This is a genomic window from Chromobacterium sp. W521 (assembly GCF_052805975.1).
The window spans coordinates 1-56,569 of record NZ_JBRBAF010000006.1 but is presented as its reverse complement, the minus strand read 5'-3'; the positions used below and the strand labels follow the sequence as shown (position 1 = coordinate 56,569).

At 62.9% G+C, this 56,569-nt stretch carries 49 protein-coding genes and 4 tRNA genes; 27 read left to right on the top strand and 26 right to left on the bottom strand.

Annotation, left to right across the window (positions count from 1 at the left end; genetic code table 11):
• Positions 1-107 precede the first annotated feature (107 nt).
• From ACUXV1_RS10670 to ACUXV1_RS10640, 7 genes are all read left to right on the top strand, one after another.
• The gene (locus ACUXV1_RS10670) at positions 108-1,277 is read left to right on the top strand and encodes an isovaleryl-CoA dehydrogenase (protein ID WP_081556031.1); all 1,170 of its coding nucleotides are present in this window, start codon (positions 108-110) and stop codon (positions 1,275-1,277) included.
• A 132-nt stretch (positions 1,278-1,409) separates the two neighbouring features.
• Complete coding sequence (locus ACUXV1_RS10665; protein WP_203391082.1) at positions 1,410-3,008, top strand: carboxyl transferase domain-containing protein; 1,599 nt, start codon at positions 1,410-1,412, stop codon at positions 3,006-3,008.
• A gap of 18 nt (positions 3,009-3,026) precedes the next feature.
• The gene (locus ACUXV1_RS10660) at positions 3,027-3,812 is read left to right on the top strand and encodes an enoyl-CoA hydratase-related protein (protein ID WP_203391083.1); all 786 of its coding nucleotides are present in this window, start codon (positions 3,027-3,029) and stop codon (positions 3,810-3,812) included.
• A gap of 26 nt (positions 3,813-3,838) precedes the next feature.
• Positions 3,839-5,806: an acetyl/propionyl/methylcrotonyl-CoA carboxylase subunit alpha gene (locus tag ACUXV1_RS10655; protein WP_446015381.1), complete on the top strand. Its 1,968-nt coding sequence runs from the start codon at positions 3,839-3,841 to the stop codon at positions 5,804-5,806.
• Between the two features lie 5 nt (positions 5,807-5,811).
• Positions 5,812-6,324, top strand: coding sequence for a GyrI-like domain-containing protein (locus ACUXV1_RS10650; RefSeq protein WP_043593850.1), 513 nt, complete (start codon positions 5,812-5,814; stop codon positions 6,322-6,324).
• A gap of 12 nt (positions 6,325-6,336) precedes the next feature.
• Complete coding sequence (locus ACUXV1_RS10645) at positions 6,337-7,248, top strand: hydroxymethylglutaryl-CoA lyase (RefSeq protein WP_081556036.1); 912 nt, start codon at positions 6,337-6,339, stop codon at positions 7,246-7,248.
• 53 nt (positions 7,249-7,301) lie between these two features.
• Positions 7,302-9,260, top strand: coding sequence for an acetoacetate--CoA ligase (locus ACUXV1_RS10640; RefSeq protein ID WP_446015380.1), 1,959 nt, complete (start codon positions 7,302-7,304; stop codon positions 9,258-9,260).
• Positions 9,261-9,319: 59 nt separating this feature from the next.
• Here ACUXV1_RS10640 and ACUXV1_RS10635 read toward each other — a convergent pair whose 3' ends face one another.
• From ACUXV1_RS10635 to cysS, 4 genes are all read right to left on the bottom strand, one after another.
• The gene (locus tag ACUXV1_RS10635; RefSeq protein WP_203391087.1) at positions 9,320-10,969 is read right to left on the bottom strand and encodes a hypothetical protein; all 1,650 of its coding nucleotides are present in this window, start codon (positions 10,967-10,969) and stop codon (positions 9,320-9,322) included.
• A gap of 19 nt (positions 10,970-10,988) precedes the next feature.
• Positions 10,989-11,915, bottom strand: coding sequence for a hypothetical protein (locus ACUXV1_RS10630; protein ID WP_043634309.1), 927 nt, complete (start codon positions 11,913-11,915; stop codon positions 10,989-10,991).
• Between the two features lie 280 nt (positions 11,916-12,195).
• Positions 12,196-12,411 carry a 50S ribosomal protein L31 gene (gene rpmE, locus ACUXV1_RS10625; protein WP_043634312.1) on the bottom strand — a complete coding sequence of 72 codons (216 nt, stop codon included), beginning with the start codon at positions 12,409-12,411 and terminating at the stop codon, positions 12,196-12,198.
• 122 nt (positions 12,412-12,533) lie between these two features.
• The gene (gene cysS, locus ACUXV1_RS10620) at positions 12,534-13,907 is read right to left on the bottom strand and encodes a cysteine--tRNA ligase (protein WP_446015379.1); all 1,374 of its coding nucleotides are present in this window, start codon (positions 13,905-13,907) and stop codon (positions 12,534-12,536) included.
• Positions 13,908-14,061: 154 nt separating this feature from the next.
• Here cysS and ACUXV1_RS10615 point away from each other — a divergent pair, with 154 nt between their 5' ends.
• The 3 genes from ACUXV1_RS10615 to ACUXV1_RS10605 all read left to right on the top strand — a co-directional run bounded on the left by ACUXV1_RS10615 (position 14,062) and on the right by ACUXV1_RS10605 (position 16,390).
• A complete protein-coding gene (locus ACUXV1_RS10615; RefSeq protein ID WP_052370376.1) occupies positions 14,062-14,679 on the top strand; it encodes a UPF0149 family protein in 618 nt (205 codons plus the stop codon).
• 141 nt (positions 14,680-14,820) lie between these two features.
• Entirely contained in the window at positions 14,821-15,642 is an 822-nt protein-coding gene (locus tag ACUXV1_RS10610; protein WP_081556040.1) for an undecaprenyl-diphosphate phosphatase, read from the top strand.
• A gap of 277 nt (positions 15,643-15,919) precedes the next feature.
• Positions 15,920-16,390, top strand: a complete 471-nt coding sequence (locus ACUXV1_RS10605; RefSeq protein ID WP_048414591.1) for an NUDIX hydrolase — start codon at positions 15,920-15,922, stop codon at positions 16,388-16,390.
• A 79-nt stretch (positions 16,391-16,469) separates the two neighbouring features.
• Here ACUXV1_RS10605 and ACUXV1_RS10600 read toward each other — a convergent pair whose 3' ends face one another.
• The 3 genes from ACUXV1_RS10600 to folD form a co-directional block, all read right to left on the bottom strand.
• Complete coding sequence (locus ACUXV1_RS10600; protein ID WP_194426821.1) at positions 16,470-17,051, bottom strand: hypothetical protein; 582 nt, start codon at positions 17,049-17,051, stop codon at positions 16,470-16,472.
• An 8-nt stretch (positions 17,052-17,059) separates the two neighbouring features.
• Positions 17,060-17,923 carry a formyltetrahydrofolate deformylase gene (gene purU / locus ACUXV1_RS10595; RefSeq protein ID WP_019100234.1) on the bottom strand — a complete coding sequence of 288 codons (864 nt, stop codon included), beginning with the start codon at positions 17,921-17,923 and terminating at the stop codon, positions 17,060-17,062.
• A 164-nt stretch (positions 17,924-18,087) separates the two neighbouring features.
• Positions 18,088-18,939 carry a bifunctional methylenetetrahydrofolate dehydrogenase/methenyltetrahydrofolate cyclohydrolase FolD gene (gene folD / locus ACUXV1_RS10590; protein ID WP_043634333.1) on the bottom strand — a complete coding sequence of 284 codons (852 nt, stop codon included), beginning with the start codon at positions 18,937-18,939 and terminating at the stop codon, positions 18,088-18,090.
• Between the two features lie 228 nt (positions 18,940-19,167).
• Here folD and ACUXV1_RS10585 point away from each other — a divergent pair.
• From ACUXV1_RS10585 to ACUXV1_RS10555, 7 genes are all read left to right on the top strand, one after another.
• Positions 19,168-19,244 (top strand) — tRNA-Pro (locus ACUXV1_RS10585).
• A gap of 22 nt (positions 19,245-19,266) precedes the next feature.
• A tRNA-Arg gene (locus ACUXV1_RS10580) sits at positions 19,267-19,343 on the top strand.
• A 35-nt stretch (positions 19,344-19,378) separates the two neighbouring features.
• Positions 19,379-19,454, top strand: a tRNA-His gene (locus ACUXV1_RS10575).
• Positions 19,455-19,502: 48 nt separating this feature from the next.
• A tRNA-His gene (locus ACUXV1_RS10570) sits at positions 19,503-19,578 on the top strand.
• Positions 19,579-19,724: 146 nt separating this feature from the next.
• On the top strand, positions 19,725-20,408 hold the full coding sequence (locus ACUXV1_RS10565) for a GntR family transcriptional regulator (protein ID WP_043593865.1): 684 nt from the start codon (positions 19,725-19,727) through the stop codon (positions 20,406-20,408).
• A 134-nt stretch (positions 20,409-20,542) separates the two neighbouring features.
• On the top strand, positions 20,543-21,391 hold the full coding sequence (locus ACUXV1_RS10560) for a pirin family protein (RefSeq protein WP_446015378.1): 849 nt from the start codon (positions 20,543-20,545) through the stop codon (positions 21,389-21,391).
• Between the two features lie 212 nt (positions 21,392-21,603).
• Positions 21,604-22,464 carry a pirin family protein gene (locus ACUXV1_RS10555; protein ID WP_446015377.1) on the top strand — a complete coding sequence of 287 codons (861 nt, stop codon included), beginning with the start codon at positions 21,604-21,606 and terminating at the stop codon, positions 22,462-22,464.
• 319 nt (positions 22,465-22,783) lie between these two features.
• Here ACUXV1_RS10555 and ACUXV1_RS10550 read toward each other — a convergent pair whose 3' ends face one another.
• The 4 genes from ACUXV1_RS10550 to ACUXV1_RS10535 all read right to left on the bottom strand — a co-directional run bounded on the left by ACUXV1_RS10550 (position 22,784) and on the right by ACUXV1_RS10535 (position 32,277).
• Positions 22,784-27,721, bottom strand: coding sequence for a hemagglutinin repeat-containing protein (locus ACUXV1_RS10550; protein WP_446015376.1), 4,938 nt, complete (start codon positions 27,719-27,721; stop codon positions 22,784-22,786).
• 245 nt (positions 27,722-27,966) lie between these two features.
• The gene (locus ACUXV1_RS10545) at positions 27,967-29,577 is read right to left on the bottom strand and encodes a ShlB/FhaC/HecB family hemolysin secretion/activation protein (protein WP_446015374.1); all 1,611 of its coding nucleotides are present in this window, start codon (positions 29,575-29,577) and stop codon (positions 27,967-27,969) included.
• A 322-nt stretch (positions 29,578-29,899) separates the two neighbouring features.
• The gene (alr, locus tag ACUXV1_RS10540) at positions 29,900-30,967 is read right to left on the bottom strand and encodes an alanine racemase (RefSeq protein WP_446015372.1); all 1,068 of its coding nucleotides are present in this window, start codon (positions 30,965-30,967) and stop codon (positions 29,900-29,902) included.
• A gap of 2 nt (positions 30,968-30,969) precedes the next feature.
• A complete protein-coding gene (locus ACUXV1_RS10535; protein WP_043641071.1) occupies positions 30,970-32,277 on the bottom strand; it encodes a D-amino acid dehydrogenase in 1,308 nt (435 codons plus the stop codon).
• Between the two features lie 136 nt (positions 32,278-32,413).
• Between ACUXV1_RS10535 and ACUXV1_RS10530 the strand changes: the two genes are divergently transcribed.
• The 3 genes from ACUXV1_RS10530 (at position 32,414) to ACUXV1_RS10520 (ending at position 34,838) form a co-directional block, all read left to right on the top strand.
• On the top strand, positions 32,414-32,902 hold the full coding sequence (locus ACUXV1_RS10530; protein ID WP_446015371.1) for a winged helix-turn-helix transcriptional regulator: 489 nt from the start codon (positions 32,414-32,416) through the stop codon (positions 32,900-32,902).
• Between the two features lie 268 nt (positions 32,903-33,170).
• Positions 33,171-34,298 carry a methyl-accepting chemotaxis protein gene (locus ACUXV1_RS10525; protein WP_161523357.1) on the top strand — a complete coding sequence of 376 codons (1,128 nt, stop codon included), beginning with the start codon at positions 33,171-33,173 and terminating at the stop codon, positions 34,296-34,298.
• 72 nt (positions 34,299-34,370) lie between these two features.
• On the top strand, positions 34,371-34,838 hold the full coding sequence (locus ACUXV1_RS10520) for a YbaK/EbsC family protein (RefSeq protein ID WP_446015370.1): 468 nt from the start codon (positions 34,371-34,373) through the stop codon (positions 34,836-34,838).
• Positions 34,839-35,155: 317 nt separating this feature from the next.
• Here the strand turns inward: ACUXV1_RS10520 and ACUXV1_RS10515 are convergent, their stop codons facing one another.
• The 8 genes from ACUXV1_RS10515 to ACUXV1_RS10480 all read right to left on the bottom strand — a co-directional run bounded on the left by ACUXV1_RS10515 (position 35,156) and on the right by ACUXV1_RS10480 (position 40,347).
• Positions 35,156-36,352, bottom strand: coding sequence for a tryptophan--tRNA ligase (locus tag ACUXV1_RS10515; RefSeq protein ID WP_043641077.1), 1,197 nt, complete (start codon positions 36,350-36,352; stop codon positions 35,156-35,158).
• An 82-nt stretch (positions 36,353-36,434) separates the two neighbouring features.
• Positions 36,435-37,073, bottom strand: a complete 639-nt coding sequence (locus ACUXV1_RS10510; RefSeq protein WP_043641080.1) for a site-2 protease family protein — start codon at positions 37,071-37,073, stop codon at positions 36,435-36,437.
• Positions 37,074-37,120: 47 nt separating this feature from the next.
• Positions 37,121-37,741 carry an L-threonylcarbamoyladenylate synthase gene (locus tag ACUXV1_RS10505; RefSeq protein WP_019101806.1) on the bottom strand — a complete coding sequence of 207 codons (621 nt, stop codon included), beginning with the start codon at positions 37,739-37,741 and terminating at the stop codon, positions 37,121-37,123.
• A gap of 12 nt (positions 37,742-37,753) precedes the next feature.
• On the bottom strand, positions 37,754-38,320 hold the full coding sequence (locus ACUXV1_RS10500; RefSeq protein WP_043594594.1) for a dihydrofolate reductase family protein: 567 nt from the start codon (positions 38,318-38,320) through the stop codon (positions 37,754-37,756).
• The gene (locus ACUXV1_RS10495) at positions 38,317-39,180 is read right to left on the bottom strand and encodes a 3',5'-nucleoside bisphosphate phosphatase (RefSeq protein WP_043594597.1); all 864 of its coding nucleotides are present in this window, start codon (positions 39,178-39,180) and stop codon (positions 38,317-38,319) included. The genes ACUXV1_RS10500 and ACUXV1_RS10495 overlap by 4 nt, the downstream gene beginning before the upstream one ends.
• A gap of 2 nt (positions 39,181-39,182) precedes the next feature.
• On the bottom strand, positions 39,183-39,371 hold the full coding sequence (locus ACUXV1_RS10490; protein WP_019101808.1) for an oxidoreductase-like domain-containing protein: 189 nt from the start codon (positions 39,369-39,371) through the stop codon (positions 39,183-39,185).
• Positions 39,368-39,583, bottom strand: a complete 216-nt coding sequence (locus ACUXV1_RS10485) for an RNA-binding S4 domain-containing protein (protein WP_019101809.1) — start codon at positions 39,581-39,583, stop codon at positions 39,368-39,370. Before ACUXV1_RS10485 ends, ACUXV1_RS10490 begins: the two co-directional genes overlap by 4 nt.
• Positions 39,584-39,783: 200 nt before the next feature.
• Entirely contained in the window at positions 39,784-40,347 is a 564-nt protein-coding gene (locus ACUXV1_RS10480) for an AAA family ATPase (RefSeq protein ID WP_446015369.1), read from the bottom strand.
• Between ACUXV1_RS10480 and ACUXV1_RS10475 the strand changes: the two genes are divergently transcribed.
• A complete protein-coding gene (locus tag ACUXV1_RS10475) occupies positions 40,238-40,630 on the top strand; it encodes a hypothetical protein (RefSeq protein ID WP_446015486.1) in 393 nt (130 codons plus the stop codon). The two genes, ACUXV1_RS10480 and ACUXV1_RS10475, sit on opposite strands and share 110 nt — an antisense overlap.
• A gap of 206 nt (positions 40,631-40,836) precedes the next feature.
• On the opposite strand, the gene ACUXV1_RS10470 is transcribed toward ACUXV1_RS10475, so the two are convergent.
• Positions 40,837-41,835 carry an asparaginase gene (locus tag ACUXV1_RS10470; RefSeq protein WP_446015367.1) on the bottom strand — a complete coding sequence of 333 codons (999 nt, stop codon included), beginning with the start codon at positions 41,833-41,835 and terminating at the stop codon, positions 40,837-40,839.
• 40 nt (positions 41,836-41,875) lie between these two features.
• On the bottom strand, positions 41,876-42,610 hold the full coding sequence (locus ACUXV1_RS10465; RefSeq protein ID WP_194426832.1) for a UTRA domain-containing protein: 735 nt from the start codon (positions 42,608-42,610) through the stop codon (positions 41,876-41,878).
• Between the two features lie 209 nt (positions 42,611-42,819).
• Between ACUXV1_RS10465 and ACUXV1_RS10460 the strand changes: the two genes are divergently transcribed.
• The 4 genes from ACUXV1_RS10460 to ACUXV1_RS10445 all read left to right on the top strand — a co-directional run bounded on the left by ACUXV1_RS10460 (position 42,820) and on the right by ACUXV1_RS10445 (position 46,727).
• Positions 42,820-43,914 carry an ABC transporter substrate-binding protein gene (locus tag ACUXV1_RS10460; RefSeq protein ID WP_446015365.1) on the top strand — a complete coding sequence of 365 codons (1,095 nt, stop codon included), beginning with the start codon at positions 42,820-42,822 and terminating at the stop codon, positions 43,912-43,914.
• A gap of 67 nt (positions 43,915-43,981) precedes the next feature.
• Positions 43,982-44,893: an ABC transporter permease gene (locus ACUXV1_RS10455; RefSeq protein ID WP_019103275.1), complete on the top strand. Its 912-nt coding sequence runs from the start codon at positions 43,982-43,984 to the stop codon at positions 44,891-44,893.
• The gene (locus ACUXV1_RS10450) at positions 44,890-45,708 is read left to right on the top strand and encodes an ABC transporter permease (protein WP_446015364.1); all 819 of its coding nucleotides are present in this window, start codon (positions 44,890-44,892) and stop codon (positions 45,706-45,708) included. The genes ACUXV1_RS10455 and ACUXV1_RS10450 overlap by 4 nt, the downstream gene beginning before the upstream one ends.
• A 14-nt stretch (positions 45,709-45,722) precedes the next feature.
• Complete coding sequence (locus tag ACUXV1_RS10445) at positions 45,723-46,727, top strand: ABC transporter ATP-binding protein (protein ID WP_114154764.1); 1,005 nt, start codon at positions 45,723-45,725, stop codon at positions 46,725-46,727.
• On the opposite strand, the gene ACUXV1_RS10440 is transcribed toward ACUXV1_RS10445, so the two are convergent.
• The 3 genes from ACUXV1_RS10440 to ACUXV1_RS10430 form a co-directional block, all read right to left on the bottom strand.
• A complete protein-coding gene (locus tag ACUXV1_RS10440; RefSeq protein WP_446015363.1) occupies positions 46,724-48,568 on the bottom strand; it encodes a methyl-accepting chemotaxis protein in 1,845 nt (614 codons plus the stop codon). The genes ACUXV1_RS10445 and ACUXV1_RS10440 overlap by 4 nt on opposite strands.
• A gap of 286 nt (positions 48,569-48,854) precedes the next feature.
• Positions 48,855-50,081, bottom strand: a complete 1,227-nt coding sequence (locus ACUXV1_RS10435; RefSeq protein WP_231138229.1) for a DUF1615 domain-containing protein — start codon at positions 50,079-50,081, stop codon at positions 48,855-48,857.
• Between the two features lie 96 nt (positions 50,082-50,177).
• Positions 50,178-51,506 carry a sodium-dependent transporter gene (locus tag ACUXV1_RS10430; RefSeq protein ID WP_043641099.1) on the bottom strand — a complete coding sequence of 443 codons (1,329 nt, stop codon included), beginning with the start codon at positions 51,504-51,506 and terminating at the stop codon, positions 50,178-50,180.
• 644 nt (positions 51,507-52,150) lie between these two features.
• On the opposite strand from ACUXV1_RS10430, the gene ACUXV1_RS10425 reads away from it, so the two are divergent.
• Positions 52,151-53,083, top strand: a complete 933-nt coding sequence (locus ACUXV1_RS10425; RefSeq protein WP_114154770.1) for a sensor domain-containing diguanylate cyclase — start codon at positions 52,151-52,153, stop codon at positions 53,081-53,083.
• Positions 53,084-53,211: 128 nt separating this feature from the next.
• Here the strand turns inward: ACUXV1_RS10425 and ACUXV1_RS10420 are convergent, their stop codons facing one another.
• Both ACUXV1_RS10420 and ACUXV1_RS10415 read right to left on the bottom strand, forming a co-directional pair.
• A complete protein-coding gene (locus ACUXV1_RS10420) occupies positions 53,212-54,609 on the bottom strand; it encodes a NarK family nitrate/nitrite MFS transporter (protein WP_081556058.1) in 1,398 nt (465 codons plus the stop codon).
• A gap of 100 nt (positions 54,610-54,709) precedes the next feature.
• Positions 54,710-55,960 (bottom strand): MFS transporter, encoded by a 1,251-nt coding sequence (locus tag ACUXV1_RS10415; RefSeq protein ID WP_446015361.1) that lies wholly within the window; start codon positions 55,958-55,960, stop codon positions 54,710-54,712.
• A 268-nt stretch (positions 55,961-56,228) separates the two neighbouring features.
• On the opposite strand from ACUXV1_RS10415, the gene ACUXV1_RS10410 reads away from it, so the two are divergent.
• Entirely contained in the window at positions 56,229-56,546 is a 318-nt protein-coding gene (locus ACUXV1_RS10410; RefSeq protein WP_019103283.1) for a hypothetical protein, read from the top strand.
• The last annotated feature ends 23 nt before the right edge of the window (positions 56,547-56,569 follow it).

Below are 56,569 nucleotides of genomic sequence, written 5' to 3'. Positions count from 1 at the left end.
ACGGTTTCGCTCCGGTTTCCGTCGTCGCCATGTTGACGCTTACGTAAACGTAAGTAATGATAGAGCATATCACGCGAAATACGCGCGCCCATCAGAGGAGAGAAACCATGTACAGCAGCCTGCGCTTCGCCTTTGGCGACACCTACGACATGTTGCGCGAAACCGCGCGCGACTTCGCCCAAAGCGAAATCGCCCCACGCGCCGCCGACATCGACCGCGACAACCTGTTCCCGGCCGACCTGTGGCGCAAGTTCGGCGATCTGGGCCTGCTGGGCATGACGGTGGACGAGCAATACGGCGGCACCCAAATGGGCTATCTGGCCCATATGATCGCCATGGAAGAAATCAGCCGCGCCTCCGCCTCGGTGGGCCTGTCCTATGGCGCGCACTCCAATCTCTGCGTCAACCAAATCCACAAAAACGGCAACGACGAGCAAAAAAGCCGGCTACTGCCCAAGCTAGTGTCCGGCGAGCATGTCGGCGCGCTGGCGATGTCCGAGCCCAACGCCGGCTCCGACGTGGTCAGCATGAAACTGAAGGCGGACAAGGCCGACGGCGGCTACCTGCTCAACGGCAGCAAAATGTGGATCACCAACGGCGGCGACGCGGATGTGATGGTGGTGTACGCCAAGACCGACGTCAACGCCGGCGCCAAGGGCATCACCGCCTTCATCGTGGAGCGCGGCTTCGCCGGCTTCAGCCACGGCAGCAAGCTGGACAAGCTGGGCATGCGCGGCTCCAACACCTACCCCATCTTCTTCGACAACTGTTTCGTGCCGGAGGCCAATGTGCTGGGCGGCGAAGGCAACGGCGTCAAGGTGCTGATGAGCGGCCTGGACTACGAACGCGCGGTGCTGGCCGCCGGCCCGCTGGGCATCATGCAGGCCTGCATGGATATCGCGGTGCCGTATCTGAACGACCGCAAGCAGTTTGGCCAGGCCATCGGCGATTTCCAGCTGATGCAGGGCAAACTGGCGGATATGTACGTCAAGCTGTCCGCCAGCCGCGCCTATGTCTACGCGGTGGGCCAGGCGCTGGACCGCGGCGAAACCGGCCGCCAGACCCGCAAGGACGCCGCTGGCGCCATCCTGTACGCGGCGGAAGGCGCCACCCAGATGGCGCTGGACGCCATCCAGTGCCTGGGCGGCAACGGCTACATCAATGAATACGCCACCGGCCGCCTGCTGCGCGACGCCAAGCTGTACGAGATCGGCGCCGGCACCAGCGAGATTCGGCGTTGGTTGATTGGGCGCGAGCTGATGGCGGAAACCCGGTAGTCGCGGCGGATAAAATGCCTGATGCCTCGTTGCGCAGCCTTGCCTCAGGCCTTTTCTCCCGCCGCACTCGGCCGCACTCCAGCAAGACTTGACAGTGCGCCTCGTCGATAGCGAATGACAAGGTAAAACGATATGCCCATCCTCGAATCCAAACTCTCGCCGCGCGCGGCGGATTTCCAGGCCAACGCCGACAAGATGCGCGCGCTGGTGGCCGATCTGCGCGACAAGGTGGCCAAGGCCGCGCTGGGCGGCGGCGACAAGGCGCGCGCCAAGCACGCCGCCCGCGGCAAGCTGCTGCCGCGCGAACGCATCGATCTGCTGCTGGACCCCGGCGCGCCTTTTCTGGAACTGTCCCAGCTGGCCGCCTTCGGCATGTACGACGACGACGCGCCCGGCGCGGGCCTGATCAGCGGCATCGGCCGCATCGCCGGCGTGGATTGCCTGATCATCGCCAACGACGCCACGGTGAAGGGCGGCACCTATTACCCGATGACGGTGAAGAAGCATTTGCGCGCCCAGGAAATCGCGCGCGACAACCGTCTTCCCTGCGTGTATCTAGTTGATTCCGGCGGCGCCTTCCTGCCCTTGCAGGACGAGGTGTTTCCGGACCGCGAGCACTTCGGGCGCATCTTCTACAACCAGGCCAATCTATCCGCCGCCGGCATTCCGCAAATTGCGGTGGTAATGGGCAGTTGCACCGCCGGCGGCGCTTATGTCCCGGCAATGTCGGATGAAACCGTCATCGTCAAGGAACAAGGCACCATCTTCCTGGGGGGCCCGCCGCTGGTGAAGGCGGCCACCGGCGAAGTGGTGACGGCCGAAGAACTGGGCGGCGGCGATGTGCACGCCCGCGTGTCCGGCGTGGCCGACCACCTGGCGCAAAACGACGCCCACGCGCTATCCATCGCCCGCCGCATCGTGTCCGGCCTCAACTGGCGCAAACAGGGCGAGCTGGACCGTGCCGAACCGCGTCCGCCGCGCTACGCCGCCGAGGAGATCTACGGCGTGATCCCGGCGGACCCGAAAAAACCCTTCGACGTGCGCGAGATCATCGCCCGGCTGGTGGACGATTCCGAGTTCGACGAATTCAAGCAGAACTACGGCGCCACCCTGGTCACCGGCTTCGCCCGCCTCAACGGCTACCGCGTCGGCGTCATCGCCAACAACGGCATCCTGTTTTCCGAATCCGCGCTCAAGGGCGCGCATTTCGTCGAGCTGTGCTGCCAGCGCGGCATTCCGCTGCTGTTCCTGCAGAACATCACCGGCTTCATGGTGGGCAAGAAGTACGAGAACGGCGGCATCGCCAAGGACGGCGCCAAGCTGGTCACCGCCGTGGCCTGCGCCCGCGTGCCCAAGTTCACCGTGCTGATAGGCGGCAGCTTCGGCGCCGGCAACTACGGCATGTGCGGCCGCGCTTATTCGCCGCGCTTCCTGTGGATGTGGCCCAATAGCCGCATCTCGGTGATGGGTGGCGAACAGGCGGCCGGCGTGCTGGCCCAGGTGAAGAAAGAACAACTGGGCGACGCCTTCGGCCCCGAGCAGGAACAAGCGCTGAAAGGACCGGTGCGCGAACAATACGAACGCCAGGGCCACCCCTATTACGCCAGCGCGCGGCTGTGGGACGACGGGGTGATAGACCCGGCGCAAACCCGCGAAGTGCTGAGCCTGGCGCTGGAGGCGGCCCTGTCCGCCCCGGTGGAAAGCACGCGCTTCGGCGTGTTCCGGATGTGACGGCGAGAGGCGATACCGATGAGCTACACCACGCTTGAAATCGAACACAGCGGCAAGACCGCGACGATCTGGATGAACCGGCCGGACATCCACAACGCGATGAACGAAACCCTGATCGCCGAGCTGACCGCCGCCTTCACCCATCTGCAATTGCAGGCGGACTGCCGCGTCATCGTGCTGGCCGGCCGCGGCAAGAGCTTTTCCGCCGGCGCGGATCTGGACTGGATGCGCCGCGCCGCCGGTTACAGCGAGGAGCAGAACCTGGCCGACGCTCAGCGGCTGGCCGCCATGCTCAAGAGCGTCTACCGCAGCAAAAAGCCGGTGATCGCCCGCATCCACGGCGCGGCGCTGGCCGGCGGCACCGGCCTGGCGGCGGTCTGCGACGTGGCCATCGCCACCGAGGCCGCCAAGTTTGGCCTGACCGAGGTGAGGCTGGGTCTGGTGCCGGCCACCATCGGCCCCTATGTGGCCGACGCGATAGGCTGGCGTCAGGCGCGGCGTTATTTCCTGTCCGCCGAGCGCATAGACGCCGCCACGGCGCTGCGCATCGGCCTGGTGCACGAGGTGGTGCCGGCCGAGACGCTGGACGCGCGCGTGGCCGACATCGCCGAGGCGCTGGCCCAGGGCGCGCCGCAGGCGCTGTCCTCGGCCAAGGACTTGCTGGCCATGCTGCGCGAGGGCTCGCCCTGGGACGATCAATTGCTGGAGGACACCGCCGGCCAGATCGCCAGCGTTCGCGCTGGCGCCGAGGCGCGCGAGGGCCTGGCCGCTTTCTTCGACAAACGGCCGCCCAACTGGTCATGACGCGAACAAGAAACAAGGGACGGACCATGTTCAATAAAATACTGATCGCCAACCGCGGCGAGATAGCATGCAGGGTGATCAAGACCGCGCGCGCGCTCGGCATCGCCACCGTCGCCGTTCATTCCGACGCCGACGCCGACGCCCGCTTCGTCAAACTAGCCGACGAAGCCTACCGGCTGGGCCCCGCTCCGGCGGCGGACTCCTATCTGCGCGGCGACTTGATCCTGGACATCGCCCGCCGCAGCGGCGCGCAAGCCATCCACCCCGGCTACGGCTTCTTGTCCGAGAACGAGGACTTCGCCGCAGCCTGCGAAGCCGCGGGCATCGCCTTCATCGGCCCGCCCGCCTCCGCCATCGCCGCGATGGGCAGCAAATCCGCGGCCAAGGCGCTGATGGAACAGGCCGGTGTGCCGCTGGTGCCCGGCTATCACGGCGAGCGTCAGGAACCGGACTTCCTGCGCGGCCAGGCCGACGCCATCGGCTACCCGGTGCTGATCAAGGCCAGCGCCGGCGGCGGCGGCAAGGGCATGCGCATCGTGGACGCTTCCGCGGACTTCGAAGCGGCGTTGGCCTCCTGCCAGCGCGAAGCACGCGCCAGCTTCGGCGACGACAAGGTGCTGGTGGAGAAATACCTGCCGCGCTCCCGCCATGTGGAAATCCAGGTGTTCGCCGACCGCCAGGGCCAATGCGTGTATCTGTTCGAGCGCGATTGCTCCGTGCAACGCCGCCATCAGAAAGTGCTGGAGGAAGCGCCTGCGCCGGACTTGCCGCCGGCCACCCGCGAAGCGATGGGCGCGGCCGCCTGCGCCGCCGCGCGCGCGGTGGGCTATGTCGGCGCCGGCACCGTGGAATTCATCATGGAAGTGCTAGCCGACGGCAGCCCCGGCCGCTTCTTCTTCATGGAAATGAACACCCGGCTGCAGGTGGAGCACCCGGTCACCGAGATGGTCACCGGGCAAGACCTGGTGGCCTGGCAACTGGCCGTCGCCAGCGGCCTGCCGCTGCCCTTGAGCCAAGAGCAGCTGCGCATCAACGGCCACGCCATCGAGGCGCGCATCTACGCCGAAGACCCGGACAAGGGTTTCCTGCCCGCCACCGGCACCCTCTATCACTTGCGCGCGCCGGCGGAGTCCGACGTCGTGCGCATCGACACCGGCGTGGCCGCCGGCGACAGCATCTCACCCTTCTACGACCCGATGATCGCCAAGCTCATCGTCTGGGGCGAGGACCGCGTCCAGGCGCTGCAGCGGCTGGACGCGGCCTTGGCCGACTACCAAGTGGCCGGCGTCACCACTAATATTCCCTTCCTGCGCCGCATCGTGCAGCACGCCAGCTTCGCCGGCGGCCAGGTGGACACCGGCCTGATTGCCCGCCATCACGACGCGCTGCTGCCGCCGCCAAGCGCGCCCGACGCCGAACAACTGGCGCTGCTGGCCCTGGCCGAAGCGCTGACCGCGCCCGACGGCTACCCGGTGGCCGCCGGTTGGCGGCTCAACAGCGCGCTCAGCCGCAAGCTCGTTTTCCACATCGACGGCCAAGACTACCCGGCGACGCTGTGCCATCAGGGAGACGGCTTCGAGATCCTAGCCGCCGGCCGCCGCTTCTCCGCCGCCGGCCGCTTGGACGGTGGAACGCTGCGCGCGCGGCTGGACGGCAAACAACTGGAAGCCGCCGTCGCCCGCAACGGTCAACAACGAGTGCTGTTCGCCGCCGGCCGCCGGCTAGAGGCGCAGTGGCTGGACCCGCTGGCGGTGGCCGCCGAGGAGGTACACGGCGAAACCCATTTGAAAGCGCCAATGCCGGGCCGCATCGTCGCCCTATTGGCCGCCACCGGCACTAAACTCAACAAGGGCGACCCGCTGCTGATCCTGGAGGCGATGAAGATGGAGCACACCATCCCCGCGCCGGCGGACGGCGTGGTCAAGGCTTTCTATTTCGGCACCGGCGAGCAGGTCAACGACGGCGACGAACTGGTCGACTTCGAAGCGGAGTGAACCTTATGGACCCCATCATCATCAATCACCCCGGCTTGAACCTGGCCGGCTACAGCATCGCCACCCGGATGGAGAACGGCGACAACCTGCGCCAGATCCCCGAGTTCTGGGGCGAATACGCGGCCACGCTGCGCCAGCCGCTGCTGGCGGCGCTGGGCCGCGCCGACGCCGCCGAATACGGGCTGATCCACGACTTCGACCCGGACACGGGCCGCTTCGGCTATATGATAGGGATGGAATGCGCGCAGCCCTTGCCGCTGCCACCCGGCTGCGAGCAGCGGCGCACGCCGCCGGCCAAGTGCGCGGTGTTCACCACCCAGCCGGCCGGCAGCGACGCCGAGTTCGGCCAGGCGATCCAGGCCGCCTGGCGCTACATCATGCAGGACTGGCTGCCGGCGTCTAAACAATGGGAACAAGCGCCGCTGGGCACCTTCGAGCGCTACGACGGACGCTGCGCGCCGGACCAGCCTCAACGCCAGATGGATATCTACATCCCGGTGCAGCCGCGCCGCCGCTAACGGAGAGCCGAAGTGCCGCATGTGAAGATTGTGGAAGTGGGTCCGCGCGACGGGCTCCAGAACGAAAAACAGCCGCTGTCCACCGCGGTCAAGCTGGAGCTGATCCGCCGCCTGGCCGCCAGCGGCCTGCGCAGCATAGAAGCCGGCGCCTTCGTCTCGCCCAAATGGGTGCCGCAGATGGCCGGCAGCGCCGAGGTGCTGGCCGGCCTGGACCTGGCCGGACCGGTTTCCTACCCCGTGCTGGTGCCCAATGAACAGGGGCTGGAGGCCGCCTTGGACGCCGGCGCGCGTGAAATCGCCGTGTTCGGCGCCGCCAGCGAAAGCTTCAGCCGGCGCAATATCAACGCCAGCATCGCCGAAAGCCTGCAACGCTTCGCCCCGGTCATGGCGCGCGCGCAGGCGGCCGGCGTGCCGGTGCGCGGCTATGTGTCTTGCGTAGTCGGCTGTCCTTACGAAGGCCGCATCGCGCCGGCCAAGGTGGCGGAAGTGGCCGCGCGCCTGCTGGACATGGGCTGTTATGAAATATCGCTGGGCGACACCATAGGCGTGGGCACGCCGTCCAGCGTGCTGGCGATGCTGGACGCAGTGAGCAAGGCTGTGCCAATCACACAGCTTGCCGGCCACTTTCACGACACTTACGGCATGGCGATCAGCAATATTCATGCGTGTTTGAACGCGGGAATGATGACATTCGATTCTTCTGTTGCCGGCCTTGGCGGCTGCCCTTATGCTCAGGGAGCTTCCGGCAACGTCGCCACCGAAGACGTGGTTTACCTGCTGCACGGCGAGGGCCACGATACCGGCGTCGATTTGGCCGCGCTGGTGGATACGGCCTGGTTCATCGCCGACGCGCTGGGCAAACCGCCGGCCTCCAAGCTGGCTTACGCCTTTGCCGACAAACGCGCCGCCAAACCGGAGCAATAACAAGCCGCCGCCCGTCCATGGGCCGGCGCGCGGAGAAAATATCAGGAGAAAGCATGACCCCCGACACGCCCATCTGGACCCCCTCCGCCGGCCGCCTGGCCGGCGCCCACCTGACCGCCTTCACCAAGCTGGCCGAGCTGGCCTATGACCGCAAGCTAAACGGCTACGCCGAGCTGTGGCGCGCCAGCGTGGCCGATCCGGCCCGCTTCTGGTCGTTGGTCTGGGATTACTGCGGCGTGATCGGCGACAAGGGTTCAACGGCGCTGAGCGACGGCGACAATATGCTGGCCGCCCGTTTCTTTCCGGAAGCGCGGCTGAGCTACGCCGAAAACCTGCTGCGCCGCGACGACGACGGCGACGCGTTGGTGTTCTGGGGCGAGGACAAGCTGCAACGGCGCTGGAGCTGGCGCGAGCTGCGCGCCCAAGTGTCGCTGCTGCAGCAAGCCATGCGCGGCGCCGGCATCCAGGCAGGCGACCGCGTGGCGGGCTTCATGCCCAATATGCCGGAAACCATCGCCGCCATGCTGGCCGCCAACAGCCTGGGCGCGGTGTGGACCAGCTGTTCTCCGGACTTTGGCGTGGACGGCGCAGTGGAACGCTTCGGCCAGACCGAGCCCAAGCTGTTGTTCTGCCCGGACGGCTACTGGTACGCCGGCAAGGCGGTGGACATCCGCGCCAAGATGGCGGCGCTGGCGGAGGCGCTGCCCTCGGTTCGGCAAATCATCGTGGTGCCGTATCTGGGCGAAACCGGCGTGTTCGCGGAAAACGTGCCCAAGGCCGTTACCCTGACGGATTTCACCGCCGCGTATCAAGCGCAAGCGCTGCACTTTGAACGGCTGCCGTTCAGGCACCCGCTGTTCATCCTGTATTCCAGCGGCACCACCGGCAAACCCAAGTGCATCGTCCACGGCGCCGGCGGCACCCTGCTGCAGCATCTGAAGGAACAGCAGCTGCATGGCGACGTGCACCACGGCGACTGTCTGTTCTACTTCACCACCTGCGGCTGGATGATGTGGAACTGGCTGGCGTCCGGCCTGGCTTCCGGCGCGGCGCTGATGTTGTTCGACGGCTCGCCCTTCGTCGGCGAAGGCCGCACGCTGTGGGACTATGCCGAGCGGCAACGCTTCACGCACTTCGGCACCTCGGCCAAATACATAGACGGCCTGCGCAAGAGCGGCATCGTGCCGGCCAGGGAATGGAAACTGGATTCGCTGCGCGCAGTGTTCTCCACCGGCTCGCCGCTGGTGGCGGAAAGCTTTGACTGGGTCTACGCCAACATCAAGACCGACATCAATCTGGCCTCGGTGTCCGGCGGCACCGACATCGTGTCCTGCTTCGCGCTGGGCTGCGCCAGCCTGCCGGTCTATCGCGGCGAGCTGCAATGCCGCGGCCTGGGCATGGCGGTGGACATCTACAACGAGTACGGCCGCCCGGTGCGCGGCGAGAAGGGCGAACTGGTGTGCACCCGCCCCTTCCCGTCAATGCCGGTGGGCTTCTGGAACGACGCCGACGGCGGCAAGTACCGCCAGGCTTATTTCGGCCGTTTCGACAATATCTGGTGCCACGGCGACTACGCCGAACTCACCGCCCACGACGGCATGATCATCTACGGCCGCTCCGACGCAGTGCTCAACCCCGGCGGCGTGCGCATCGGCACTGCCGAAATTTACCGCCAGGTGGAGGCATTCGACGAGGTGCTGGAGAGCATCGCCGTCGGCCAGCAATGGCAGGACGACGAGCGCGTATTACTGTTTGTGCGCCTGCGCGCCGGCGCGCGGCTGGACGAAGACCTGCAGCAGCGGATCAAGGCACAGATCAAAACCGGCACCAGCCCGCGCCACGTGCCGGCCAAGATCATCGCCGTCTCCGACATTCCCAAAACCATCAGCGGCAAGATCGTCGAACTGGCGGTGAAAAACGTGATCCACGGCCAACCGGTCAGCAACGTCACCGCGCTGGCCAACCCGGAAGCGCTGAAGCTGTTCGAGAACCTGGAAGAACTGCAAAGCTGAACCGGCGCGCAGTCAATGAAAAACCCCCGCATTCATGAATAAATGCGGGGGTTTTCTTGCTAATGCGGATGAATACGCCGCAACAGCGCAAACATCATGTTCTGCTCGCGCGGCCGGGAGCCGTACCACAGCACCTCCCAGCCCGGCTCGGCAATGCCCTCGTCCTCAGAGCGCACCACCAGTTGGTAGTCGCAAGGCGAGGCGTTGCCCGCTGGATAGGACACCAGATCCAGGCCGGCGTAATAGCGCCAACTGATAAGCGCCAGCTGATTGCGGCTCTCGGTCGCCACGCAGGCGGCGTTGGCCGGCAGCGCCTTCATCATCCGCTCCACCACCGGCCGGTAGCTCTTGGCGGCGTCGAACCAAGGCAGCCACAAGGTCATGCCCAAGCCCCACAGCAGGGTCAGGCCCGCCGCCCAGTTGCTGATGGCCTGACGGCCGCGCAAATGTTTGCGCGTCAACGCCCACAGCCACACCAGGGTGGCGATCACCGCGCACACCGCAGCCAAGCTGGAGACATGGGCTTGGTAATACGGGCTGAAGTACTGGGCGCGCCCGGCCAGGCCCCGCGGCCAGCCAAAGTTCATCGCCGCCCAGCCCGACCACACCAGCAGAGCGAAGAAGCCGAAGGTCATCAGGCCGAACCAGTTGAGGAAGGCCGCCGCGCCGCGCTTGAGGTTGTCCAGCTCCACCGCCGCCAGCAAGGACAGCGGCAGCAGCAGCGGCATCGCGTAGGTCATATTGGGCCGGCTGGACAAGGTCAGCAGAATCAGCACCACGGCGAAGAACATCAGCGGCAGTTGTAAGCGCGCCTGATCCAGCCTCTCCCGGTTGCGGTACAGGGTCCAGCCGGCCAGCGGCCAGGCCGGGAACGCGAACCACAGGGCGTTCAGGCTGTAGTAGCCGAAGTCGTGAAACAGCTGCACCCGGCCGAAGCCGTTGAGCTGTCCCAGCGAGTAGTCGTTCCACCAGAGGCTGAACGCGTCCGGATGGCTCTTGGCCAGCGCCAGCGGCCACACCAAGGAGGTGGGCGCGGCGATCAACAACGCCAGCAGCACGGTGATTGCATACTGCTTGCTGCGCCAGGCGGAGAAAGCCGGCAGCAACAACACCACCATCCACAGCAACATCAGCTCCATCAGGCTGGCGCTGAGGAAGATCGCCGCGCTGGCCGCGCCCAGTAAAGCGCCGGCCATGCCGGGCGACCTCAGGGTTAAGGACAAGGCGTAGAAGGCGGCCGCGAAACCGGCGAAGCCGGCCACCACCGAGGTGAGCTGATGGCCGGTTTCCACCAGGCCTACGCAACCTATCAGCACCATCACCACGCTGCGGCCGTGACGGCGGCCGATCAGGTCGCGGCCGGCCATGCCGGCCAGCAACAAGGCCAGGGCCATGAACAAGGGCGTGGCCAGCCGCGCCGCGTCGTGCGGCGCCAACAACCAGGGAGACAGCAGCTTGACCATGATGGCCGCCACCCAATAGTACAAGGGCGGGCTATCCAGATAGGGCGCGCCTTGCACCGTGGGCAACAGCCAATTGCCGGTGTCCAGCATGCCCTGGACCGCCGCCAGCACGAAGGGTTCGTCCGGCTTCCATGGATCGTGGCCTATGATGCCCGGCCACAGCCAGACGAAACACAACAGCAGCAAGATCCACGGTTTTTCCGTGGGCTTGGCCAGAGTTTGGGATTGTTCCGAATAAGTGAGCATGAGTCTCGTTCAAACGGTTTCAATCGGCCGACGGCAATGCGCCGCGCAGCCGGGCGATCAGAATGCGCCAATCCACCTTGCGCTTGGAAATGGAATTGCGCAGTTTGTTGCGGCGGCGCTGGCGTTTATGTTCGGGATCGGCCTGTATCGTCTTCAAGCGCGACTCGTCCCAGGCGAATTCGCCGCAGTACTCGGCCTGACGCGCCACGTCCCATCCCGGTTCCATGCCGGCGAACACCTCCGCCAAGTAGAGCGGCGCCTCGTAACTGTAGTTCCAGTAGTGGTGCAGCGCATCCCCCAGCGCCAGCGGCTCGCGGCCGTCGCAGGCCACCAGCGACCAGGCCAGCTGCTCGGTCCAGTTGCGCGCTTCCACGCGCGGCAGCAGGAAGTCGTTGACGCGCAAGGCAGTTTCGAAGAAGGGCACCATGTCGGCGGAAGCGCCGACCACGCCGGCGTTCCACATCGCCAGGCCCCGGACGTCGGCCACCCCCATCTTGCGCAGCTCGGCGCCGTGCTTGTCCACCGCGGCAAGATAGTCCGGGAAGAAGCCGGGACCAAACACGCCTTCGTTGACGTGCATGCAGCTGGCCTTCCCCTCTTCCAGCCGGGCGAATAACTCGTCCGGCACGCGCAGCCAGCGGGTGTCGCAGTCCACGTACAGCACGGCGGTGCCCAGTTCGCGCGCCGCCTTCAACATCACTTCCAGCTTGATGCGGTGCACATAGTCGAACTGGCCGCGATAAGCTTGCAATTGCGCCCGGCTCAAGGTCTCCGTGCGGACCAGCGGGTGCGCGGGCACGCTGTCCGGCGCGTCGGTGTACACCATGATCTTCACGTCCTGCCGCTGCTGCTTCAGCAGCAAGTGCAACAGGCTCAACACGGAAAAGCGGGTCTGGTCGTAGTATTTCTTGCCGCCGTGGGACAGATAAACGATGTGGATCGCCATGGCCTCAACCTTGCAGATGTGGATACGCGCGCGGCCGGCGGGGATCTGCCAGGATCCTGCGCCGCCGGCGCGCCGGAATCATAGAGCCGGTTTACAATCTGCTGCGCGTCGGCGATAGGCCGTTGAAAACGCCTTCGAAATGCTCATGTACCGTGTGTACATTCCGCTTTCTCAGTCGTTTTCGCCTTGTCTCGCTCTTGCTCGCTAGACCGTCAACAGACTCTTATAGAAAAAAGGCAGCCTGGGCTGCCTTTTTCTGGGTGTCCAACTCGCTCCGCGCTTAGCGCTTGAAGAAGCCGCCGAACTTTTGGTTGAACTTGTCAACGCGACCGGCGGTGTCGACGATCTTCTGCTTGCCGGTGTAGAACGGGTGGCAGTTGGAGCAAACTTCAATGCCGAACGCGTCCTTGGACATGGTCGACTTGGTCACGAACTGGCTACCGCAGGAGCAGGTAACGGTCAGATCTTTGTAATTCGGGTGAATATCGGTTTTCATGTGTCTTCCTTTCAAATCGGGTACAGGGGATTTGCCTGTACTGCTTGCGAAACTATTGATTATCCGCGCTTTGCCGCCGCTTGACAAGTGCCAAATCCACTGTCAACCACGGCGGCGACCACTCAGGCGCGACGCCAGATGGTACCCTGTGCGCCGTCCTCCAGCACAATGCCCTTGGCGATCAATTCATCGCGGATACGGTCGGATTCGGCCCAGTTTTTGGCCGCGCGCGCGTCCTTGCGCGCCTGGATCAACGCCTCCACCTCCTCGGCCGTCAACTCGCCGGCGCTGACGCCGCCCTTGAGGAAATCTTCCGGGTCGCGCTGCAGCAAGCCCAACACGCCGCCCAAGTCCTTCAACAGGCGCGCCAGCCGCGGATCTCGGCTCTTGTTGACTTCGCCGGCCAGCTCGAACAGCACCGCCACTGCTTCAGAGGAGTTGAAGTCGTCGTTCATCGCCGCCTGGAAGCGAGCGGCGATCGGGTCCTTCCAGTCTATGCCGGCGGAAGCCGGCAGCTCCAGACCGCGCAAGGCGGTGTAGAGCCGGGTCAGGCCGTGCTTGGCGTCGGCGAGAATGCTATCGGTGTAGTTCACCGGGCTGCGGTAATGGCTGCGCACGATGAAGAAGCGGATCACCTCGCCGTCGAAATGGCCCAGCACGTCGCGAATGGTGAAGAAGTTGCCCAGCGATTTGGACATTTTCTCGCCGTCGACGTTGATGAAGCCGTTGTGCAGCCAGTAATTGACGTACTGATGACCGTGAGCGCCCTCGGACTGGGCGATTTCGTTCTCATGGTGCGGGAACTGCAGGTCCTCGCCGCCGCCGTGGATGTCGAAATGCTCGCCCAGATGGTGGCAGCTCATCACCGAGCACTCGATGTGCCAACCCGGACGCCCCGGCCCCCACGGGCTGTCCCAGGACGGCTCGCCCGGCTTGGCGGCCTTCCACAACACGAAGTCCAGCGGGTCGCGCTTGTGCGGGTCCACTTCCACTCGCTCGCCGGCGCGCAGCTTGTCCAGGGTGCGGCCGGACAGTTTGCCGTAGCCCTCGAACTCGCGCACAGCGTAATACACGTCGCCGTTGTCGGCGGCGTAGGCCTTGCCGTTGGCGATCAGCTTTTCAATCAAGGCCACCATGCCCGGCACGTGATGGGTGGCGCGCGGTTCGAAGGTGGGCGGCAACAGGCCCAGCGCCGCGGCGTCCTGATGCATCTCGGCGATGGTCTCTTCCACCAGTTGCTGCGGCAGAATGCCGCGCTCGGCGGCGCGCTTGATGATTTTGTCCTCGATATCGGTGATGTTGCGCACATAAGTGACGTCGTAGCCGGACGCGTTCAGCCAGCGGTAGATCACATCGAAGACCGTCAACATGCGCGCATGGCCGATATGACAGAGGTCGTACACCGTGATGCCGCACACGTACATACACACCTTGCCGGGCTCGATGGGTTTGAACTCTTCTTTCTGGCGGGTCAGGGTGTTATACACGGTCAACATGATGGAAACCTATTAGAGGTTGGGTCAAAAAAGAACAATTGTAACAGAGCCGTCAAGCCCTCCGCATCGCGATTGTAAAGCGCCGCGCGGCTGGCGATGCGCTTCGCCGCCAGATGGCGGATAATGGGCTTTTTCCCCCTAGCCCTGGTCCGCCATGAGCCATACCCCGCTTTCCGACGCCGACTACCAACGCCTGGCCGCCATCTTGAACCGCTTTCTGCCGCAGCAGGGCATGAATCTGGAACGCCTGGACGGCTTTTTCGCCGCCCTGCTCAGCGGTCCGGAACCAATCAAGCCAACCGAATGCCTGCCCATCATCATCGGCGAAGCCTTCGACGACGACTCCGCCTTTCCCAGCGACAAAGCGCTGGAACAGTTCGCCAAGCTATTGATGGGGCATTGGCTGGACATCTCCGCCGCGCTGCGCGAGAACGACGCCTTCCAACCCTGGCTGGAACAGGATGCCGCCGGCGAGCTGCACGGCAATGATTGGGCCGAGGGCTTCTCCGAAGGCATGCAGTTGCTGAACGAGGACTGGGGCCTGCTGTTCGATGACCCGGAACACGCGCCGCTGTTGGAGCCCATCCTGACCCTGGCTTTCGAACGCAATCCGGACCCGGAAGTGCAAGTTCCCGCGCTGACGCCGACGCAACGCGAGCAGTGCCTGTCCGCACTGTCAGAATCCGTGCATGGCATTCACCGCTTCTTCGCCGCCATCCGCCGGCGTCTGGAGGAAGAGGAGCAGGAACTGGAGCGCCGGCAGCAGCACTGAGAGCCCGTTCAAAGTCGCGCGCAAGAGCGAGGCAAGGCCTTGTAGGCTTTGGACAGGTTCGGATCCGGTCAACCAGTCCGCGGCGGCTACGTTGATAAGCAGACCGGCTCTAGCCGCTCACCCACCGCCACAGGACCCGTCATGAACCCTATCGAAGCCCTGCTGTTCGCCATCATCCAAGGCGTCAGCGAACTTTTTCCCATCAGCAGCCTGGGGCACGGCGTGCTGATTCCAGACTGGCTGCACTGGTCCATCAACCGCACAAGCCCGGACTTTCTGCCCTTCATGGTGGTACTGCATTTGGGCACCGCCGCCGCTCTGCTGCTCTATTTCCGCCGCGATTGGCTGAGGTTGATAGGCGGCTTCCTCAAGGCCGGAGGCAAAGCCAACAACCCGGAAGCCCGGCTCATGTGGCTGTTGATCGCGGGCACCATTCCCGCCGGCCTGCTGGGCCTGCTGTTGGAGAAACAACTACGCGCGCTGTTCGCCAGCGCCACCGCGGTGCTGATCTTCCTCAGCCTGAACGGCCTGCTTCTGCTGTGGGGAGATCGCCTGAAACGGAAACAATCCCACCTTGACCTGGACAAGCTGAGCTTGTCCGGCGCCATCAAGATCGGAGCCGGACAAGCCCTGGCGTTGCTGCCCGGCTTCTCCCGCTCGGGCGCCACCCTGGTGGCCGGCCTCGCTCACGGCCTGGATTACGCCTCGTCCGCGCGCTTCTCTTTTCTGCTGGCCACCCCCATCATCGCCGCCGCCGGCGTGCTGGAAGTGCCCAAACTGGCGCACAGCCAAGCTTCGGCGGGGCTGCTGCTGGGCTGCGGCCTGTTGTCCGGCGCATGCGCTTACGCCAGCACGGCTTTTTTGATGCGCTATTTCAAAAAAAGCGAGATCGAATCCTTGCGGCCATTTGGCTACTACTGCCTACTGGTGGGTCTGGGCGGCCTGCTGATCAAGCTGATTTAAGAGCCTGTTTACGATCTGTTGCGCTGTAGCGATACCGCAATACGTGGCTCACCGAGTGCGGCTTGCCTCCACTTAAGCAGCAAGATAGCAAGCACGCGCCAAATACTTCAATCCTGTTTTCCAAAACGAATACTATTGCAAAAAATTGCATTCTGATCATATATTTGAACAAATTATGAGCACAGCTTATTGGACTGATCGGTCTAGTGCTTTAGAATCGGATAAATAAGATCCAGGGCCACTCTCGATAGTGGCCCTAACTAATTTTTTTTGAAGAATGAGTGTTTTGGAAGAAAAAAGAAACGAGCGCCTGCCCGCGGACTTGGCCAGGCGCGCAACCGCCATTATCGAACTACCCGATGGCGTGCTGGTCACTGCGGCCAAAGGCGGCCGCTACAATCTTCCTGGCGGCAAGGCCGCCCGCGGCGAACTGCGCTCCCAGGCGCTGATCCGTGAAGTGCGGGAAGAAACCGGCTTGCGCATCAACTCCATGCTGTACCTGTTCGATCACATCACCCCGTTCAACGCGCACAAGGTTTACCTCTGCATTGCGCAGGGCCAGCCGCGCCCGCAGGGAGAGATCGAACGCATCGCGCTGGTATCGTCGCCGGACACCGATATGGATTTGTTCATCGAAGGCCGCGCCATCCTGCGCCGCTACGCTCGGCTACGCGGCGAGGTCACCGCCAAGGGCGACGCGCTGCGCGCGCTGCTGGGGCTGGCCCGCTATATCGCCAAGGTGGATTGAACCGCCTGAACGCATCGCGCCATGCAAAACAGGACATGCCAAGGCATGTCCTGTTGCTTTTCCAAGCCATCTTTCAGATTCAGATGTCGGTTGTAGGCGCCGAGCCCTCTACTCCGCGCGCGGTGTCGGCCACGCCGGCAGGCAAATCCACCCAGCCCGCCGCAGAACCCAGCGACAAAGCCCCGGCCAGCAGTACCATGGCCACCGGCGCGAACAACAATACGCCCAACGCCACCCGCAGCCGATGAATGCCGGACACCACGGCCAGCGCGTTGACCAGCACCAGGATGCCGAAGATGGACAGCACCGCGTTGACCGCCAGCGCCGCGTCGTCCGGCAACCAGCTGGTCAGCGGTTCAATGAACTGCAGACCGCTGGCCACCGCCACCAGGCCGAACAGCGAGCCATGACCGTCCCATTTGGCAAAACGCAGCCATAAACCGATGAAGCTGGCGAAACACAGGGTTTCCGCCAAGGTGAACAGCACCATGAACAGCATGCGCCCGGTCAGGTTGTTGCCCAGCTCGGCCGTGTCCGCGCTGGCCACCAGGCCCAGCGCGATCAGAAACAGCAGGGTCTGCCAGCGCGGATACTGATACTCGTCCAGGGGCTTGACCCGGAAGCGAAGCAAATCCACCACATCGTCAATCAGCAGGCGCATGTCCGCTCTCAGTCAAAGACTACCGTCTTGTTGTTATAGGACAGCACGCGGTTATCCATATGCCAGCGCACGGCGCGCGACAGCACCACCTTCTCCAGATCGCGGCCTTTCTGGATCAAGTCGTCCACCTCGTCGCGATGAGAAATGCGGGTGACTTCCTGCTCAATGATCGGGCCTTCGTCCAGATCCTCGGTCACATAGTGGCTGGTGGCGCCGATCAGCTTGACCCCGCGCGCAAAAGCGCGGTGGTAGGGCTTGGCTCCGTCGAAGGCGGGCAGGAAACTGTGATGGATGTTGATCACCCGGTCCGGATACCGCTCGACGAACTTGTGCGACAGAATCTGCATATAACGAGCCAGCACGATGAAGTCCACGCCGGCCTCTTCCAGCAAGCGGAACTGCTCGGCCTCGGCCTCGGCCTTATTGTCCTTGGTGACCTTGATCACATGGAAAGGGATGCCGTTGAACTCCACCAGCCTGCGGCAGGTTTCGTGGTTGGAAATCACCAGTGGAATCTCGCAGTCCAGTTCGCCGATGCGCCAGCGGTGCATCAGGTCCACCAGACAGTGCTCGTACTGCGACACGAAGATGGCCATCCGCGGCTTGCGGGTGGACAGCGATACTTTCCAGTTCATCGCGTGCTCGTCGGCAATCGGCTGGAAGGCGGCGGCGAAATTCTCCATCGGCAGGGTGAAACCGTTCACATCCCACTGCACCCGCATCAGGAACAGGTTTTCGCTGGTGTCCTGATGCTGGTCCGCGTGCATGATGTTGGCGTTGTAGGTCATCAGGAAATTGGCGATCGCCGCCACTAGGCCCTTCTTGTCCGGCGCGCTGATCAACAGCGTGGCCGACTGCTTGTCTTGACTCATGATCGGATTCTGCTTACTGCGAACTAAAACCGTCGATTTTACGATAGCCGGGCCGCCATCGTCTCGCTTTGTTTGCAAGCATTTGCCATCAAGCACGCCGATAAAACAAAAACGCCGCCGCCACGGCTGCGGCGACGGCGTTTTCGGCTGAACGAACGCGCCGTTCAAGCATGCATATTGGCGGAATCCAAGGTGTTTTGCAGCAAGGTGGCCACCGTCATCGGCCCCACGCCGCCCGGCACCGGAGTGATGAAGCCGGCGCGTTCGGCCGCCGAGGAGAATTCCACGTCGCCGCACAGCTTGCCGCTGTCCAACCGGTTGATGCCCACGTCGATCACCACCGCGCCCGGCTTGATCCATTCGCCCTTGACGAAGTTAGGAATGCCCACCGCCGCCACAACGATGTCGGCCGCGGCCACTTCAGCGGCCAGATCGGCGGTGGCACTGTGACACACCGTCACCGTGGCGCGCGCCAGCAGCATTTCCAAGGCTTGGGGACGGCCAACGATATTGGAGGCGCCGACGATCACCGCCTTCTTGCCCTTGGGATCAATGCCGTACTCTTCCAGCAGCGTCATCACGCCGCGAGGAGTGCACGGCCGCAGCAAGGGCATCTTGATCGCCAGCCGGCCCATATTGTAGGGATGGAAGCCGTCAACATCCTTTTTAGGATCGATGCGCTCGATCACCGCCTGCGGATCAATCTGCTTGGGCAGCGGCAGCTGCACCAGAATACCGTCGACATCCGCGTCGGCGTTCAAGCGATCAATGATATCCAGCAGTTCCTGTTGGCTGGTGCCGGCCGGCAAGTCGTAGGCCAAGGAACGGATGCCGGCTTTCTCGCAGGAGCGCTTCTTGCTGCCCACGTACACCGCGGACGCCGGGTCCTCGCCCACCAGAATCACCGCCAGCGCCGGGGCGCGCTTGCCCGCGGCCAGGCGCGCCTGCACGCCCTCGCCCACCTGGGCGATCAGTTTTTCCGCTACCGCTTTGCCGTCAATCAGTTGTGCTGCCATGGGCCGGTTCCATAAAGAAGCTGAAAAAGAAGGCGCATATTCTCGCATTTTTCGGCCACTTCCGAAATGCCGCTGCGCAACAAAACTTACTTAACATCAAGATAAATAAAGGGAACTACCACCTCCTCCGCCACGCGGCCAATATTGCGCCCCAGAACGGCCGCAATTTAATTGCAAACAGGTGTTGACAGCCTAAATCGCCATCCGTATAGTTGCGGTCTCTGTCGTCGGGGCGTAGCGCAGCCTGGTAGCGCACCTGATTTGGGATCAGGGGGTCGCGAGTTCGAATCCCGCCGCCCCGACCAGACGAGGCAAAACCCGACCTGAGCGCCCGTAGCTCAACCGGATAGAGCACCGGCCTTCTAAGCCGGGGGTTACAGGTTCGAGTCCTGTCGGGCGCGCCAAAGTAGTTGTGGTACAATGCAGTCGTTTTTCAGTGGTGGATGTAGCTCAGTTGGTAGAGTCCAGGATTGTGATTCCTGTTGTCGTGGGTTCGAGCCCCATCATCCACCCCACCCTATTTTAAGTTGCCGCCTCATGGCGTCGGCTCACCGCTTTCGGCGGTGGATGTAGCTCAGTTGGTAGAGTCCAGGATTGTGATTCCTGTTGTCGTGGGTTCGAGCCCCATCATCCACCCCAAATCTTAAAAAAAACCCGGCCAAACGCCGGGTTTTTTCATTTTTGCGACTCATAAGGTCAGTTTTGGGCCTTGTCTGACAGTTCAAGCTCCGTATAATCGAATACATTTGCATGACACCGCTTGACTGACGACGACACCCACCACCATGACCACCATGCAGCCGATCAAGCGCCAGACGCTCACCAGTGCCGTAACCGAATCCTTGCGCCAGCGCATTCTCTCCGGGGAATTCGCCGATGGCCAACAACTGCGCCAAGAGGCGCTGTCCAATGAATACGGCGTCAGCCGGGTGCCGGTGCGCGAGGCGCTGCGCCAACTGGAAGCCGAAGGCCTGATCCAGATCATCGACCACAAGGGCGCACTGGTGTCCAAGTTGTCGCTGGAAGACGTGCTGGAGCTGCTGGAAATCCGCGCGATGCTGGAGGGCTCGGTTCTCAAAGCCGCCATCCCCTGTCACACCAAGGCCGATCACGATCTGGCCCAGCAAACCCTGCGCGAATTCGAACAAGCGCTGCGCAACAACGACGTGCGCCACTGGGGCGAATTGAACTCTCGCTTCCATCTTGCGCTGTACCGAGCCGCCAAGCGGCCAAACACGCTGGCGCTGATCGAGCAACTGCACAATAAAACCGACCGCTACACCCGGATGCAGATCTTGTTCACCCGCACCATGGAACGGGCGCACGAGGAACACAGCAAACTGCTGGAGCTGTCACGCCAAGGCAAGGCAGATGAAGCCGCGGAATTCATCCGCTTTCACATTCTGTCCGCCGGCCACGCCCTGGAAGACTACCTGCGCAACCAAAGCCCGCAGAACGCCTTGAGCTGAAACCCGCCGCTCCGTCTTCAAATTATTTGAACCTGGCGCGCAATTCTTTGCGCTATCAAGCGCCATGGCGGCGCGTAATAATCCGATCATGCCAACCGCCGGACGCGAGTCCGGCCCCACAGGGAGACATGGTCATGCAACACTCTTTCATCAGCCGGGAAGCGGAGCGCCTGGTCGACGGCCAAGCGGTGACCGACGGCGCTGGCGTGCGCCTGCTTCGCGTGCTCACCGCCGATCTGCAGCGACGGCTGGACCCATTCCTGATGCTGGACGAATTCCGCTCCGACAATCCCGGCGATTACATTGCCGGCTTCCCCAGCCATCCGCACCGGGGCTTCGAAACCGTCACCTATATGCTGGCAGGCCGCATGCGCCACCGCGACAACGCCGGCAACGAAGGCCTGCTCGGACCCGGCGGCGTGCAATGGATGACCGCCGGCCGCGGCATCGTCCATTCCGAACTGCCGGAACAGGAAGACGGCCTGATGCACGGCTTCCAGCTGTGGCTGAACCTGCCGGCGGAACGCAAGCTGTGCGCGCCGTGGTATCGCGACATTCCCGCCGCCGAGATTCCAACAGCCCCGACCGACGGCGCGGCGCGGCTGATCGCCGGGCGTTGGCGCGGCCAGGCGGGCGCGGTGGAGCGGGAGCTCACCGAACCGCTCTATCTGGATCTGCATCTTGACGCCGGAGGCGAAGAGGCGCTGGAGATACCCTCCGGCCACAACGCGTTCATCTACGTCTACCAGGGCGAGGTCGCCGTCGGTGCGCAGCAACGCGGCGTCAAGGCAAGGCAGATGGCGGTGCTGGACAATCGCAACGGCGGCAACGGCGTCAGCGTTCACGCCGAGATCGACAGCCGCTTGTTGCTGATTGCCGGCAAGCCCTTGGGCGAACCCATCGCCCAGTGGGGGCCGTTTGTGATGAATACCCGCGAGCAAGTGGAAGAAGCCATAGCTGATTTCCGCGACGGACGTTTCTAAGAACCTGTTTACGATCTGCTGCGCGTCGGTGATACGGCGTTGAAAACAACTTCGAAATGCTCATGTACCATGCGTACACCCCGCTTCCTCAGCTGTTTTCGCCTTGTCTCACCTTAGCTCGCGAGATCGTAAACACGTCCTAAGAACCCGTTCAAAGTTTCGCGAGCGAGACTTGAACACCCCCTAAACGCAACTCATTGCCTGGAGCCGCCATGCCGCTGCTTACTCAAACCATCGTCAGTCTGGACCGCGACATCGGCTTTCCGGTGCGCCGCCTGTTGCCCACCCGCCAGGCGCGCCGGGTCGGCCCCTTCGTGTTTCTCGATCACATGGGTCCGGCCCATTTCGCCGCCGAAAGCAGCGCTGGCGATGTGCGGCCCCACCCTCACATCGGCCTGGCCACCGTCACCTATCTGTTCTCCGGCGCGATGATGCACCGCGACAGCCTGGGCACGGTGCAGCGCATCGAGCCCGGCGCGGTCAATCTGATGACCGCCGGCAGCGGCATCACTCACTCCGAGCGGGTGCCGGCCGACATCCGCCAGCAAGGCGTGGCGGTGGAAGGCATGCAGCTGTGGCTGGCGTTGCCGGACGAACTGGAAGAATGCGACCCCGCCTTCGCCCACTATCCGGCCGAGGATTTGCCGCGCTGGAACCAGGCCGGGGTGGAATTGAATCTGCTGATCGGCGCCGGCTGGGGCCGGCTCTCGCCGGTCGCCTATCCGCTGCCGGTGTTCTACGCCAGCGCCGTCATGCCTGCCGGCGCGCGGTTGACGCTGCCGGAAGGCGTGGACGAACTAGCCGCCTATGTCGCCTCCGGCGAGTTGGACGTGGATGGCGCCGTGCTGGGCTCCAATCAGTTGGGCCTGCTGCGAACGGGTCAAGGCGGCGAACTGCTCGCGCTCAGCGACAGCCGGGTAATGCTGCTAGGCGGCACGCCGCCGGCCAGCCCGCATTATCTGGACTGGAACTTCGTGTCCAGCAACCGCGATCGTTTGGCTCAGGCGCGCGCGGACTGGATTGCGCAGCGCTTTCCGATGGTGCCGGGGGAGACGGAGTTCATTCCCCTGTGAGAACCTGTTTACGATCTACTACGCTTCGGCGATACCGCGTTGAGAACGTCTTCAAAATGCTCATGTGCCGTGTGTACATTCCGCTTTTTCCGCCGTTTTCGCCCTGTCTCGCCCTGTCTCGCCCTGTCTCGCCCTGTCTCGCCCTGTCTCGCCCTGTCTCGCCCTGTCTCGCCCTGTCTCGCCCTGTCTCGCCCTGTCTCGCCCTGTCTCGCCCTGTCTCGCCCTGGCTCGCGAGATCGGAAACACGTTCTAAGGGAACAGCCCCAAAACAAAACCCCCGCCAGTTTCCTGACGGGGGTTTTCGCTTGGATCGAACGCCTTACTTGCTCTGAATGCCGCCTTGTACCACGGTCGACGTATTCTGATGCTCGGCGCGGATCAGCGGTGCCTTGCCGGAAGTCACATCGCTGACAGCCTGTTTCAGAATGCCGGACGGCGTGCTGTTCAGCTTAACCCCGCCGCCGCCGTTGTAGCGCTCAGTGGCGATATCGGTGGTTTCCACTTTGGATTCGCCCAGGTCCACCTTGCCGTTGGCGGACGAAACGGTCGCGCCGGTCAGCTGGGTCTTTCCGCCCACTTGCAGCGTCACGCCGTCGGCGCCGGCGATACCGGTGACGGTACCCACCGAGTTGTCGCGTTTGACGCTGACGTCCACATCGGCCTTCAGCTCGGTGCCCTTGTCCTGGGCATTCAACAGCTTGTCCTTCAGCGTATTGCCGCCTTTGCGCGCCAGAGTGTCCAGCGTGCCGGACTTGGCCGGTCCGGAAATCGGCTGCTCGGGCAGGGTGACGGTTTCACTGTTGACGTTGAAGCTCACCGCATTAGTGGTGTCTTCCTTCAGGCCCTTGTTGAAGGCGAAGCGTTCATACTTCTCCTTCACCTTGTCGGACGCGGCGTTGACCAGCTCGGTGCCCTTCTCTTTCACCTTGTCCTTCAGCGGGCCGGCTTTGTCGGCGGCCTGGTCAACCAGGCTGGCTTCCTTGCCGTTGGAGCTGTTGGCGCCCAGCGACACATCCACCTTCACGCTATTGTCGCGATCCTGACGGCTTTCCAGCACCAGTTGGCCGCCCACCTGGCCGGTGACGGTCTTGCCGCTGACATTGGCGCCGGCCAGGGTGGCATTGCCCTCGACGTTCAGCTCCACTTGCTGCTTGGCGGTCACGGCGGCGTTGGCGTTGCTCAGCTTGTCCTGCTGGTCCACCTTCACCTCCAGACCGGCTTTGACGTCATGCACATTCTTGGTGCTGTCAGGCTTGATCTGACCGTTTTCCTTATCGCTGCTGGCCTTGTTGCCGCCGCCGATATTGCCGGCCACGCTCCAGTTGTTGCGCTGGCTGCTGGACTGCGCCGACTCCAGGCGGACATCGCCCTGGCTGTCCAGTTTGACGCTGTCGCCCTGCAACTGGGTGCCGCTCAGGCGGACGCCGCCGCTGCCGGCCTCAATGCTGGCTTGGCCGCCGCTGGTCACGCTGCCGCCAGCCTGACTGCGGCTGGACTCGTCGGTGCTGGCGTAATTGCCGCCGACGCCCACGTTGAAGCCCTTGCTTGCCTTCTCTTGACCGTTGCTCTGGCTGCCGCCGGCTTTGACGTCGAAGCCCCACTGGCTGCCGGATTTGTCGGCGCTGGATTCGGCGGCCTTGAACTCCACCTTGTCACCCTTCAGCGCCACGTCGCCGCGGCTGGTGATCTTGTCGCCCTGCAGGGCCAGCTTGCCCCCAGCCGTCAATGCCACGCCGGCATCGGCGTCCACGCCGCCGGTCACGGCGACACTGGAGTTGGCTTGCTGCTTGTCCACGTTCACCGCCACCCCGCCGCTGCCGCCGACATTCTTGCCGCCGCCTTCGATCGGGCTGGTGGTGATGGCCAGGTTGGCCTTGCCGCCCACGGTGCGCTGCTCGCTGCTAGTGGTGTTGTTCGCCTGGGTGAAACTCAGGTCGCCGCCTGCGTTGACGCTGGCCGCGCCCTTGCCGCCGGCGATGGCCACGCCCTGATAAGCGGCGTTGTTGTCCACCTCCACCTTGACGCCGTTGCCGGCGCGGATGCCGCCGGTCACCGCGGTGGAGCTGGACGAAGCGCTGGTCACCGTGCTGCCGCTTCCTGCCGCCTTGACGTTCACATCCTCGCCGGTGGTGGTGTAGACGCGCACGCCCACATCCGCCTCGGTCTTGCTGCCGCTCTGGCTCTGGGTATTGGCCGCGGCGGTGAACTGATGGCTGTCCGCCTTGATCTCCACGGTGTTGCCGGCCTGGTACTGGGTCCCCTGGTCAGTGAGCCCGCCCTTGGCGTCCACCTTGACGTTGCCGCCGCTCAGGCTGCTGGCCTGCGCGGTGCTGGACTGGCGGGTTTCCGTGCCGACGCCAGCCTTAACGCCAAGGTCCACGCCCAGATTGGGCGCGCCCAGGTCGCCTGCAGCGCCCGCCGCGCCGATCACATCGCCCTTGGCTACTTTTTCACCAGCCGCCACCAACGGACGGGTCACGCCGCCGTAATCGGCGTTGACGCCCACTTCCACTCCCCAGTGGCTGCTGTCGGTCGTGGTCTTCTGAGTGCTGTTGGCCGCCTGGTTGTCAATGCGGCCGCCGGCCAGCTTGATGTCGCCGTCAGCCTTCACCTGGGTGCCCTGATTGCGGATTTCGCCGTCGCCGTTTCCGGCTACGATGCTGACGCCGCCCTTGGAACTGATCGCGCTGACCTGGGCGGTACTGCTCTCGGACTGACTACGGCTGTTCTTCTGGTCCACGCCCAGCGCCACGCCGGTCCTGTCCAGGCCGGCGTCGATATAGATGCCGCCGCCGGTGACGCTGCTGCTCTTGCTTTCCTTCACGGTGTCCTGCGCCGCGTTCAGGCTGACGTTCTGACCGCTGAGGGCCGCGCCGCCGGCGCCGGCGTTCAGTTTGGAACCGGTCACCGTCAGATCGCCCTGGGCGTTGAGCGCCACCTTGTCGCCGGACAGCGTCGCCGCCTGGTTCTGGGTCGCGTCGCGATCCACGCTGCTGCTGCTGTGCTCAATGCGCACGCCGCCGCGGTACTGCTTGTCCCCGGTGATTTCGCCAACGCCGCGCAACGCCAGCTCGGTGTCCTTGCTCTCTACCGTGTCGCGGGTCTGCGACGCCGCCACCTTGATGTCGCCGTTGGCGGTTACGTTCAATTCGCCGCCGGCTCGCACCTGGCTACCGCTGATCGCCACGTCCTTGGCGGATTGGATGGTCAGATTGGTGTCGGACTTCAGCTCGGCGTTGACCGCTTGCTGTTGGCTGGCATTGCCCTTGCTGCTGCTCTTGGTGATGTTGAAAGCGGTGCCGCTGCGCTGATCGGTGCGGGTTTGCGATTGGTTGACCACGCTATCAATGCTGATGTCGCCGTTGCGGCTCACCGCCACCGCATTCTGCTCGCCGCGGGCGCGGCTGCCGGCGATAGCCACGCTGTCGCCGCGCAGCGTCAGCTTGCCGCCGGCGGTCAGATCGCTGCCGGTGTTGACGGTATCGGTCTTACCGTTGTCGCGGTTGCCTCCGCCGCCGATGCCCCCCCAGTAAACCTGGTCGTTGCGCAGGCTATTCTGGTTTGTCGTCTGCTGCACGCCCAGGCCGAGCGCACCGCCCGCGTCCAGGGAGGCGTCGCGGCCGGCGGCCAGCTTGGCCGCCTTGGCGTCGATATCGCCGCGGGCGCGGATATCCAGATCACGCCCGGCGCGCAGCTGGCTTTGCGCCAGACGCTGTTCGGTGGACGCGTTGTTCCAAGAACCCGTTTCCAGGCTGGCGCCGTCGTTCTTGCGGTTGCCCCGGTCGCTGCGGGTATCGGTTTCCACCACCCCGCTCAGGCGCACGCCGCCATCGGCCTGCAGACGGATGTCCTGACCTGCGCTGACGCTGCCGCCGCGAATGGCGATCTGGCCGCGCGGCTGCGCGCCGTCCGCCGCCTGATTGTCCGCCGCCGGCGCCGCCGCGATCAGCGTGGCATCCTGCTCGGCGCGAATGCGCACGCCTTCCTGACGCTGACTGGTTTCACTCTGGTCGCGGTTATACGCCCAAGAATTTTTCCAGGCGTGATTGCTGCTGCTGGACGCGCTTTCTGCTACTTGGCTATCCAGCGTCAGATCCTTGCCGCTAAGCGCCACATTGCGGCCGCTGATGTCGGTGGCGGCCAAGGTCGCCGCGTCGCCGGCGCTAAGCGTCACATCATCGCGCGCGCTGATGACGCTGCGCTTGATGCGGGTGTCGCTGCTATTGCTGGCGGTATTGGTCTCGCCGGTTTTCCAGATGAACCAGCTTTCGTCGTGACCGCTATCTTGAGTGGTGGAGGTTTCCGCCCGGCCGCGGCTGTCGATCTGCCGCGCGGCCAAAGCCACCTTGCCTTCGCTGGCGCGGATCTGCGCGCCTTCCAGCGCCAGTTTGCCCTGGCGCGCCTCCACCGACACTTCTTGCGCGCCGTTCAGGCTGCCGCCCACATTGACGCCCGCGCCGTCCGCGGTGCTGATGATGTTGATGCGGCCGGCCTGCATCGCGCCCAGAAACACACTATCCAGCGAGCCCACGCCCTCAGGCGCCTTGTCGCTGCGCAGCACCTTGGCGTCCTTGCCTTGGTAATCCACCAGGTTGAAGCCGGCGCGGACATTAAGCTGCTCGCGCGCGGCCACATTGCCGCGCACATCAATGCGCGGCGCGATCAAATCCAACACATTGACGCCGCTCAGACCGGCGCCGTTAACGGTGAGCGCGTTGCCGTTCATCGCCGCCTGCAGGGAGGCGATGGCCCCGTTCTCGATATTGGCGTTGCCCACCAGCAGCGATGCGCGCGGGGTGTTGATAAAGCCGCAGCCGCTGCATGTGATGCCGTTGGGGTTGGCCAGCACATAGTCGGCGGCCTTGCCGAACACTTCCTGTTTGCCCAACAGCAAGGACGGATTGCGGCTGATCACCTCGTTCAAGATCACGCTGGCTTCGCGTCCGCCCAGCAGCGCGTTGGCGCCCAGCTGGCCGGCCAATTGCGACTGCCCGCCAACGGCGGAGTTATTGAACACCGCGCCCGGTTTGCCGACGTTGAAATCCTGGTACTGGTTATGCGACAGGCCCGCGGCGCTGGGCGCCACGATATTGACCACCGCCGCGCCGTTGGCGGCGTTGCTCACTTGCGGCTGCGCGCCGTTGCCCCCGGCGACGATGCCGGCCGCCATCGCGGCCTCCACCGCCAAAAACGCCAGTGTCAGCGCCGCGGCGACTTTCCCCGTTACCGATAAGCCGAAATTTATTTTTTTCTTCATGATTTGAGTCCCGTTCATTCAGAGAACAAGCAGATTCGGTCCAAAACCGTCTTTCCAGACAACCCATGCTCCGCGGGCTGAGCCGGCCTGCCAGCCGAGCCCACCCCAATGAAACATGCGTTTGATTTCGAATCTACGTCTCTTTTTAAATCAATTCAAATGAAATACTGCCAATATCGCTTAGTCGCTTTCGCGGTTAAATTCTTTCAAAAAATTTCCACGTCGAAAAATAAATACCAAAAGCATCACCAGGACAATGCAAACCTGGCGAACAGCTGATGGCCTTCCTGCTGCCAACCCGCGGGCTTGTACAAGGGCCGGCTGTATTCCAGATCCAGACTGGCCTTGCGATAGCTGAAGGCCAGACCCAGGCTGGCCCCGGCAATGCTTTGCCACTGCTGAACCGAGCGATGCGGCAGCACCCGGCCTCCGTCCAGACCAATCCGCGGCGTCACGCCGACGCCGGCCGCCTCGAAACGACGCGACAAGGTGTTGCGCCAAGACCAGCCGGTTTCCCCGGCCAGGGTATTGCGGCGGAAACCGCGCACCGCACTGGCGTCGGACACATCCATCTGCTCGACGCCGGGCAGATAGTCACGGCTGGTCTGCCCCGTTAGCGCGCTGTTGAGCTGATAAGGCCCGCCGGGCAAACCCAGGCTTTGAAACCAGTTCAGCGAAGCCTTCCACTTGGTGAACTGCGGATTGGGGCCGTCCGGCGCGCGCGGGTCCGGCGCGCTGGCGCCCAGCCAGCGCGTGCCGCGCTGCACGCCGGCGTCGGCGATCAACACGCCGCCGCTGAGTAATTGCAAGCGAGACAAACCCAGCTCGGCCACGCTCAGCGTGGGGCTGGTGATCTCGATCTCGCTGTCGAGAAAGTAATTGCGCACCCGCTTGTGCGTCAGTTGCGCCATCAGCGAGGTGGTCTGATCCTGGCTTCGGCTCAGTACCCGGTCCACTCGCAGGCCGCTCTGCGCGGTGCGGCCGGACAAATTCACCACGCTGTACTGCAATTGCAGCGGGTTCAGATAATCTGCGCGGCTGGCGAAGGCGCTGAAAGTCCAATAGCCATAGGGCAGAGAGTAAAACAGCGATTCGCTGCGGCTATGCCGCACCGCGTTGTCGTTGCTGGTGCGCTGCGCCGACACGCTGACGAAGTCGGACAAACCCAGCGGGCTGTCCCAGGACAGACCCAGGCCAGCCTGAACCCGGCCCGTGCTGTCGCGGCCGGTGTTGTCGGCGTTGAAGCTCAAGCGCCAGGGCGCATCCTTGTTGTTGCGCAAACTGAGGATGGAACCGCCGACGGTTTCGCCGGGCAAGATATCCAGCGTCGCCTTGCTGGACGGCAGCCGGTTGGCCTGGTCCAGCCCCTGGTCGGCGTCGTGGATGTTCAGCGGCCGGCCGACCACGCCGGGAAACAAGGTGACCGGGTTGCTGCGACTATCGTCGCTGACGATTTTCTCCACCCTGCCTTCATGCACGCGCAAGGTCAGCACGCCCTGCTCGTCCGGCCCTTCGGCCGCCACGCGCGCGGCGATATAGCCCTTCTTCAGATAGAGCTGGGTCAAGGCGCGGCTATAGCGGTTCAGCTCCTCGTTGTTCAGGCAATCGCTGGCCAGTTCGCCCAGAGAAGCCACTTCCTTACGGCTCAGCAGCTTGATGCCGGCCAGACGCACGCCCTTGACGCGCAGGCAATCCAGCTCGCTCATGTCCGCGGCTTGCGGCCGCCGCATCATATTGCTGTCCGGCTGCATTTGCCGCAGCCGATGTTGCTGGATGATGGCGTCGAAGCGGCGGCTGTTGTCCTGCAACAGGCGCCGCGAATCGTTTTCCATTTGCTGATGCATGCTGCCAGACATGCCGGGCACTTCCGCGGCCTGCGCCGTCATGCCCCAACAAACGATCCCCGCCATCCGCCAGAACTGGGCTGGAGATGGGTTTTTATATTTAATCATCATCGGATTCGTAACTATTTTTAAATAAAGGAAAACAGAAATTCCATGACGCGTCCAGACTAATGAGAATAATTATCAAATAATGACACTATTACCCAGCCTTGATGCCAGCCTTGCGGCATCAGCGCAACACAAAATGCAATATAAATAAAAAAGCCCGGCCAGTGGCCGGGCTTTCCTCTTAGTCGTTTGATTCTGAAATATCTTTCAGAAGATCAGAAAAAACTTATTCGAACACAAAGTGGGCGCGCTTGATATTGCACAGCAATTCATAGGCAATGCTGCCGGCGGCGGCGGCCACCTCGTTGACCGATACCGTATCCCCCCACAACTCCACCTCGCTGCCAATGCCCGCGGCGGGCAAGTCGCTCAAATCCACGGTGATCATGTCCATTGACACTCTGCCGATGATGCGCGAACGGCGGCCGTCCACCGCCACCGGGCTGCCGCTGGACGCCAGCCGCGGATAACCGTCGGCGTAGCCCCCGGCGATCAGGCCCACCCGAGTAGGCCGATCGGTGACAAAGTTGTTGCCGTAGCCGATAGGCTCGCCGGCGGCCAGTTCGCGCACGCCGAAGATCCGGCTGCTCAGCCGCATCACCGGTTTCAGCGCATCGCCTTGCGGAAAACCCGCCGGCAAAGGGCTGGCGCCGTAGAGCAGGATGCCGGCGCGCCCCCAGTCGCGACGCGACCGCGGATGGCACAGGATGCCGGCGGAATTGGCCACGCTCTCCTCCCCCGGCAAGCCCGCGGTGGCGGCGTCGAAGGTTTCGATTTGCGCCAGCGTCATCGGCACCGTCGGCTCGTCGGCGCGAGCGAAATGGGTCATCTTGACGATGCTCTCCGCCTTGCCGCTGGCCTGCAGCCGTTCCCAGGCCGCGCGGTAATGCTGCGGCAGGAAGCCCTCGCGATGCATGCCGCTGTCCAGCATCAGCCAGACTCGGAACGGCGCGGCCGGCTGCGCTTCTTCCAACATGCGCAGTTGCCCTTCGCTTTGCACCACCAGCCACAGCCGGTGGCGCTCGACCTCGGCCAGCTCGGCCGCCTCGAACACGCCCTCCAACAGCAGAATGGGCGCGCTCACGCCGGCGGCGCGCAGTTGCAACGCTTCCTCCAGACAGGCTACGGCGAAACCGTCGGCGACATCGGCCAGCGCCTGGGCGCACCGCGCCGCGTCGTGGCCGTAGCCATTGGCCTTCAGCACCGCCAATACCCGCCCGCCATGCTGACGCTTGGCCAGCAGGTAGTTGTCGCGCAGGTATTGGGTGCGAATGGCGGCGATCAGCGGCCGCATGCTCAAGCGCCCGCCACGGCCGGACGAGCCGCCGGCACCACCAGGGTTTCGCCCTGTTTGGCGTAGCGCTGCATGGACAGGCCGTCCAGGCTGATCTCCGGCTTGGCGCCGGTGATAATGTCGGCCAGCACCTTGCCGGAGCCGGCCCCCATGGTCCAACCCAGGGTGCCGTGGCCGGTGTTCAGCGACAGATTGGCGAAGCGAGTGCCTCCCACGATGGGAGTGCCGTCCGGCGTCATCGGACGCAGGCCGGTCCAGAAGCTGGCGGCCGGGATGTCGCCGCCATTCGGGTACAAATCGCCCACTACCATTTCCAGCGTTTCGCGACGGCGCGGGTTCAGCGACAAATCGTAGCCGGACAGCTCGGCCATGCCGCCGACGCGGATGCGATCATCGAAGCGGGTGATCGCCACCTTGTAGGTTTCGTCCAGCACCGTGGACACCGGCGCGCCGGCCGGGTTGGTGATCGGCACCGTCAGCGAATAGCCCTTGACCGGGTAGACCGGAATGTCGATGCCCAGCGATTTGACCATGTCGCGGGAGAAGCTGCCCATCGCCACGACGTAGTGATCCGCGGTCAGCAAATCGTCGCCGACACGGATGCCGGTAATGCGCTTGCCGTCGCTCTCAATCCCGTCCACAGTCACGCCGAAGCGGAATTCCACGCCCTTGGCGCGCGCCATCTCGGCCAGGCGCGCGGTGAACAGATTGCAGTCGCCGGTTTCGTCATTGGGCAGTTGCAGGCCGCCCGTCAGCTTGTGCTTGACGCTGGCCAGCGCCGGTTCCACCTCCGCGCAGCCGTCCCGGTCCAATACTTTGAAGTCCACGCCGCACTCCTTGAGCACGGCGATATCCTTGCTGACGCCGTCCACTTGAGCCTGGCTGCGGAACAGCTGCAGCGTGCCGCCCTGGCGCGCTTCGTAGCCGATGCCGGTTTCTGCGCGCAGCTCTTTCATTTTGTCGCGGCTGTATTCGGCCAGACGCATCATCCGGCTCTTGTTGACCGCGTAAGCGTCTTCATTGCAATTGGCCAGCATCTTGGCGATCCATTGCAGCTGATACAAGCTGCCGTCCGGCTTCACCGCCAACGGCGCATGGCGCTGGAACAGCCACTTGGCCGCCTTCAGCGGAATGCCCGGCGCGGCCCAGGGCGTGGAGTATCCGGGGGAAATCTGGCCGGCGTTGCCAAAACTGGTTTCCAGCGCCACGCCCTCCTGACGCTCCAGCACCGTCACCTCGCAGCCCGCCTTGGCCAGATACCAAGCCGTGGACACGCCCAACACACCGCCGCCCAGCACGATCACCTTCATTTTCTCTCTCCGTTTGCAGCACTACATGTCTATAGTGATTTTGCGTAGTATATTAATGAAACACTGGGTTTTTTCACCAAAGTATCGTCAGACTACAAATTTTTAAACTGCAAAATTTTATATACACAGTGAAAACATGAAGAAAAGCGCAAGCGGCGATAAGGCACTGGATAAAACCGATCTGAAAATCCTGCGCCTGCTGCAGAAAAACGGCCGCATCTCGATGACGGAACTCTCTGAAAAGGTGGGACTTTCCACCACGCCGTGCACCGAACGAGTACGTCGAATGGAACGCGACGGCATCATCGAAGGCTATTACGCCCGCCTCAATCCGCATGCGATGGACGCGGCGCTGTTGGTCTTCGTGGAGATCAAGCTGGAGGCCAAATCCGGCAATATTTTCGACGCCTTCCGTCGCGAAATCATGCGTATCCCGGAAATTCTGGAATGCCACCTAGTGTCCGGCGAATTCGACTACCTGATCAAAGCGCGCATTCCGGACATGTCGATGTACCGCAAGCTGCTGGGCGACATCCTGCTACAACTGCCGTCTGCCAAGGAGTCCAAAAGCTACGTGGTGATGGAAGAGGTCAAGGAGACCCTGCTACTGCCTCTGGGAGAATAAATAAGCCGTTTAAAATCCATGACTTGCATTTGATTTAAATCAAAAAAGTCTTGCATTCCCCTCCCATCTAAGCCAAACCACAAGCAGCGGTTTCTTGAGTAAAAACACGTAGAACCTGCTCGAAGGCTCGCGGGCTAGAACGAGACGAGACGAAAACGGCTGAAGAAGCGGAACGTACCTGGGGTACATCTGCATTCTGAAGCGGTTTTCTACGTCGTATCGCGGACGCGCAGCAGCCTTCCAACAGGTTGGCAGGCGGGAGATGAGGATGTTCGGCTTCATGAAAGCGGTGGACAAAACCGCGGACACGGCGCGGCAGGTGCGCCAGTTGGAAAGCGTGCTGGACCACGCCGATAATCTGATCATGCTGTGCGACACCAGCCGCGACAACGTGATCTTCTACATGAACAAGACCGCGCGCGACATCCTGGGCCGGCACCGGGAAATGATGAACCAGAAATTCCGAGCCGGGGTCGACGTCAATCACGCTCATGGCCACAGCATTCATCAGTTCCACCAAAATCCGGAGCACAACCGCCGCATCCTGGCCGACCTGGCCAGCCGCAAGATAGACCAGCACATCGCGATGATTCCGGTGGGCGAGGTGATGTTCAAGACCAAGGTATTCCCGATCTGGGACTCTGCCCATCCCGACCAACTGCTCTGCTTCATGGCCAGCTTCCAGGACGTGTCCGCCGAAATCCGCGCCCAAGAATTGCAGGACCATGGCAACCAGCGCCGCGAATTCCTGGAGGCGCGCGTCAACGAGCTCTCCGATAATATGCAAGCGATGAGCGCCACGATAGAAAACGTCGCGGTGCAGACTTCATCGGCGTCCGAATCCGCGGACCTCATGCTGGGCGAGGCCAAAAAAAGCGTGGCCATCGTCAACGACACCAGCCAGAGCATGCAGCAAGTGGGCAATATGGTTCGCCAAACCGCCGACAGCCTGATGTCGCTAGGCAAACGCTCGGAAACCATCGGCCAGATTGTCAACGTGATCAAAGACATTGCGGATCAGACCAATCTCTTGGCCTTAAACGCGGCGATCGAGGCGGCGCGAGCCGGCGAGATGGGACGCGGCTTCGCCGTGGTGGCGGATGAAGTACGCAAACTGGCCGAGCGCACCACCAAGGCCACCCAGGAAATCGGAGACATGATCCGTGCGATCCAGGGAGAAGTGCAGCAAAACGTGCGCGCCATCGAACTGGGGCGCGACCAGGTGCAAACAACAGAAAGCGACTTCCAACGGGCCGAAGCCGCACTACACACCATCGTTGGCGAGATCAACACCATGCGCAATTTCGTGGTGGAAATCGCCAACGCCTCGGAAGAACAGGCTGCCACCTCGCAGGATATTGCCGATAAGCTGAGCGACATCACTCGGCAAAACTGAAGTAAAAACGCTTCACAAGCGAAGGATGGGGCGGAATAATTAAACGCTCCACCCTTTCGCTTTGAGGCCATCATGAGCTTAGCGTCCGTCCAGGCGTTTTTCGCCGCCCGTCAGCTGGACATCCCCATCATAGAGCTGGAAGTCAGCACCGCCACCGTGGCGGAGGCCGCCGCCGCCCACGACGTGGAGCCCGGCCGCATCGCCAAGACGCTGGCCTTCCGCCTGAACGACGGCCGCGATGTGATCCTGGTCGCCCGCGGCGACGCCCGCATCGACAACCGCAAATTCAAGGATGCCTTCGGCAAGGGCAAGATGCTGCCGCCGGACGAGGTGGAAGCCATCACCGGCCACCCGGTGGGGGGTGTCTGCCCGTTCGGCCTCGCCACTGAGCTGCCCATCTATCTGGACGTATCCTTGCAGACCTACGACGAAGTGCTGCCGGCCGCCGGCGCCGTCCACAGCGCGGTACGCTTGTCGCCGCAGCAGTTGCACCACATTACCCAGGCGGACTGGGTGGATGTGTGCCAGGCTTTTGCCTAAGTGCCTGTCACAATCTGCTGCGCTTCGTGAGGCGTGACACGGTGAGTACCGCTTCGAAATGCTCATGTACCGTGTGTACACTCCGCTTTCTCAGCGATTTTCGCCCTGTCTCGCCTTAGCTCGCGAGATCATGAACAGGCTTTAAGAAACGGTTTACGCTCCGCTACGCCTCGCTCTGAGCCGCGCGGCCGAACCGATGCAAAAAGCCGCCGTTTGTCGCCAAACGATGGTTAACTCTTTCCCACGGCGGAACATCCGCCATGCCAAGAAAAACGCCCGGCAAGCCGGGCGTTTCACATCCATCCAGACAAAGGCGCTCAGTAGCCCAGCCCCATCGCTTCCTTGACGTCCTGCATAGTGGCGCGCGCCACTTGCTCGGCCTTGGCGTTGCCGGCGGCCACCACTTCCTTGACCAAGTTGGGATTGCTCAGATACTGCTCGGCGCGTTCAAACATCGGCTGCTGTTCGCGGAGTACGCCGTCTATCACCGGTTGCTTGCAGTCCAGGCAACCGATGCCGGCGCTGGTACAGCCCTGCTTCACCCATTCGCGGGTGTCTGCGTCGCTGTACACCTGGTGCAGCTGCCATACCGGGCATTTGTCCGGGCTGCCCGGATCGGTGCGGCGCACGCGGGCCGGATCGGTCGGCATCGCCCGCACTTTTTTGGTGACGGTGGCCGGGTCTTCGCGCATGGTGATGGTGTTGCCGTAGGACTTGGACATCTTCTGGCCGTCCAGACCCGGCATCTTGGACGCCTCGGTCAGCATCGCCTCGCATTCGGCCAGAATGCTCTTGCCCTTGTTCTCCAGCCAGCCGAACAGCCGCTCGCGATCGGCCGCGCCCAGGTTCTGGCTGGCGGCCAGGATCTCGCGCGCGCCGGCCAGCGCTTCGGCGTTGCCGTCTTGCAGATAGGCGGTGCGCAGGCGGTCGAACTCCTTGCCGGCCTTGCCTATCTTCTTCACCGCGGCGCGGGCCAACTCTTCGAAGTTGGGCTCGCGGCCAAACAGGTTGTTGAAGCGGCGCGCCACTTCGCGGGTCAGTTCGATGTGCGGCACCTGGTCTTCGCCCACCGGCACCAGGCCGGCCTTGTAGATCAGGATGTCGGCGGCCTGCAGCAACGGGTAGCCGAGAAAGCCGTAGGTGCCCAGGTCCTTGGTGGACAGTTTTTCGATCTGGTCCTTGTAGGTGGGCACGCGCTCCAGCCAGGACAGCGGGGTCACCATGGACAGCGCCAGGTGCAGTTCAGCGTGCTGCGGCACTTTGGACTGGATGAAAACAGTAGCCTGCTCCGGGTCCACGCCGGCGGCCAGCCAATCTATCACCATGTCCCACACGCTCTTGCCGATGATGGAGACGTCGTCGTAATTGGTCGTCAGCGCGTGCCAGTCCGCCACCATGAAGTAGCAATCGTGGGTGCTTTGCAGCTGCACCCAGTTCTTGATCACGCCGTGGTAATGACCAAGGTGCAGGCTGCCGGTGGGGCGCATGCCGGAAAGAATGCGGTTGGCGAACATATATGGATTCCGTTTCGGGTAATAAGCGCAACAGCGCCGGAAACGAATTCCGGCGCGTCAGGATTAGTGTGAACCGGGCGCTTTAAATCAAGGCGCGCACCAGCCCGTACATCAAACCGTAGAACGGCCGCAAAATGGTGGTCAGCAAGCCGGTGGCGATCAAGGCCAGCAGCACCCACATGCCGTAAGGCTCCAGCTTGGAGTACTTCCAGGCCATGCCTGGAGGCAGAAAGCTTTCCACGATGCGGCCGCCGTCCAGCGGCAAGATGGGCAGCAGGTTGAGCAGCATCAGCGAGATATTGATGCCAATGCCGGCCTGACTCATCAGCGCCAGCGGTTCGCTGTAGCTCGTATCCATGCCGATGGCCAGCTTGAGTAGCAGCACCCACATCAGCATCATCACTAGGTTGGAGGCCGGCCCGGCGGCGGCCACCAGCCTGCCATGCTCGCGCGGCTTGCGCAGCGCGCCGAAGTTGACCGGCACCGGCTTGGCCCAGCCAAAGATGAAGCCGCCCAGCGTCACGGACAGCAAGGGCAGCAGCACGGTGCCGATCGGGTCGATATGCTTGAGCGGGTTCAGCGTCATCCGCCCCATCATATAGGCGGTGCTGTCGCCGAAACGGCGCGCGGCATAGGCGTGGGCGGCCTCGTGCAGCGTGATGGCGAACAACACCGGCAGCGCGTAAATAGTGATTTTCTGGATCAGATTAATATCGCCCATGATGTCTCTTGTGGGTTGAAAACAGTGTAGTGAGGCAAAGGCGGCGCTTATAGACCGAACAGCGCCGGATCCCCCTTGCCGCGGCGCAGCAGTTCCACGCCCTCGGTCATATCGATCACGGTAGTGGGCTCGGTGCCGCACCAGCCACCGTCTATCACCGCATCCACCGCGTGCTCCAGCCGCTCGCGGATTTCATACGGGTCGGTCAACGGCTCCCCATCGCCGGGCAGCATCAGGGTACAGGACAAAATCGGCTCGCCCAGCTCCTCCAGCAAGGCCAGCGCCACTTTGTGATCCGGCACACGCAGCCCAATGGTGGAGCGCTTGGGGTGCAGGGTGCGGCGCGGCACTTCGCGAGTGGCTTGCAGAATGAAGGTATAGCTGCCGGGAGTGGCGGCTTTCAGCATGCGGAACTGGCTGTTGTCCACCTTGGCGTAATTGGCCAGTTCGGACAAATTGTGGCAGACCAGAGTCAGATGATGGCGCAGGTCCAGCTGGCGGATATCCAGAATGCGTTCCATCGCGGGCTTGTCGCCCAACATACAGCCAAGCGCGTAACAGGAGTCGGTGGGATAGACCACCACCCCGCCCTCGCGCAGGATCTTCACCGCTTCGCGCACCAGCCGTGCTTGCGGGTTATCCGGGTGGATCATGAAAAACTGTGCCATGGCGCGTTCGCCTCAGAGCTGCTCTGCGGCTTCCGCCGCGCGATTGATCAAATAGCTGCTTTGCAACAGGCCGCTGGCATAAGCCCGCGTGCTCTGGTGTTGCAGCCTGATGTCGCCATCCAGGCCGCTGAATAACGGAATACCGGCCCCCAGCAGCGCCGGCACTCGGTTGAGAATCAGCCGGTCCAACAGACCGGCGCGCAGGAAAGCGGATACCAGCCGGCCACCGTCCACATAGACATGGCGTGCGCCAGAAGTCCGTAGATCCGCCAGCAGGCGTGGGGGTGCCGCGGCGCTTAATTCCACCTGCGAGCGCAGCGCCGCCGGTATATCGGCCGGCTGCAGGCTACGGCTGGCCACGACCACGCGCAGGCCGACATAGGGCCACTCGGGAAACGACAGTACTTTGCGGAAGGTGGCGCTTCCCATCAGCAATACGTCCACTGTCGCCATGAAGTCGGCGTAGCCGTAGTCCTCGTCTTCACAGGCCACTTGCTCCAACCAGTCCAGCGCGCCGTCTGCGCGCGCTATGAAGCCATCTAGACTGGTAGCGAGATAGGCGCTGGTGCTCAAGCTCATGCGAGGGTCTCCGGGTGAATGATGCGCGCGGCCAGCGCGTCCCAAATGGGTTTGCAGATCGGCGGCAGGTCGTCGGTGCGGCCGACGTCGCGGCCTCCCTCGCCAGGCGCGTGGAAATCGCTGCCGGCGCTGGAGTACAGCTCGTGACGGGCCGCCAACAAGGCGAACTTGTGCATATCGTCAAGGCTATGGCTGCCGCTGGCCACTTCGATGCCGCGGCCGCCGGCCAACTTGAAGTCGTTGATCAGCCGCTCGATCAAGGTACGGCCCATATCGTAGCGGCCAGGGTGGGCGATCACCGCCTCGCCGCCGCCGGCGCGGATCCAGCCCACCGCGTCCTCCAGGCTGGCCCATTCGTGCGCCACGTAGCCGGGCTTGCCCGGGGTCAGGAATTTACGGAACACGGTGCGCACGTCCTTGACCTGCCCGCTATTGACCAGAAAGCGGGCAAAATGGGTGCGGCCTATCATTTCCGGGTTGTCGCACAGCGCCATCGCGCCTTCGAACGCACCTTGTATGCCCACCTTGATCAGTTCATCCGACATCTGCCGCGCGCGGTTGACGCGGCCGTCGCGGATGGATTGCAGGCCGGCGGCCAGCGTCTCCTGTTCCGGATCAATGCCCAGACCGACGATGTGCACGGTGTGCTTGCCCCAGGTGACCGAAACCTCGACGCCGTTGAGGAAGGCCAGGCCCCGCCGCGCCGCCTCGGCCCGCGCCGCGGCCAAGCCGTGGGTGCAGTCGTGGTCCGTCAGCGCCACTAGCGTGGCTTCGCGCTCGGCGGCGCGCGCGATCACCTGCTCCGGCGGCAAAGCGCCGTCGGAAGCGTGGGAGTGGAAATGCAGATCGATGCTGGCCATGCTCATTGTCCGTTGGCGGCGGCCTGGCGCGCGGCTTCGCGCAGTTCCCAGGCTGCCAGTTTGGCGCGGTATTCCGTCATCAGCGCGTTATAACTGTCCCAGATGCACGGGTCGCAGCCGCTGCCGCAGCAAGCGTCATCCGGCGGGGGCTCGGGCGCTTCCGGCGGCGGGTCGAAGTCGTCGTCGTTCATGGCGCCGCGACGCGGATGGAAAAGCCGTCGCCGCTCACCTGCTGACCCGCGCGGATCTTGCAGGTCTTGCGCAGTTCCACCTGACCGTCCACCCGCACATTGCCTTCGGCGATGAAATGTTTGGCGGCGCCGCCGGAATCGCAAACATTGCAGATTTTCAGCAGGTCGCACAAGGCGATGTATTCGCCGCTCAATTCAAAGGTTTCATTCATTTTTGCACACTCGATTGGGACAGGGCTGTGAGCGGGCTGTGGACAAGAACCGCAGCGCCTTCATTTTTCACGCCTTTTTACTGTCGCTTATTTTTTAATCTATTGCCGACATCTATCCACGCCATGGCAGGACAAGCTTGTGGGCCTGTTGTGGATAATTGCGGCAATTTGCTGAATTTCCAGCGCTTTCTTCTTACCGGTCAAAATTTAGGCAATTCACCCGGCCAAATCGCGGCCAGCGCTGCCCGCGCCTGGGCCATGCGCTGTTCGTGCGCGCCGCTCACCCTGGTGGCGTCAATGCCCGCCTCTTCCAGCGCCTGCCGGTAGAGCCCGAACAACCAGTCGCGTTGAGTCGGGTGGCTGCGCAGCGGATCCGGCTCCCAGGGAATGTCCGGCTCGGCCAGCAGAGTCAAGGCGTAATCGCCAAGCCGGTACAGCTCCAACAAGCCCGGGCTGCAGCGCCCATGCGCCACCTCGCTCCAGATCTTGCAATTCAATGCGGTGGTGTCGCACAACAAGACTTGGACGTCGGCGGCCAATGCCTGTTCCGCCGCCAACTGTCCTCGCGCCACTTCCTCAATAATCTCCGGCGTGGAACGATACGGACGCGTGGCGAAATAGTCGCGCGCGTATTCCGGCACCCAGGCGGCGGCAATGCCCGATGCATTCAACGCGACCGCCAGCGCGCGCGCCAACGTGGTCTTGCCGCAAGACTCCGGCCCTACGATGGCGATCTTCAACGGCCGTGTCGCGCCCTTGAACATACCGCTGCTTTCAAAATACGGAAAAGCGGTCAATTATACGCCGCTTGCCGCGCTATCAACAGCCGGACAGCTGTTCTCAACAAGCAGAGGGGACAGCCCTGTGCGCCAACTGTGGACAAGGAAGCTAAGCCCTTGCCGTGAAATGGATTTGTCCGTGCTGATCAAAAAACAGGCAAATCACTGGATTACTCACATCCAGCGTGAAAAGCCATGTGGGACAATTGTGGATAAGACAGCCAAGTCCTTGTTCCGCCAAGCGCATTTTCCGCCGCTTATTTTTTAGGCAAAACAGCACACCCCCTCATGACATAGCGGTAAGAAAACACCAGTTCCGGCCATGGCTGGCCGCCGTCGGTCACCCTGCTGCTTGCCCACACCCAAGGTGCAAAGCCATGTGGGCGAGCTGTGGACAAACGCGACAAGGCCCTGAAAAACCGACACAAAAAAAGGCCGCTCAAAAAATGAGCAGCCCGAGTAGTGAACGGCGTTTTAATGCGCGCTCATCTCGCCGCGCAGGGGCCGGGCCAGTTGCGCCCCTAGTTGCGGGCCACTAAGACCGGCGGACAGCAACACGTGCAACTTGGCAAGCGCCGCCTCCGGCGTCAGGTCCGCCCCCGCCACCGCGCCGGCGCGCGCCAGCGGCTGACTGGCGGCGTAAGCGCCCACTTCCACCGCCCCCCTCGGCGCCTGCGTGATGTTGAGCACCGCGCCGCCCCGCGCGGTCAAGGCCTTCACGCCATTCAATAGCGCCGGATCTGCCGGCGCGTTGCCGCTGCCGTAGCTCATCAGCACCGCGGCGTCCAAGGCAGGGTCCGCCAACAGGCGGCCAGCCAGCGCAGCCCCCTGACCCGGGCTGAGGAACAGGCAGGCGATACTCAGATCTTCGCGCAGCGCCTTTGGCTGAAATTCTCCCTCCCCCGGCAACCAGGCCGCCTTGTTCCAATGCGGATGGATGGCGAAGCGAGCCAGCGGCTCCGCGTTGGGCGAGCCGAAGCCGGCGAAATGCTCAACGTCCAGCTTGCGTGCGCGGCTGCCGCGCAGCAGCAGGCGATCGAAGGCGATGACGACCTCATGCAGTTCAGGCTGACTAGCCGCTTCCAGCGCGTCGGCCACATTGTTCCAGCCGTCGGAGCGCGGATGCAGCAACGGCAGTTGCGCGCCGGTCAGCACCACCGGCTTGGCCAGGCCGCGCAGGGCGAAGGCCAGCACGCTTGCGGTATAGGCCATGGTGTCGGTGCCGTGGATGACGACGAAGCCGTCGTAGTCGCCATAACGCTCGGCCAACGCGGCGATGATGCGGTTCCAGTGACGAGGCTCGATGGCGGAGGAATCGATCAACTCGTCAAATTCGACCACGTCGAAATCCAGGCCGGGACGGCGAAAGCGCTCCAACAGGCCCGGCAACAGGCCCGGCGACGGCGCCAGACCGTCCGGGGTTTCGGTCATGCCTATGGTGCCACCGGTGTACAACACTAAAACTCGGCTCATGAGATCTCCTGTAAACAGTGTCCAATGCCGCGATGGTAGCTCAATTCGCAGCCTCGGCGGCAGGACTGTCCACGCGTAGACGCACCGCATCATGCCGCCAGTATTCGTAATCGCAGTCCAGCGCAGCGCCGGCGGCATCGCGATTGATGCGCCGTATCAACAGCACCGGACTCCCCTCGGCCAGCATCAGCGCCTGGGCCACACGCCCCTGCGCCGCGGCCGGCAGGATGTCGAAAGCCGCGGCCGCGTATTCGATGCCGTAACGATGGCGATACAGCCCGGTCAACGATTGGCTCAGGTCCTGGCACTGGATGTCCGGAAAACGCTCCGGCCGCAGAAAGTGCTCCACGTATAACGCCACTCGCCCGTCCAGGCTGCGCTGACGGCATATTTTCCACAAAGAGCTCAAGGGCGGCACCTCCAGCGCCCGGCACAATTCGGGCGAAGCCAGCACGGTCTCGACGCTTAAAAGCCGGGTTTCCGCCGCCCGTTGCTGCGTGTCGGCCATTTGTTGGAAATGGTTGCCATAGAGCGGCGCGTATTCCAGGCGCGGAAAGGCAACGAACCAGCCGCGCCGTTCTTCGCGATACACCCGCCCCTCGGCTTCCAGCACGCCCAGCGCCTCTTTCAAGGTAATGCGAGTGGTGGCGAACAGCTCGGCCAGCGCGCGCTCCGACGGCAAACGACCGCCGGGCCGCAACAAGCCGCCCTCGATTTGCTGCAATAAGGCCGCGCGTATCCGCGCGGCCTGGGAAAGCGGTTTCGGTTCAGGCATCAGGACTAGTCCAACAATCAGGTCTCCGCCGGCTTTTTACCAACAAAAAATGACAAGGAAATTAACTGCCGCAAACGGCTATGGCAGTTCCTCCGCTGATTCGTCACCAATCTGCAATCAAATTGCCATGCGTCGTAAACCGGAATGTCATCTACGCGGAATACCATCAGCATCGTTTTTATTTGACCTAGTCCAAAGGGATGGATGCCATGAACAAACCGTTGCGCTGCGCCGTGCTGGGCGCTCTGGCCCTGCTGGCCAATACCGCTTTTGCCGACAACCTGAACGCGCTGATCCAGGCCGCCAAGAAGGAAGGCGAGCTGAACGTGATTGCCCTGCCCCATGACTGGTGCGGCTACGGCGGCGTGATCGCCGGCTTCAAGGCCAAGTACGGCATCAAAGTGAACGAACTGAATCCAGACGCCGGCTCGGCCGACGAACTGGAGGCAATCAAGGCCAACAAGAGCAATAAGGGCCCGCAGGCGCCGGACGTGATCGACGTGGGCCTGTCCTTCGGCCCGCAAGCCAAGGCCGCGGGTCTGCTTCAGCCATACAAAGTGTCCAATTGGAAAACCATTCCGGACAGCGTCAAGGACAAAGACGGCTATTGGTATGGCGATTACTACGGCGTGCTGGCCTTCGAAGTCAACAAGGACCTGGTAAGCAAAACGCCGACCGACTGGAGCGATCTGCTAAAGCCGGAATACAAGAACGCGGTGGCGCTGGCCGGGGACCCACGCGCCGCCAACCAAGCGATCCAGGGCGTGTTCGCCGCCGGCTTGTCCCAGTCCAAGGGCAATGTGGCCAAGGCCGCCGACGCCGGCCTCAAATTCTTCGCGCAGCTGAACAAGAACGGCAATTTTGTGCCGGTGATCGGCAAAGCTGCCTCGCTGGCCCAGGGCAGCACGCCCATCGTGATCCGCTGGGACTACAACGCCTTGGCCGACCGCGACACCTTGAAAGGCAATCCCAAAGTGGAGGTGGTGGTGCCCAAAACCGGCGTGGTGGCGGGTGTTTACGCCCAGGGCATCAGCGCTTACGCGCCGCACCCCAACGCGGCCAAACTGTGGCAGGAATACCTGTTCTCCGACGAAGGCCAGTTGGCCTGGCTCAAGGGGTATTGCCACCCCACCCGCTTCAACGATCTGGCCGCCCGCAAGAAAATCCCACAGGACCTGCTGAGCCGGATGCCGGACGCCGCCGCCTATAAGAAAGCCCTGTTCCCCACGCTGGAACAGCAAGAGGCGTACAAGTCGGTGATCACCAAGCAGTGGGACAGCCTGGTGGGCAGCAACGTCAAATAAGCCGTTTCGCCCTGATTGGCGCGCGGCGCTTCCGCCGCGCGCGGGCTCTCTTTGGAAACACGCCCTCATGTCCGCATCTTCCAACTCCCTCGCCGGCCGTGCCGGCCCGGCGTCGCCGCGCCGCGCCGGCGGCGGCTTCGTCTCGCTGTCCTGGCTGGGCGTGGCGCCGTTCTTTCTGTTTGCGCTGCTGTTCCTGCTGTTGCCCACCGCTCGCTTGTTGTTGGGAGCATTCCAGGACGCCGACGGCCATTTCACGCTGAACAACATCGCCCGGCTGTTCGAGCCGGCAATTCTCGACGCCTACAAGATCAGCCTGCAGATCAGCGCCGCCTCGGCGCTCTTGGGCGCGGTCTTCGGCCTGTTGCTGGCCCTCGCGGCAATCCGCGGCCGGCTGCCGGGCTGGATTCGCCCGACGCTGGCCACCTTCTCCGGCGTGGCGTCCAACTTCGCCGGCGTGCCGCTGGCCTTCGCCTTTCTGGCCACGCTGGGCCGCATGGGCCTGGTGACGGTGCTGTTGCGCCGCTACCTGGATTTCGATCTCTATGCCGGCGGTTTCAGCATTCTCAGCTTCAGCGGCCTGACCCTGACTTATTTGTACTTTCAGATTCCACTGATGGTGCTGATCGTCAGCCCAGCCATCGACGGCCTCAAAACCGAATGGCGCGAAGCCTGCGACAGCCTGGGCGGCTCCGCTTTCGCCTACTGGAGCCGCATCGCGCTGCCGGTGCTGTGGCCCAGCATCCTGGGCGCGGCGCTGCTGCTGTTCGCCAACGCCTTCGGCGCGGTGGCCACCGCCTACGCGCTGACCGGCAGTTCGCTCAACATCGTCACCATCCTGCTGTACGCGCAAATCCGCGGCGACGTGCTGCACGATCAGAACCTGGGCTACGCGCTGGCGCTGGGCATGATCGTGGTCACCGGCCTATCCAACGCCGCCTATATCTGGCTGCGCGGCCGCGCGGAAAGGAGCCGGGCATGAAACACCAGCAAGCCCACAAACCATCGTCGCGTCTGGGCACCTGGATCGCGGTCATCGCCGGCGGCCTGTACTTCCTTCTGCCGCTCTTGGCCACCTTCGAATTCAGCCTGAAGATGCTGCGCGAGGGTTACAGCCTGGAAGCCTACAAACTGGTGCTGCAGGATCCGGGCTTTCAGCAAAGCTTCGCCTATTCCGCGCTGATGGCCCTATTCACCATCGTCATCGGCATCCTGCTGGTGGCGCCCACAGCGTTCTGGATCCAACTCCGGCTACCGCGGCTGCGTCCGCTGGTGGAGTTCATCACCCTGCTGCCGCTGGTGATTCCGGCCATCGTCATCGTTTTCGGCTATCTGCGGCTGTTCGGCAGCGATGCCTGGCTGCCCTTGACCGGCAGCGAGCGCGGCACGGATCTATTGCTGGTCTGCAGCTACGTGACGCTGGCCCTACCCTATCTATACCGCTCCATCGACGCCGGCCTGTCCGCCATCGATGTGCGATCTCTGGCCGAGGCGGCGCAAAGCCTGGGCGGCGGCTGGCGAGTGATTCTGCTGCGGGTGATCTTCCCCAATATCCAGTCCGCGCTGTTGTCCGGCGCGTTTCTGACCTTCGCCATCGTCATCGGCGAGTTCACCATGGCCAGCTTGCTGGCGCGGCCGGCCTTCGGCCCTTATCTGCAGTTGATCGGCGCCAACCGCGCTTACGAGCCGGCGGCGCTGGCCATCATCGCCTTTTTGATCACTTGGGCGGCGATGGGCCTGCTACAGGTGGCCGGCCGTCACCGTCGCGCGCTGCGCGATGCCACCGCCTCGGAATAAGAAAGAACCCCACAATGGCATACCTGGACATCCAAAATCTGCACAAACGCTACGGCCAGCACACGGTGGTGCACGACTTCAATATGAGGGTGGAGGCGGGCGAGTTCGTCACTTTCCTGGGCCCGTCCGGCTGCGGCAAGACCACGGTGCTGCGGATGATCGCCGGCTTCGAGACGCCCAGCGGCGGCGCCATCCGCCTGCAAGGCGAGGACATCACGGCCTGCGCGCCGCAAAAACGCGGCATCGGCATGGTGTTTCAAAGCTATGCGCTATTTCCCAATATGAGCGCAGGCGAGAACATCGCCTTCGGCCTGAAGATGCAGAAGCGCGACGCCGCCGACATCCGCCGCAAGGTAGCGGAGGCGCTGGCGCTGGTGGAGCTGTCCGGCAAGGAGAACCACTATCCGCATCAGCTCTCCGGCGGCCAACGCCAGCGGGTGGCCCTGGCGCGCGCGCTGGTGGTGGAACCGCGCATTCTGCTGTTGGACGAGCCGCTGTCGGCATTGGATGCGCGCATCCGCAAGAATCTGCGCGAGCAGATCCGCGACATTCAACGCCGGCTGGGGCTAACCACTATTTTCGTGACCCACGACCAAGAAGAGGCCCTGACCCTGTCCGACCGCATCTTCGTGATGAACCAGGGGAAAGTGGAGCAGGAAGGCGCGGCCGAAACCATCTACACCCAGCCGGCCACCGAGTTCGTCGCCCGCTTCATGGGCAATTACAATCTACTGTCCGTCGGCGACAGCCGGGCGCTGTTCGGCCTGGAAATCCAGGGCCATCTGGCGATCCGCCCGGAGTCCATTCAACTGTTGCCCGGCGACAGCGCGGAAACGGACAGCTTGCCGGCGGTGGTGAAGCAACGCCAGCTGCTGGGCAACATCGTCCGCTATCAGGTGGAAAGCGCCGGCGCGCTGCTGCAGGTGGACCGGCTGAACCGCAATCCGGCGGACTTGCTGGCCGACGGCGCGCCAGTGCGGCTGCGCGTCCAGCGCGACGACATGCGCGAAGTACGCTAGCCGTCGGTTGGGCGGCGGAAATAAGCCATCTGCCGACGCAGGCTGCCGGCGCGTTGCGACACCTCCTGCGCCGCCGCCGATAATTGCTCGCTGGCGGCGGCATTGCCCTGAGACAGCTGGCTCAGCCCCTGCATCACCTGGTTGATGCCGCCCACGTGCTGCGCCTGGACCACGGCCTCTTTGGAAATATCCCGCACCAGTTGCCGAGTTTGCTGACTGGATTCGACAATGGCGCTCAGGCTTTTGCCCGCCGCCTCCGCCAGCCGCACGCTGCCCGCCGCCACCTGGCCGATTTCCTTGGCCGCGGCTTGGCTACGCTTCGCCAGCTTGCGCACTTCATCGGCCACGACGGCAAAGCCCTTGCCCAGCTCGCCTGCGCGCGCAGCTTCGATGGCGGCGTTGAGCGCCAGCAAATTGGTCTGATAAGCGATGTCGTCGATGATGTCGGTTCGCTGGGCGATCACGTGCATCGCCTCTATGGTTTCGCCGACAACCCGCCTGCCCTCCTCCGCCTGGCGCGCGGCTTCGCTGGCCACGTCGCCGCTGAGGCTGGCATCGCGGGCCATCGCGAACATCTGCCCGGCAATCTCGTCCACCGCGTGACTGGTCTGCTCGATATCGGAGGAAGTGCGACAAGCGCTGTCGGACAAACCCTGCGAAGCGCTGTTCAATTGCAGCGCGGCGTTGGCCACCGCGTCCGCGTCCTGCTGCACCTGCAGAATCACCCCGCTCAGCTTCCGCCCCATCTGGCGAATATGCGCAGCCAGGCTATCGTCGTCGGAGGAGGCCAGCCGCAGGCGGAAGTCCAGCTGGCCGCCAGCCAGTTCGCGCATGCCTTGCGCCACTTCATCCGGCTCCGCGCCCAAGGTCCGCAGAATGCTGCGCGCCAGCAGCAATGCGGCGGCGATGGGCAACAGCACCCCGGCCAATACCGCCAAGGCCAGCCAGCTTTGCCAACGCGCAGCGGACTGCTGCGCCGCCAGTGCGTCTCGAATCCGTGCCAACACCGCGTTCTGCACTTCCTGCAGCGCGTCTATACGCCGGCTGGCCACCTCGAACCATTCCTCGCTCGACAAGCTCTGCATCGCGCCCGGACCACGCGCCAGCACCGCGTCGCGCAGCGATTCGTACGCGCCGCTAGCGTTCAGCGCCCGGTCCAGCAAGCGCTCGTCACCCTCGCTCTGCCGGTACAGGCTGCGGCATAGCGCCTCCTGCGACACCATACCGCTGACCAGACGGAATTCGTTGATATTGAAACTGCCCACCGCCAACACCCCGCCGATCAAGCCGCGCGCGCGGCCGGTGTACTCCGTCTGGCAATGCAAGGCGGACCACTGTTGCACCAATGCGCGCACGTCCTCGCTTTGCGAGTAGAACAGCGTGATGACCTTGGAGAGCCGCTCGATGACTTCGGTGTAACGCTCAAACGCCGGCAATGGCGAAATGTGGCGCTGCGCCACATCGCGCCGCAGAGTAGAGAGCATCTCCACGGTTGGCAACTGCTGGGAGAAAAACAAGCCCGCCTTGCGCGACAGTTCGTCGGCAGGTTGCTGACGCAAGCGGACCAGCAAGGCGTCGGCCAGCGCTTTTTGCCGCGGCAAGGCCGCCGGCATCGGCTTATGCTCGTTCAGATAACGGTTGCTCAGGCCGCGCTCGATCTGCAGCGCGTGGATCAGCTCCCCCACTTTCTGCACATTGTCCGCCAGCGCCTGATCGCGCTGTAAAGCCTGGACCGTCCTCCATTGCTCAAAGGCAAGCCACAGGGCCCCGCACAACAAGAGCAGCACCAGCGGAGCAATCAGCAAGGCCAGCTTGTGCGCCAGCTTCAGATGTACGCGCATCGGGACTCCTGTTCGCGTGCATGGACGAAGGCCCCGCCTTGGAGATGGAGGGCAGTTAGAACCTGTTCAATGTCTCGCGCGAGCTCGCGAGATCGCAAACCCGTTCTAACTATAGGTGGCCGGGCAAGGCAAGCCCAACGGCATTAAGAACCTGTTTACGATCTGCTGCTCGTCCGCGATACGGCGTTGAAACCGAACTCAAAATGCTCATGTACCACTCAACCATTCCGCTGTCTCAGCCATTTTCGCCTTGTCTCGCCTTAGCCCGCGAGATCGTAAACACGCTCTAAGCCCCCGCGCGCGCCAGGCAGTTCTGATAGCGGCCATCCACGCGCCGGGCAAACCACTCCGTGGTCAGGCGGCGAGTGAACTTGGGGCTGACCAATACGATCTGCGGCATGATCTCGCGCGGCGCCCTAGCGCCGGCCAGCGCGAAGACTTTCTGGTACAACGCGGTCTGGGCGAAGCCGGACAGCTTCTCCTGGCGCAGGTCGCGCAGCATTTCGTCCGCGCTCATGCCCAGCCGGCCGGACATGGCCAGCAGCGCTTTCTGGGTTTCGCTGGTCTCGCCGGACAGCGCACGGTTCATTTTGTCGCTGTACAGCATGATGTCGCCGTCCAGTGCCAGCTTGCGGCCGCTGAGACGGGCCACCGCCTGCTGGAAAGCCGCGTTGCGGCTGGCGTAACGGCCGGCGTTGTAATCGGCGAAGCGGTAGACCATCTGGCTGTAAGGCGCCGGGTATTGCAGCAGGATGGCGCTGCCGAAGTACACGCTGCCGCGCCGGGTGAATACTTCGTCGCGCAGGCTGCCAGCATAATGATAAGGATAGGGCCAGGCGCGAACATGGGTTTCCGCGAACGCCACGCTGACCTGCATCGGCCCGCCATCGCGAATCGGATTCTTGTGTTCGAAGATGGTCTGGCCGAACGGCAGCTCGCGCACCATGTCCTCAAACAGCGCATTCATTTCGCGCTTGGTGCGCAGCGCGTCCACCCGCTGCTTATAGCTGCGGCCGTCCGGAGACTTCTTCTGCATCGCGGCGTCCACCACGAAGGCAGGAATCAGGTATTTCTGCCGCCGCTGCTCGATCTCGCCCCAAACAATCTTGGATAGATTCGGCACCACAGGGTCCGGGCTGAAGCCGGACTCCTGCTCGGCCACCGCCAGCACCGCGCAAAAGTATTGCGGCGTGTAGGGAATTTTCAGATGGCTGAACGCGCCGATGATGTCGGCGTTCCAGCCCTTGCGATCCGGAATGCCGGCCGGCAGCAAGCGGTTGAGCAGTTCGCCGCCCTGCGCGTCCGTGACCGCCGGACGGCTGGCCGGCTTGCCGGCTGACGGAGGCGGCGTGACAAGCGGCGCCGGGGTCGCCAGCGGCGCGCTGGCTTCGGGCGTCATCGCCGGGACCGGCGCGGGAAGTTCGGAAACGGGAGCCGAAACCGGCGTGGGAGTGGTCGCGGCGCAGCCGGTCAACATCAGCGTTGCCAGGACCAGGGAAAGAGAGGACTTCACGCCGGCTCCTTGCGATGAGGCGATAAAACCGCAAGTGTAGCGCAAAGCCCGCCGCTGCTCGCGGCGGGCTCGTCATGAGCGAGCGCTCAGACCGGGTTAACCGGCGCGCAGGCTGGCCACCATGATCCAGCCGATCAAAGCCGGCGCCATCGCCATGCAGAAGCCGCGCATCAACCGCATGCGGCGGCCGGCGCCCTCGCCGGCCAGCTCGCGGCGCACCACCGGCCACGCCTTCCAGCCAACAAACAAGGCCAGCAGCAGTTCACCCAGCGGCATCAGCAGCTTGGAGGTCAGGTAGTCCAGCAGATCGAAGAAGCCCATGCCGAACAACTGGTACTCGCTCCACACCCCCAAGGACAAGGACGCCGGAATGCCCAGCAGGAAGATCCCCAGCGTCATCACCCAGGCCGCCTGGCCACGCTTGAGGCCAAACTCGTCGATCGCGAAACTGGTCACCACCTCCAGCAGGGACACCGAGGAGGTCAGCGCCGCCAGCAGCAGCAGGCAGAAGAACATCACCGCGAACAGCTGGCCCAACGGCAGATGGGCGAACACCGCCGGCATGGTGATGAAGGTCAGGCCCGGACCAGCGGACGGATCGAAACCGAAAGCGAAAACCGCCGGCAGCACCATCAGACCCGCGAGGAAGCACGTCGCCACCGTCAGCAGGATCACCCACAACGCCGACCCCAGCAGATTGGATTCCTTGCTCACATAGGAGCCGTAGGTGATCATGATGCCCAGGCCCAGCGACAGCGAGAAGAAAGCCAGGCCAAGCGCGTCCACCAACATGGCGCTGCTGACCTTGGAAAAGTCCGGGGCCACGAAATACTTCACGCCGTCCCAAGCCCCGGGCAGCGTCAGGCCTCGGGCAATCAACACCAACATCAGCACAAACAAGGCCGGCATCAGAAACTTCGATAGGTTCTCGATGCCCTTCTGCACACCGCCGGCCACCACCCACACGGTCAACAAGGCGAAGCCGGCATGGTAGGCGATAGGCTCCAGCGGGTCGCTGATGAAGCCGCTGAAAATGGCGCCCAGGGTCTTGGCGTCCGACGTCATAATGCCGCCCCCCAGCGCCTTGACGATGTAGGCGATGGTCCAGCCACCCACCACGCTATAGAAAGACAGAATCAGGAAACACACCAAAACGCTCATATAGCCGATGATGGGCCAGCCTCCGCCTGCCAGCTGGCGGAAGGCGCCAACGGCGCCGGCCTTGGACGCGCGGCCCAGCGCCATTTCGGCCAGCATCAGCGCCAGGCCCAGCGTCAGGCAGATGCCGAGGTAAATAAACAAGAAGGCGCCGCCGCCATTGGTTGCGGCGACGTAGGGAAATTTCCAGATTGCCCCCAGCCCGATGGCCGAGCCGGCGGCGGCGAGGATGAAACCGAGGCGCGAGCCCCATTGTGATCTTGCCATAATGCAGTCTGCTTCTTTGTCCGAATATTTGTTTTTGAATCGCCGAAATCGACGCCCGCGCCCAAACGCGATCGCCGCAGCGGCAAAGGTGCTGTTTTGCGCCGACAAGGCGCTGCCCGCGCCAGGCCAGATCATGAAGCCCGGGAGCGAACGGAAGGGACCCGGCAAGCCGGGCAAGGGAGAGAAAACCGCCGTGTGGGCGGGCCGAAAGCCGCGTCAGGGGTGGCGACGGACTACGGTTCTCGCTAGTGTATTTTGCGTACAAACACGAATTTACCATGATTGATGACAATTTCCAGCGTACGCAGGCAATTAATTCTGATTTCCAGGATAAGCACGGTCATTTCCCGGCAAAGATAAGCAAGCCAAGTCCCGGCCAACAAGTTGAGCATGAAATATCTGTACTCAGGGAATACACTTAGAACGTGTTAACGATCTCGCGAGCTAAGGCGAGACAAGGCGAAAACGGCCGAGACAGCGGAATGGTCGAGTGGTACACGAGCATTTTGAGCTTGCACTCACCGTGCGACGCTTCACGAAGCGCAGCGGACTTTGAACAGGTTTTTAGACAGCGGCCCCATTGCTACGTGTCTGGCCACGCCTGATGCGAACTCGCCGGCCTCACACGACTTACGGAGAGCCCTATGGCGATACTGCAAGCCTTTCAATCGCTGATCGACACCGTACAAGGCGCCCTGATCATCGCGCTTCCCGCCGATGGCCAGATCGTCAGCGCCAATCAGTTGGCGGCCATCCTGCTGGCCACTCCGCACGGCGACCTGATTGGACAACCTTTTTCCCGTTTCCTGCCGGACCCCGCCGACGCCGAACTACTGGCCGGCGAACTGCGCCGCACCAGCATGATTTACAACCGCTCGCTAACCTTGCAAGCCAGCGGCGGTCGCTGCTTCGAGGTACAGCTATCGCTGCGCGAGGTGGAGTTGGAAGGCGCGCTCATGCTGATCTACAGCTTCAGCGACCGCACAGAGACCAAGGTGATGAGCCAGTTGCTGGATTTTGAGCGTAATTTAGTAGAGCGCTCGATCAGCCTGATGAAAAGCCTGCGCGCGGAAGACAAACTGACCGATGACGACAAGCTAACCGGCGTGGCCGGCATGCACCGCCTGTTGTCCGCCGCTCACGCCGAAACCGGCCGCGCGCGTCGCTACGGCGGCGCCGTCTCCGGCTTGATCCTCAGTTTGATGAACGTGCCGGAACCGATGCCGGAGCTTGACGAAGGTTCGGCTCATCGCCACTTGTTGCGCCTCGCCAGCAGCCTCTGCCTGCAAAGCACGCGCGACAGCGACCTCGTAGCCCGGCGAGAAGACGACGCCTTCATCATTCTGCTGCCCAACACCGGGGTAAGCGGAGCCAACGAACTGGCTCGCAGACTCATCAAATCGCTGCGCCAGTTGAGTTTCGTGTACCAGGGAGAAGAACGCAAAGCGGCGGCCTGCGTCGGACTAAGCGCTCTGCGCGGCAGTGAAAACACCCCCAAACCCATGCTGGAACGCTTGAACGAAGCCCTGCAAAAAGCGCGGGAAGGCGGGCCCAACTACATCGTCAAACTACCCTGAGCGCTCCCCGAGCTTAGCCCCGCCCCAAACGCAAACCAAGCCGCCGCCATCCCCGTCCAGCCGATAAACGACAAACCGGCGAGGCATCGTCTTGACGCCCCGCCGGCTCTGCTTCCCACCTTAGCTTATCAGCAACTCACTTCAGCGTTCTTGCGAGCATAGAACCACCAGCACAAAACCATGCAGCTGATATAAAAAACAATGAAACACAGCAGCGCCGGCTCCGCCCCGCCGGTCGCCTTCATTGACGCGCCAAAGCTTTGCGGAATGAAATAGCCGCCATAGGCGCCTATAGCGCTGATGAAACCGCCGGCCGCGGCCGATTCCTTAACCCCATCCGCCTCGGCCTGCTTGCGCGCCTCTTCGCCTCGGCCTGCCGCAGCACGCAGCCGGCCCGTAGTGAAAATGGTCGGAATCATTCGGTAAGTCGAGCCATTGCCCACGCCGGCCATGGTGAACAGCAACAGGAACATGGAGAAGAAACCGGCAAAACTACCGCCGCTCAATTGACCGGTCGCGTCATGCGCGGGCAGAAAATGCAACACCCCCACCACAGCCAAGGCCATCACCGCGAACACCCACAGCGTCACCCGCGCGCCGCCGAGCTTGTCGGAAATCACACCGCCGATAGGACGCACCAGAGCGCCGAGCAAGGGGCCGATAAAAGCGAACTTGGCCACCGGCACCTCAGGAAACTGGGTTTTGGTCAACAGAGCGAAGGCGCCGGCAAAACCGATGAAGCTGCCGAAAGTGCCAATGTACAGCCAACACATCAGCCAATTATGCTTACGGCGGAAAATCACGGCCTGCTCGGTAAACGAAGCCTTGGCGTCGGCCAAATCATTCATGCCGAACCAAGCAGCCGCCGTGGCCAAGACGATGAAGGGAACCCAGACGAAGCCGGCGTTCTGCAACCACAGGCTCTTCTCCACCCCATCCTTGACATAATGCTGCGCATCACCGCCAAAGGCGCCGAACATGCCGCCAGTCACCACCAACGGAATCACAAACTGAGCCAAGGACACGCCGAGGTTGCCGAAACCGGCGTTCAAACCGTTCGCCGCGCCTTTCTGCGCCTTGGGGAAAAAGTAAGCGATATTAGCCATAGAACTGGCGAAATTCCCGCTGCCCAACCCGCACAGCAAGGCGATCGCCAGCATCACCGGATAAGACGTCGTCGGATCCTGCACCGCAAAGCCCAGCCATACCGCCGGGATCAACAGCGAGGCGGTGGACAAGGTCGTCCATTTACGCCCCCCGACAATGGATGGCATGAAGGAATAGAAAATGCGCAAGGTCGCGCCGGACAGCGCGGGCAAGGCCGTCAGCAAGAACAGTTGATCCTTGGTGTAGTTGAACCCCGCGTTCGGCAGGTTCAAAGTCACCACGCTCCACAATACTGAAATAACGAAAGCCAGCGTGAGACACGGGATCGAAATCCACAAATTGCGCCGTGCAATGCTCTGACCTTTCTGTTGCCAGAACTCGGCGTTTTCCGGCTCCCACCGTTTGATGACATAAGACATGACTCAACCCTCCCCGCCGGCCCGAGTCATGGCCAGACCAGCGCTATTTGACAATCTTTTAAAGGCGGCTCGCGTCAAAGCACCGCCATTCAACTCACACTCAACGACCAGCCACAGCCCGGCGCAAGCCCTCCTCCGCCACCGGCTTGAACGAGTAATGCATCCAGACCAAGCTGACGCAGACTGTGCCGTACAGCAACATGAAGCAGCTGGAACGCACCCCCGCCAGATCCACTAGCACGCCAAACAAAATCGGCAACACGAAACCGGCCAAGCCGCCGGCCAGCCCCACCACGCCGGACACCGCGCCGATGTTGTCTGGAAAATCATTAGCGATGAACTTGAACACCGATGCTTTACCCACGGCCATCGCCACGCCGGCGATGAACAAAATCGCAGTGAACAACACCGAGTTCAGACCGATATGCAAGCTCCAAGGCCCCTTGACGGTGGCCACTACCATCTGAGTCTGCGGATAGGACAAAATGAAGAAGCACACCCACAACACCCACATCACCCACCACGTCGTGCGGTATGCGCCGAAGCGGTCCGACATCCAGCCGCCGATCGCACGCAGCACGCCTCCGGGCAAGGAAAAACAGGCAGCGAGAAAGGCGGCGGTTTTCATATCAAAGCCGTATTCGCCTACAAAGTACTTGGTCAGCCACAGCGACAAACCCACATAGCCGCCAAACACCACCGAGTAATACTGTGAGTAGCGCCAAACCCTAGGGTCGCGCATCACCCGCAATTGATCGATGAAACGCTGGCCTCCGCCGCTCAAATGCGCAGGGCTGTGATGGCTGCAAAACCAAAACAGTAGCGCCGTGACCAGCATCACCCCGGCGTAAACCTGAGGCACCAGCGTCCAGCCGCCCAGCGCGATCAAAGCCGGCGCCACGAATTTGTTCACCGCCGCGCCTGAGTTGCCCGCTCCGAACACCCCCATCGCCATTCCCTGATGCCGCGCGTCGAACCAACGCGCCACATAGGGCGTACCCACGGAGAAGCTGCCGCCGGCCAAACCGATGAACAAACCAATCAGCAAGAAATGCCAATATTGGGAGGCGTACTCCATCAGGTAAATCGGCAGCACCGTGCTCAGCATCAGGCAGAACAAAACACCCCTACCGCCATAACGATCGGTCCAAATGCCCAACGGCACCCGCACCAGCGAGCCGGACAAGACCGGCATCGCCACCAGAATCCCAAACTCGGTCTCATTCAGACCCAGCTGCTGCTTCACGGGAATGCCCACCACGCCCATCATCATCCAAACCATGAAACAGACGGTGAAAGCAAAAGTGCTGACGGCCAGCACCGAGTACTGCTTATATGCCGCGGATGTCATCTTTTCTCCCTCTGCGACCAGGCGGCCGACCAGTCCAATTCCATATTCACACCATACTGCCGGCGTGAAGGAAAACCCATTCGCCAGACGTGGGCAAGGACAAGGAAAAACGATCTAATCGAAATAGTTCTTTTGGGTGGTATTCGAGAAAGGAACAACACAGTAGAGGGGGGAAAGCGGCGAGACGGTCCGGCTTTGCGCCAATGCAAGTTACAGCCCCGACGACATTGGCTAAGATAGGCACATTGCCAACAAGGGAGCTTCCCCCATGAATGCCGCCAAAAAAATACGCCGTTTCATCGAAGAAGGACACGACCCGCAGCAAATGCAAGTGCTCAAGGAACTGGCGACCGCATTGGAAATGGGCCGCTCTTTCGATCTAAGCCTGCTCTACGATATCGACATGCGTTATTTCGACGTCGCCATTGATCTACTGAAAGACTGGCGCTTCGATCATCACATCGCCTCTCGCAGCAAACTGCTGGAGCAGTTGCTGACCGAGATCGCACCGGATAAACAGGTGAAAAAGCCGGAAAGCCCAACCGAAAAACCCGCAGCGGTCAAACCCGTCAAGCCCAAAAAATGAGTAAACAAAACGGCACTGCCGTC

Coding starts and splice junctions, on each gene's coding strand:
- cysS (WP_446015379.1), bottom strand. CDS start 13,907: ATGTTGACCGTGTATAACACCCTGACCCGCCAGAAAGAAGAGTTCAAA.
- ACUXV1_RS10650 (WP_043593850.1), top strand. CDS start 5,812: ATGGACCCCATCATCATCAATCACCCCGGCTTGAACCTGGCCGGCTAC.
- ACUXV1_RS10430 (WP_043641099.1), bottom strand. CDS start 51,506: ATGGCAAGATCACAATGGGGCTCGCGCCTCGGTTTCATCCTCGCCGCC.
- alr (WP_446015372.1), bottom strand. CDS start 30,967: ATGCGGCCGCTGATCGCCGCCATTCGCACCCAATACCTGCGCGACAAC.
- ACUXV1_RS10665 (WP_203391082.1), top strand. CDS start 1,410: ATGCCCATCCTCGAATCCAAACTCTCGCCGCGCGCGGCGGATTTCCAG.
- ACUXV1_RS10530 (WP_446015371.1), top strand. CDS start 32,414: ATGAAGAAAAGCGCAAGCGGCGATAAGGCACTGGATAAAACCGATCTG.
- ACUXV1_RS10640 (WP_446015380.1), top strand. CDS start 7,302: ATGACCCCCGACACGCCCATCTGGACCCCCTCCGCCGGCCGCCTGGCC.
- ACUXV1_RS10480 (WP_446015369.1), bottom strand. CDS start 40,347: ATGTTCAAGGGCGCGACACGGCCGTTGAAGATCGCCATCGTAGGGCCG.
- ACUXV1_RS10450 (WP_446015364.1), top strand. CDS start 44,890: ATGAAACACCAGCAAGCCCACAAACCATCGTCGCGTCTGGGCACCTGG.
- ACUXV1_RS10475 (WP_446015486.1), top strand. CDS start 40,238: ATGCCCGATGCATTCAACGCGACCGCCAGCGCGCGCGCCAACGTGGTC.
- ACUXV1_RS10410 (WP_019103283.1), top strand. CDS start 56,229: ATGAATGCCGCCAAAAAAATACGCCGTTTCATCGAAGAAGGACACGAC.
- ACUXV1_RS10455 (WP_019103275.1), top strand. CDS start 43,982: ATGTCCGCATCTTCCAACTCCCTCGCCGGCCGTGCCGGCCCGGCGTCG.
- folD (WP_043634333.1), bottom strand. CDS start 18,939: ATGGCAGCACAACTGATTGACGGCAAAGCGGTAGCGGAAAAACTGATC.
- ACUXV1_RS10515 (WP_043641077.1), bottom strand. CDS start 36,352: ATGTTCGCCAACCGCATTCTTTCCGGCATGCGCCCCACCGGCAGCCTG.
- ACUXV1_RS10655 (WP_446015381.1), top strand. CDS start 3,839: ATGTTCAATAAAATACTGATCGCCAACCGCGGCGAGATAGCATGCAGG.
- ACUXV1_RS10485 (WP_019101809.1), bottom strand. CDS start 39,583: ATGAATGAAACCTTTGAATTGAGCGGCGAATACATCGCCTTGTGCGAC.
- ACUXV1_RS10565 (WP_043593865.1), top strand. CDS start 19,725: ATGACCACCATGCAGCCGATCAAGCGCCAGACGCTCACCAGTGCCGTA.
- ACUXV1_RS10630 (WP_043634309.1), bottom strand. CDS start 11,915: ATGGCGATCCACATCGTTTATCTGTCCCACGGCGGCAAGAAATACTAC.
- ACUXV1_RS10465 (WP_194426832.1), bottom strand. CDS start 42,610: ATGCCTGAACCGAAACCGCTTTCCCAGGCCGCGCGGATACGCGCGGCC.
- ACUXV1_RS10545 (WP_446015374.1), bottom strand. CDS start 29,577: ATGTCTGGCAGCATGCATCAGCAAATGGAAAACGATTCGCGGCGCCTG.
- ACUXV1_RS10460 (WP_446015365.1), top strand. CDS start 42,820: ATGAACAAACCGTTGCGCTGCGCCGTGCTGGGCGCTCTGGCCCTGCTG.
- ACUXV1_RS10660 (WP_203391083.1), top strand. CDS start 3,027: ATGAGCTACACCACGCTTGAAATCGAACACAGCGGCAAGACCGCGACG.
- ACUXV1_RS10550 (WP_446015376.1), bottom strand. CDS start 27,721: ATGAAGAAAAAAATAAATTTCGGCTTATCGGTAACGGGGAAAGTCGCC.
- ACUXV1_RS10670 (WP_081556031.1), top strand. CDS start 108: ATGTACAGCAGCCTGCGCTTCGCCTTTGGCGACACCTACGACATGTTG.
- ACUXV1_RS10445 (WP_114154764.1), top strand. CDS start 45,723: ATGGCATACCTGGACATCCAAAATCTGCACAAACGCTACGGCCAGCAC.
- ACUXV1_RS10440 (WP_446015363.1), bottom strand. CDS start 48,568: ATGCGCGTACATCTGAAGCTGGCGCACAAGCTGGCCTTGCTGATTGCT.
- purU (WP_019100234.1), bottom strand. CDS start 17,923: ATGAGTCAAGACAAGCAGTCGGCCACGCTGTTGATCAGCGCGCCGGAC.
- ACUXV1_RS10500 (WP_043594594.1), bottom strand. CDS start 38,320: ATGAGCTTGAGCACCAGCGCCTATCTCGCTACCAGTCTAGATGGCTTC.
- ACUXV1_RS10535 (WP_043641071.1), bottom strand. CDS start 32,277: ATGAAGGTGATCGTGCTGGGCGGCGGTGTGTTGGGCGTGTCCACGGCT.
- ACUXV1_RS10425 (WP_114154770.1), top strand. CDS start 52,151: ATGGCGATACTGCAAGCCTTTCAATCGCTGATCGACACCGTACAAGGC.
- ACUXV1_RS10415 (WP_446015361.1), bottom strand. CDS start 55,960: ATGACATCCGCGGCATATAAGCAGTACTCGGTGCTGGCCGTCAGCACT.
- ACUXV1_RS10525 (WP_161523357.1), top strand. CDS start 33,171: ATGTTCGGCTTCATGAAAGCGGTGGACAAAACCGCGGACACGGCGCGG.
- rpmE (WP_043634312.1), bottom strand. CDS start 12,411: ATGAAAACCGATATTCACCCGAATTACAAAGATCTGACCGTTACCTGC.
- ACUXV1_RS10610 (WP_081556040.1), top strand. CDS start 14,821: ATGAACCCTATCGAAGCCCTGCTGTTCGCCATCATCCAAGGCGTCAGC.
- ACUXV1_RS10495 (WP_043594597.1), bottom strand. CDS start 39,180: ATGGCCAGCATCGATCTGCATTTCCACTCCCACGCTTCCGACGGCGCT.
- ACUXV1_RS10555 (WP_446015377.1), top strand. CDS start 21,604: ATGCCGCTGCTTACTCAAACCATCGTCAGTCTGGACCGCGACATCGGC.
- ACUXV1_RS10505 (WP_019101806.1), bottom strand. CDS start 37,741: ATGGCACAGTTTTTCATGATCCACCCGGATAACCCGCAAGCACGGCTG.
- ACUXV1_RS10470 (WP_446015367.1), bottom strand. CDS start 41,835: ATGAGCCGAGTTTTAGTGTTGTACACCGGTGGCACCATAGGCATGACC.
- ACUXV1_RS10510 (WP_043641080.1), bottom strand. CDS start 37,073: ATGGGCGATATTAATCTGATCCAGAAAATCACTATTTACGCGCTGCCG.
- ACUXV1_RS10520 (WP_446015370.1), top strand. CDS start 34,371: ATGAGCTTAGCGTCCGTCCAGGCGTTTTTCGCCGCCCGTCAGCTGGAC.
- ACUXV1_RS10615 (WP_052370376.1), top strand. CDS start 14,062: ATGAGCCATACCCCGCTTTCCGACGCCGACTACCAACGCCTGGCCGCC.
- ACUXV1_RS10635 (WP_203391087.1), bottom strand. CDS start 10,969: ATGCTCACTTATTCGGAACAATCCCAAACTCTGGCCAAGCCCACGGAA.
- ACUXV1_RS10560 (WP_446015378.1), top strand. CDS start 20,543: ATGCAACACTCTTTCATCAGCCGGGAAGCGGAGCGCCTGGTCGACGGC.
- ACUXV1_RS10490 (WP_019101808.1), bottom strand. CDS start 39,371: ATGAACGACGACGACTTCGACCCGCCGCCGGAAGCGCCCGAGCCCCCG.
- ACUXV1_RS10420 (WP_081556058.1), bottom strand. CDS start 54,609: ATGTCTTATGTCATCAAACGGTGGGAGCCGGAAAACGCCGAGTTCTGG.
- ACUXV1_RS10605 (WP_048414591.1), top strand. CDS start 15,920: ATGAGTGTTTTGGAAGAAAAAAGAAACGAGCGCCTGCCCGCGGACTTG.
- ACUXV1_RS10600 (WP_194426821.1), bottom strand. CDS start 17,051: ATGCGCCTGCTGATTGACGATGTGGTGGATTTGCTTCGCTTCCGGGTC.